This is a genomic window from Flavobacterium glucosi, from assembly GCF_048286535.1.
GTDB lineage: Bacteria > Bacteroidota > Bacteroidia > Flavobacteriales > Flavobacteriaceae > Flavobacterium.
On record NZ_JBLVPK010000004.1, the window covers coordinates 1 to 57,671 of the forward strand.

The 57,671-nt window shown below is 33.9% G+C and carries 61 protein-coding genes and 3 tRNA genes (1 of these 64 running past the window's edge); 34 read left to right on the plus strand and 30 right to left on the minus strand.

The annotated features are described in order from the left end of the window. Positions 1-889: 889 nt before the first annotated feature. The 4 genes from thrS (at position 890) to rplT (ending at position 4,240) form a co-directional block, all read left to right on the plus strand. Positions 890-2,836 carry a threonine--tRNA ligase gene (gene thrS / locus ACNQGD_RS08075; protein ID WP_417998944.1) on the plus strand — a complete coding sequence of 649 codons (1,947 nt, stop codon included), beginning with the start codon at positions 890-892 and terminating at the stop codon, positions 2,834-2,836. A gap of 16 nt (positions 2,837-2,852) precedes the next feature. Continuing rightward, positions 2,853-3,410, plus strand: a complete 558-nt coding sequence (gene infC, locus ACNQGD_RS08080) for a translation initiation factor IF-3 (RefSeq protein ID WP_416843209.1) — start codon at positions 2,853-2,855, stop codon at positions 3,408-3,410. Between the two features lie 115 nt (positions 3,411-3,525). After that, positions 3,526-3,723 carry a 50S ribosomal protein L35 gene (gene rpmI / locus ACNQGD_RS08085; protein ID WP_022827375.1) on the plus strand — a complete coding sequence of 66 codons (198 nt, stop codon included), beginning with the start codon at positions 3,526-3,528 and terminating at the stop codon, positions 3,721-3,723. Positions 3,724-3,895: 172 nt separating this feature from the next. Further along, on the plus strand, positions 3,896-4,240 hold the full coding sequence (rplT, locus tag ACNQGD_RS08090) for a 50S ribosomal protein L20 (protein ID WP_091205336.1): 345 nt from the start codon (positions 3,896-3,898) through the stop codon (positions 4,238-4,240). Positions 4,241-4,306: 66 nt separating this feature from the next. Here rplT and ACNQGD_RS08095 read toward each other — a convergent pair whose 3' ends face one another. After that, the gene (locus tag ACNQGD_RS08095; protein WP_417998945.1) at positions 4,307-4,744 is read right to left on the minus strand and encodes a hypothetical protein; all 438 of its coding nucleotides are present in this window, start codon (positions 4,742-4,744) and stop codon (positions 4,307-4,309) included. 340 nt (positions 4,745-5,084) lie between these two features. Here ACNQGD_RS08095 and ACNQGD_RS08100 point away from each other — a divergent pair, with 340 nt between their 5' ends. From ACNQGD_RS08100 to ACNQGD_RS08135, 8 genes are all read left to right on the plus strand, one after another. Beyond that, a complete protein-coding gene (locus tag ACNQGD_RS08100; protein WP_417998946.1) occupies positions 5,085-5,261 on the plus strand; it encodes a hypothetical protein in 177 nt (58 codons plus the stop codon). Between the two features lie 81 nt (positions 5,262-5,342). Next, complete coding sequence (locus tag ACNQGD_RS08105; RefSeq protein WP_417998947.1) at positions 5,343-7,067, plus strand: tetratricopeptide repeat-containing sensor histidine kinase; 1,725 nt, start codon at positions 5,343-5,345, stop codon at positions 7,065-7,067. Positions 7,068-7,243: 176 nt separating this feature from the next. Continuing rightward, entirely contained in the window at positions 7,244-8,962 is a 1,719-nt protein-coding gene (locus ACNQGD_RS08110) for a tetratricopeptide repeat-containing sensor histidine kinase (RefSeq protein WP_417998948.1), read from the plus strand. Between the two features lie 11 nt (positions 8,963-8,973). Beyond that, entirely contained in the window at positions 8,974-9,642 is a 669-nt protein-coding gene (locus ACNQGD_RS08115; RefSeq protein WP_417998949.1) for a DNA-binding transcriptional response regulator, read from the plus strand. Between the two features lie 194 nt (positions 9,643-9,836). Continuing rightward, positions 9,837-10,124 carry a hypothetical protein gene (locus tag ACNQGD_RS08120; protein WP_417993960.1) on the plus strand — a complete coding sequence of 96 codons (288 nt, stop codon included), beginning with the start codon at positions 9,837-9,839 and terminating at the stop codon, positions 10,122-10,124. Between the two features lie 176 nt (positions 10,125-10,300). Next, positions 10,301-10,594, plus strand: a complete 294-nt coding sequence (locus ACNQGD_RS08125) for a hypothetical protein (RefSeq protein WP_417998950.1) — start codon at positions 10,301-10,303, stop codon at positions 10,592-10,594. A 37-nt stretch (positions 10,595-10,631) separates the two neighbouring features. Next, positions 10,632-10,895, plus strand: a complete 264-nt coding sequence (locus tag ACNQGD_RS08130; protein ID WP_417998951.1) for a hypothetical protein — start codon at positions 10,632-10,634, stop codon at positions 10,893-10,895. Positions 10,896-11,353: 458 nt separating this feature from the next. Then, the gene (locus ACNQGD_RS08135; protein WP_417998952.1) at positions 11,354-12,154 is read left to right on the plus strand and encodes an endonuclease/exonuclease/phosphatase family protein; all 801 of its coding nucleotides are present in this window, start codon (positions 11,354-11,356) and stop codon (positions 12,152-12,154) included. A gap of 228 nt (positions 12,155-12,382) precedes the next feature. On the opposite strand, the gene ACNQGD_RS08140 is transcribed toward ACNQGD_RS08135, so the two are convergent. Both ACNQGD_RS08140 and ACNQGD_RS08145 read right to left on the minus strand, forming a co-directional pair. Further along, complete coding sequence (locus tag ACNQGD_RS08140; protein ID WP_417998953.1) at positions 12,383-13,225, minus strand: isoaspartyl peptidase/L-asparaginase; 843 nt, start codon at positions 13,223-13,225, stop codon at positions 12,383-12,385. A gap of 69 nt (positions 13,226-13,294) precedes the next feature. Next, positions 13,295-14,167: a cyanophycinase gene (locus ACNQGD_RS08145; RefSeq protein ID WP_417996663.1), complete on the minus strand. Its 873-nt coding sequence runs from the start codon at positions 14,165-14,167 to the stop codon at positions 13,295-13,297. A 263-nt stretch (positions 14,168-14,430) separates the two neighbouring features. Here ACNQGD_RS08145 and cphA point away from each other — a divergent pair, with 263 nt between their 5' ends. After that, a complete protein-coding gene (cphA, locus tag ACNQGD_RS08150) occupies positions 14,431-17,055 on the plus strand; it encodes a cyanophycin synthetase (RefSeq protein ID WP_417998954.1) in 2,625 nt (874 codons plus the stop codon). Positions 17,056-17,182: 127 nt separating this feature from the next. Here the strand turns inward: cphA and ACNQGD_RS08155 are convergent, their stop codons facing one another. Further along, complete coding sequence (locus tag ACNQGD_RS08155; protein ID WP_417998955.1) at positions 17,183-18,442, minus strand: asparagine synthetase B; 1,260 nt, start codon at positions 18,440-18,442, stop codon at positions 17,183-17,185. 345 nt (positions 18,443-18,787) lie between these two features. Here ACNQGD_RS08155 and ACNQGD_RS08160 point away from each other — a divergent pair, with 345 nt between their 5' ends. Then, on the plus strand, positions 18,788-19,468 hold the full coding sequence (locus tag ACNQGD_RS08160) for a DUF547 domain-containing protein (protein WP_417998956.1): 681 nt from the start codon (positions 18,788-18,790) through the stop codon (positions 19,466-19,468). A gap of 43 nt (positions 19,469-19,511) precedes the next feature. On the opposite strand, the gene ACNQGD_RS08165 is transcribed toward ACNQGD_RS08160, so the two are convergent. The 9 genes from ACNQGD_RS08165 to tgt all read right to left on the minus strand — a co-directional run bounded on the left by ACNQGD_RS08165 (position 19,512) and on the right by tgt (position 28,100). Next, on the minus strand, positions 19,512-20,180 hold the full coding sequence (locus ACNQGD_RS08165) for a response regulator (protein WP_417998957.1): 669 nt from the start codon (positions 20,178-20,180) through the stop codon (positions 19,512-19,514). A 3-nt stretch (positions 20,181-20,183) separates the two neighbouring features. Beyond that, on the minus strand, positions 20,184-20,969 hold the full coding sequence (locus ACNQGD_RS08170; protein ID WP_417993970.1) for a sensor histidine kinase: 786 nt from the start codon (positions 20,967-20,969) through the stop codon (positions 20,184-20,186). After that, a complete protein-coding gene (locus ACNQGD_RS08175; protein WP_417998958.1) occupies positions 20,966-21,604 on the minus strand; it encodes a hypothetical protein in 639 nt (212 codons plus the stop codon). Before ACNQGD_RS08175 ends, ACNQGD_RS08170 begins: the two co-directional genes overlap by 4 nt. A 9-nt stretch (positions 21,605-21,613) precedes the next feature. Beyond that, positions 21,614-22,006, minus strand: a complete 393-nt coding sequence (locus tag ACNQGD_RS08180; RefSeq protein WP_417998959.1) for a hypothetical protein — start codon at positions 22,004-22,006, stop codon at positions 21,614-21,616. A gap of 183 nt (positions 22,007-22,189) precedes the next feature. Continuing rightward, positions 22,190-23,734, minus strand: a complete 1,545-nt coding sequence (dnaB, locus tag ACNQGD_RS08185; protein WP_417993973.1) for a replicative DNA helicase — start codon at positions 23,732-23,734, stop codon at positions 22,190-22,192. 140 nt (positions 23,735-23,874) lie between these two features. Beyond that, positions 23,875-24,828 carry an acetyl-CoA carboxylase carboxyltransferase subunit alpha gene (locus ACNQGD_RS08190; RefSeq protein ID WP_417998960.1) on the minus strand — a complete coding sequence of 318 codons (954 nt, stop codon included), beginning with the start codon at positions 24,826-24,828 and terminating at the stop codon, positions 23,875-23,877. 121 nt (positions 24,829-24,949) lie between these two features. Next, the gene (locus tag ACNQGD_RS08195; RefSeq protein WP_417996656.1) at positions 24,950-25,831 is read right to left on the minus strand and encodes a DMT family transporter; all 882 of its coding nucleotides are present in this window, start codon (positions 25,829-25,831) and stop codon (positions 24,950-24,952) included. Continuing rightward, positions 25,818-26,906: an LptF/LptG family permease gene (locus ACNQGD_RS08200; RefSeq protein ID WP_417993976.1), complete on the minus strand. Its 1,089-nt coding sequence runs from the start codon at positions 26,904-26,906 to the stop codon at positions 25,818-25,820. Before ACNQGD_RS08200 ends, ACNQGD_RS08195 begins: the two co-directional genes overlap by 14 nt. A gap of 63 nt (positions 26,907-26,969) precedes the next feature. Continuing rightward, positions 26,970-28,100 carry a tRNA guanosine(34) transglycosylase Tgt gene (gene tgt, locus ACNQGD_RS08205; RefSeq protein ID WP_417993977.1) on the minus strand — a complete coding sequence of 377 codons (1,131 nt, stop codon included), beginning with the start codon at positions 28,098-28,100 and terminating at the stop codon, positions 26,970-26,972. Positions 28,101-28,582: 482 nt separating this feature from the next. On the opposite strand from tgt, the gene ACNQGD_RS08210 reads away from it, so the two are divergent. The 4 genes from ACNQGD_RS08210 (at position 28,583) to ACNQGD_RS08225 (ending at position 30,636) form a co-directional block, all read left to right on the plus strand. After that, on the plus strand, positions 28,583-28,906 hold the full coding sequence (locus ACNQGD_RS08210) for a hypothetical protein (protein ID WP_417998961.1): 324 nt from the start codon (positions 28,583-28,585) through the stop codon (positions 28,904-28,906). A gap of 233 nt (positions 28,907-29,139) precedes the next feature. Then, complete coding sequence (locus tag ACNQGD_RS08215) at positions 29,140-29,697, plus strand: YdeI/OmpD-associated family protein (protein ID WP_417998962.1); 558 nt, start codon at positions 29,140-29,142, stop codon at positions 29,695-29,697. A 32-nt stretch (positions 29,698-29,729) separates the two neighbouring features. Beyond that, positions 29,730-30,116, plus strand: coding sequence for a ribosomal maturation YjgA family protein (locus tag ACNQGD_RS08220; protein ID WP_417998963.1), 387 nt, complete (start codon positions 29,730-29,732; stop codon positions 30,114-30,116). Positions 30,117-30,213: 97 nt separating this feature from the next. After that, entirely contained in the window at positions 30,214-30,636 is a 423-nt protein-coding gene (locus ACNQGD_RS08225) for a DoxX family protein (protein ID WP_417993981.1), read from the plus strand. 88 nt (positions 30,637-30,724) lie between these two features. Here ACNQGD_RS08225 and ACNQGD_RS08230 read toward each other — a convergent pair whose 3' ends face one another. Further along, positions 30,725-30,880, minus strand: coding sequence for a hypothetical protein (locus ACNQGD_RS08230; protein WP_417998964.1), 156 nt, complete (start codon positions 30,878-30,880; stop codon positions 30,725-30,727). A gap of 136 nt (positions 30,881-31,016) precedes the next feature. Between ACNQGD_RS08230 and ACNQGD_RS08235 the strand changes: the two genes are divergently transcribed. The 5 genes from ACNQGD_RS08235 (at position 31,017) to ACNQGD_RS08255 (ending at position 34,688) form a co-directional block, all read left to right on the plus strand. After that, entirely contained in the window at positions 31,017-31,523 is a 507-nt protein-coding gene (locus ACNQGD_RS08235) for a MepB family protein (protein ID WP_417998965.1), read from the plus strand. Positions 31,524-31,543: 20 nt separating this feature from the next. After that, complete coding sequence (locus ACNQGD_RS08240; protein ID WP_417998966.1) at positions 31,544-31,822, plus strand: rhodanese-like domain-containing protein; 279 nt, start codon at positions 31,544-31,546, stop codon at positions 31,820-31,822. Between the two features lie 218 nt (positions 31,823-32,040). Then, the gene (locus ACNQGD_RS08245) at positions 32,041-32,604 is read left to right on the plus strand and encodes a YciE/YciF ferroxidase family protein (protein ID WP_417996649.1); all 564 of its coding nucleotides are present in this window, start codon (positions 32,041-32,043) and stop codon (positions 32,602-32,604) included. 216 nt (positions 32,605-32,820) lie between these two features. Continuing rightward, positions 32,821-33,672 carry a transketolase gene (locus ACNQGD_RS08250; RefSeq protein ID WP_417998967.1) on the plus strand — a complete coding sequence of 284 codons (852 nt, stop codon included), beginning with the start codon at positions 32,821-32,823 and terminating at the stop codon, positions 33,670-33,672. A 62-nt stretch (positions 33,673-33,734) separates the two neighbouring features. Then, entirely contained in the window at positions 33,735-34,688 is a 954-nt protein-coding gene (locus ACNQGD_RS08255; protein WP_417993987.1) for a transketolase family protein, read from the plus strand. A gap of 66 nt (positions 34,689-34,754) precedes the next feature. Here the strand turns inward: ACNQGD_RS08255 and ACNQGD_RS08260 are convergent, their stop codons facing one another. After that, entirely contained in the window at positions 34,755-35,738 is a 984-nt protein-coding gene (locus ACNQGD_RS08260; RefSeq protein WP_417998968.1) for an FKBP-type peptidyl-prolyl cis-trans isomerase, read from the minus strand. A gap of 79 nt (positions 35,739-35,817) precedes the next feature. On the opposite strand from ACNQGD_RS08260, the gene ACNQGD_RS08265 reads away from it, so the two are divergent. Together ACNQGD_RS08265 and ACNQGD_RS08270 are read left to right on the plus strand one after the other, a co-directional pair. After that, positions 35,818-36,207 carry an RNA-binding S4 domain-containing protein gene (locus ACNQGD_RS08265; protein WP_417996646.1) on the plus strand — a complete coding sequence of 130 codons (390 nt, stop codon included), beginning with the start codon at positions 35,818-35,820 and terminating at the stop codon, positions 36,205-36,207. Between the two features lie 67 nt (positions 36,208-36,274). Further along, entirely contained in the window at positions 36,275-36,775 is a 501-nt protein-coding gene (locus ACNQGD_RS08270; RefSeq protein WP_417993990.1) for a phosphoribosyltransferase family protein, read from the plus strand. On the opposite strand, the gene ACNQGD_RS08275 is transcribed toward ACNQGD_RS08270, so the two are convergent. Then, on the minus strand, positions 36,767-37,285 hold the full coding sequence (locus tag ACNQGD_RS08275; protein ID WP_417998969.1) for a shikimate kinase: 519 nt from the start codon (positions 37,283-37,285) through the stop codon (positions 36,767-36,769). The genes ACNQGD_RS08270 and ACNQGD_RS08275 overlap by 9 nt on opposite strands. A gap of 127 nt (positions 37,286-37,412) precedes the next feature. On the opposite strand from ACNQGD_RS08275, the gene ACNQGD_RS08280 reads away from it, so the two are divergent. From ACNQGD_RS08280 to ACNQGD_RS08290, 3 genes are all read left to right on the plus strand, one after another. Next, a tRNA-Lys gene (locus tag ACNQGD_RS08280) sits at positions 37,413-37,485 on the plus strand. A gap of 37 nt (positions 37,486-37,522) precedes the next feature. Beyond that, positions 37,523-37,595: transfer RNA gene (locus ACNQGD_RS08285), tRNA-Lys, on the plus strand. A gap of 43 nt (positions 37,596-37,638) precedes the next feature. Then, positions 37,639-37,721, plus strand: a tRNA-Leu gene (locus ACNQGD_RS08290). 193 nt (positions 37,722-37,914) lie between these two features. Here the strand turns inward: ACNQGD_RS08290 and ACNQGD_RS08295 are convergent. From ACNQGD_RS08295 to ACNQGD_RS08335, 9 genes are all read right to left on the minus strand, one after another. Next, complete coding sequence (locus ACNQGD_RS08295) at positions 37,915-38,664, minus strand: SH3 domain-containing protein (RefSeq protein ID WP_417998970.1); 750 nt, start codon at positions 38,662-38,664, stop codon at positions 37,915-37,917. Between the two features lie 2 nt (positions 38,665-38,666). After that, the gene (locus ACNQGD_RS08300; RefSeq protein ID WP_417998971.1) at positions 38,667-39,125 is read right to left on the minus strand and encodes a J domain-containing protein; all 459 of its coding nucleotides are present in this window, start codon (positions 39,123-39,125) and stop codon (positions 38,667-38,669) included. 266 nt (positions 39,126-39,391) lie between these two features. Continuing rightward, positions 39,392-40,441, minus strand: coding sequence for an AAA family ATPase (locus ACNQGD_RS08305; RefSeq protein ID WP_417998972.1), 1,050 nt, complete (start codon positions 40,439-40,441; stop codon positions 39,392-39,394). Next, complete coding sequence (locus ACNQGD_RS08310) at positions 40,428-40,778, minus strand: hypothetical protein (RefSeq protein ID WP_417998973.1); 351 nt, start codon at positions 40,776-40,778, stop codon at positions 40,428-40,430. Before ACNQGD_RS08310 ends, ACNQGD_RS08305 begins: the two co-directional genes overlap by 14 nt. Before the next feature lie 180 nt (positions 40,779-40,958). Further along, a complete protein-coding gene (locus ACNQGD_RS08315; protein WP_417981271.1) occupies positions 40,959-41,246 on the minus strand; it encodes a helix-turn-helix domain-containing protein in 288 nt (95 codons plus the stop codon). 102 nt (positions 41,247-41,348) lie between these two features. Continuing rightward, complete coding sequence (locus ACNQGD_RS08320; RefSeq protein WP_417998974.1) at positions 41,349-42,152, minus strand: hypothetical protein; 804 nt, start codon at positions 42,150-42,152, stop codon at positions 41,349-41,351. Between the two features lie 92 nt (positions 42,153-42,244). Continuing rightward, positions 42,245-42,478 (minus strand): hypothetical protein, encoded by a 234-nt coding sequence (locus ACNQGD_RS08325; RefSeq protein ID WP_417981267.1) that lies wholly within the window; start codon positions 42,476-42,478, stop codon positions 42,245-42,247. Between the two features lie 18 nt (positions 42,479-42,496). After that, complete coding sequence (locus ACNQGD_RS08330) at positions 42,497-42,697, minus strand: hypothetical protein (protein WP_417998975.1); 201 nt, start codon at positions 42,695-42,697, stop codon at positions 42,497-42,499. A gap of 405 nt (positions 42,698-43,102) precedes the next feature. Next, positions 43,103-44,377 carry a phage integrase SAM-like domain-containing protein gene (locus tag ACNQGD_RS08335; RefSeq protein WP_417998976.1) on the minus strand — a complete coding sequence of 425 codons (1,275 nt, stop codon included), beginning with the start codon at positions 44,375-44,377 and terminating at the stop codon, positions 43,103-43,105. Between the two features lie 748 nt (positions 44,378-45,125). Between ACNQGD_RS08335 and ACNQGD_RS08340 the strand changes: the two genes are divergently transcribed. The 5 genes from ACNQGD_RS08340 to ACNQGD_RS08360 all read left to right on the plus strand — a co-directional run bounded on the left by ACNQGD_RS08340 (position 45,126) and on the right by ACNQGD_RS08360 (position 53,305). Continuing rightward, positions 45,126-45,710 carry an RNA polymerase sigma factor gene (locus ACNQGD_RS08340; protein WP_417998977.1) on the plus strand — a complete coding sequence of 195 codons (585 nt, stop codon included), beginning with the start codon at positions 45,126-45,128 and terminating at the stop codon, positions 45,708-45,710. 92 nt (positions 45,711-45,802) lie between these two features. Then, positions 45,803-46,756, plus strand: a complete 954-nt coding sequence (locus ACNQGD_RS08345) for a FecR family protein (RefSeq protein ID WP_417998978.1) — start codon at positions 45,803-45,805, stop codon at positions 46,754-46,756. Between the two features lie 61 nt (positions 46,757-46,817). Continuing rightward, complete coding sequence (locus ACNQGD_RS08350) at positions 46,818-50,264, plus strand: SusC/RagA family TonB-linked outer membrane protein (protein WP_417998979.1); 3,447 nt, start codon at positions 46,818-46,820, stop codon at positions 50,262-50,264. Positions 50,265-50,278: 14 nt separating this feature from the next. Further along, a complete protein-coding gene (locus ACNQGD_RS08355; RefSeq protein WP_417998980.1) occupies positions 50,279-51,709 on the plus strand; it encodes a SusD/RagB family nutrient-binding outer membrane lipoprotein in 1,431 nt (476 codons plus the stop codon). 24 nt (positions 51,710-51,733) lie between these two features. After that, positions 51,734-53,305: a calcineurin-like phosphoesterase C-terminal domain-containing protein gene (locus tag ACNQGD_RS08360; protein ID WP_417998981.1), complete on the plus strand. Its 1,572-nt coding sequence runs from the start codon at positions 51,734-51,736 to the stop codon at positions 53,303-53,305. Between the two features lie 94 nt (positions 53,306-53,399). On the opposite strand, the gene ACNQGD_RS08365 is transcribed toward ACNQGD_RS08360, so the two are convergent. The 4 genes from ACNQGD_RS08365 to ACNQGD_RS08380 all read right to left on the minus strand — a co-directional run bounded on the left by ACNQGD_RS08365 (position 53,400) and on the right by ACNQGD_RS08380 (position 55,543). Beyond that, positions 53,400-53,933: a DUF4252 domain-containing protein gene (locus ACNQGD_RS08365; protein ID WP_417993997.1), complete on the minus strand. Its 534-nt coding sequence runs from the start codon at positions 53,931-53,933 to the stop codon at positions 53,400-53,402. A gap of 1 nt (position 53,934) precedes the next feature. Beyond that, on the minus strand, positions 53,935-54,510 hold the full coding sequence (locus ACNQGD_RS08370; RefSeq protein ID WP_417998982.1) for a DUF4252 domain-containing protein: 576 nt from the start codon (positions 54,508-54,510) through the stop codon (positions 53,935-53,937). A gap of 63 nt (positions 54,511-54,573) precedes the next feature. Next, positions 54,574-55,047 carry a hypothetical protein gene (locus tag ACNQGD_RS08375; RefSeq protein ID WP_417998983.1) on the minus strand — a complete coding sequence of 158 codons (474 nt, stop codon included), beginning with the start codon at positions 55,045-55,047 and terminating at the stop codon, positions 54,574-54,576. Next, entirely contained in the window at positions 55,034-55,543 is a 510-nt protein-coding gene (locus ACNQGD_RS08380) for an RNA polymerase sigma factor (RefSeq protein ID WP_417999186.1), read from the minus strand. The genes ACNQGD_RS08375 and ACNQGD_RS08380 overlap by 14 nt, the downstream gene beginning before the upstream one ends. A 120-nt stretch (positions 55,544-55,663) precedes the next feature. Here ACNQGD_RS08380 and ACNQGD_RS08385 point away from each other — a divergent pair, with 120 nt between their 5' ends. After that, the gene (locus tag ACNQGD_RS08385) at positions 55,664-57,115 is read left to right on the plus strand and encodes a S41 family peptidase (RefSeq protein WP_417998984.1); all 1,452 of its coding nucleotides are present in this window, start codon (positions 55,664-55,666) and stop codon (positions 57,113-57,115) included. A gap of 162 nt (positions 57,116-57,277) precedes the next feature. Here the strand turns inward: ACNQGD_RS08385 and ACNQGD_RS08390 are convergent, their stop codons facing one another. After that, a protein-coding gene (locus tag ACNQGD_RS08390) for a TonB-dependent receptor plug domain-containing protein (protein WP_417998985.1) crosses the window boundary here: on the minus strand, positions 57,278-57,671 show its end. The gene runs 1,517 nt beyond the window's last position; only the last 394 of its 1,911 coding nucleotides appear in the window; the start codon falls outside the window, past its right edge — the gene reads right to left on this strand; its stop codon occupies positions 57,278-57,280.

Sequence of the window (57,671 nt, forward strand, 5' to 3'; positions counted from 1 at the left end):
CTCTTATTCTTTTGTCTTAAGATCTCTCTTAAAACGGCTGTCAATTCAATATGTCTAGGAACGTGTTCTTACTTGTTTCTCGTCTCAATTAACACTACTTAAAGTGTTTCTCGAAGCGGGTGCAAAAGTACAACCTCTTTTTTCAACTGGCAAGAAAATTTTGAAGTTTTTTTAGAAATATTTCTACCTCATTTTCTTCTCGTTTTATAACCAATCTGTCAAAGAACTTTGCTTGTTTTGCGGGGTGCAAATGTAACATCCGTTTTCTAATCTCACAAGCTTTTTTAAATCTTTTTTAGAAAATAAATTTTCCCTCTCGATCTAATTAACTTGCCAGTATTTTAAAGAACTTCTGCGCCATTGCGGGTGCAAAACTAGCACCTTTATTCAGTTATTCAAGCTTTTTAAAGCTTTTTTTTGACGTTTTCTTAACCTAATCTTTAACTCGCTGGAAACATGGTTTTTGAAACGGAACTATTTTTCCTCTCCCCGGCCCTCTCCGAAGGAGAGGGTGACGAAATGGATAAAAATATGGTTGTCATTATATATTCAGGTAATGAATACTACATGTATGTGAAAGCTACAGTCCTATATATAAGGTAGCATAATGGATACTAATGAGTGAGATTTCTACTTTGACTAAATCATAAAGTAGATAAAACAGACACCGTAGCCCCGATAGCAGTGAAAATCCTTTTCTCTCGTTTCTTTTACGAGAGAAAAGATTGAAAGGAATAGCGGGAAATAGCTCCTAAATAGAAACATTCGTTCTATACCTATATATAAGGAGTGTTGATTTAGTTTTTACACCTATATAGTAACAAACCTTACATATATATTGTATGTATTTTTGTAATGGTCTATATTTGCATTCTTAAAATAATATACAATGATTAAGATTACTTTGCCCGACGGGTCAGTTAAAGAGTTTGCTCCAGGGGTTACTCCTATGGATGTTGCTAAAAGCATTAGTGAAGGATTTGCCAGAAATGTGATTTCGGCCTCTTTTGATGGTACAACTGTGGAAACCACAACTCCTTTGACAACGGACGGCAGTCTTATATTATATACTTGGAATGACGCTGATGGAAAGAAAGCTTTTTGGCATTCGACTTCACACGTGATGGCACAGGTGCTTGAGGAATTGTACCCAGGAATAAAATTAACTCTTGGGCCAGCTATATCTAATGGGTTTTATTATGATGTAGATTTCGAAGACCAGAAAATCACTGATGCTGACTTTAAAAAAATCGAGGATCGTGTTCTTGAAATATCTAGAGGAAAGCATGAATTCAAATTACGTCCCGTTTCTAAAGCTGAAGCGCTAGAATTATATAAGGACAATGTTTATAAAACTGAATTGATCACCAATCTTGAAGACGGAACAATTACGTTTTGCGATCATGATACGTTTACTGATTTATGTCGTGGTGGCCATATTCCGAATACTGGAATAATCAAAGCGATGAAAATCATGAGTGTTGCCGGTGCCTACTGGCGTGGTGACGAGAAAAACAAACAGTTGACCCGTGTTTACGGAACTTCGTTTCCTAAACAAAAAGACTTAACCGAATACCTAGAATTACTGGAAGAAGCGAAACGACGTGACCATAGAAAGCTAGGAAAGGAATTGGAGTTATTTGCTTTTTCGCAAAAAGTAGGTGCAGGATTGCCATTGTGGTTGCCCAAAGGCGCTGCTTTGAGAGATCGTTTAGAACAGTTTTTGAAAAAAGCACAGAAAAAAGGTGGCTACGAGCAAGTGATTACGCCACACATTGGTCAGAAAGAATTATATGTTACTTCAGGGCATTATGCAAAATATGGCGCTGATAGTTTTCAGCCTATTAGTACTCCAGCCGAAGGAGAAGAGTTTTTATTGAAACCAATGAACTGTCCTCATCACTGTGAAATTTACAATGTACGTCCGTGGTCATACAAAGATTTACCGAAGCGTTATGCTGAATTTGGTACCGTTTATAGATACGAACAAAGTGGCGAATTACACGGTTTAACTCGTGTAAGAGGATTTACTCAAGATGACGCGCATATTTTTTGTACTCCGGAACAACTAGACGAAGAGTTTAAGAAAGTAATTGACTTGGTACTGTATGTATTTGGTTCATTAGGATTTGAAAACTTTACTGCCCAGATTTCTTTGAGAGATAAAGAGAATAGAGATAAGTATATAGGTAGCGATGAAAATTGGGAAAAAGCGGAAAATGCGATTATCAATGCTGCTGCTGACAAAGGTTTAAATACTGTTGTAGAATATGGAGAAGCGGCTTTCTATGGTCCAAAACTGGATTTCATGGTAAAAGATGCTTTGGGAAGACAATGGCAATTAGGGACAATTCAGGTGGACTACAATCTACCGGAACGTTTTGATTTGACTTACAAAGGATCTGACAACGAATTACACAGACCCGTGATGATTCACAGAGCTCCTTTTGGATCAATGGAACGGTTTATCGCTATTTTACTAGAACATACTGCAGGAAATTTCCCGCTTTGGCTGATGCCCGAACAAGCTATAATCTTGTCTTTGAGTGAGAAATATGAAATATATGCGAAAAAAGTTTTAGATTTGCTAGAAAATCACGAAATTCGCGCCCTTGTAGACAATAGAAACGAGACAATTGGCAAGAAAATTAGGGATGCCGAAATGCAGAAAACCCCGTTTATGTTGATTGTAGGCGAGGAAGAAGAGAAGAATGGTACTATTTCAATCCGTCGTCATGGACAGGAAGGAAAAGGAAATATCAGCGTTACAATAGAAGAATTTGTTGCTATTGTAAACGAAGAGATCAATAAAACATTAAAAGTATTTACAGTTTAACTTAAATTATAAAGTCATAGCAATAAGAAGCAACAGAGGTTACCAACCTCGCGTAGAAAAAAAAGATGCCCACAGAATAAATAGTCTTATTCGTGGTGTACAAGAAGTAAGACTTGTAGGAGAGAACATTGAGCCCGGAGTTTTTAAACTTTCGGAGGCTCTAAGATTAGCGGACCAATTTGAATTGGATCTTGTTGAGATTTCTCCTAATGCAGAACCACCGGTGTGCAAAATCATGGATTACAAGAAATTTGTTTACGAACAAAAGAAACGTGATAAAGTCTTAAAAGCGAAATCTACACAAGTTGTTGTGAAAGAAATCCGTTTTGGCCCACAGACCGATGAGCATGATTATGAGTTTAAGAGAAAGAACGCGGAAAAATTCTTGAAAGAAGGAGCGAAATTGAAAGCGTTTGTTTTCTTTAAAGGACGTTCGATTATCTATAAAGATCAAGGTCAAATCCTATTGTTGAGATTAGCGACAGATCTTGAAGAGTTTGGTAAAGTGGAAGCGATGCCAGTTCTGGAAGGAAAGAGAATGATTATGTTCATTGCTCCGAAGAAGAAAAAATAAGTCTTAAAGTCGAAAGTCATAAAGTCGAAAGTCATAAGCTGACTTTTAAACTTTTGCCTTTTAAACATTAAACTAAAAATAAGTAAGTAAGAATAAATTAAAACACTAGGAAAAAATGCCTAAAATGAAAACCAAATCTAGCGCCAAGAAACGTTTTAAAGTTACTGGTTCTGGAAAGATTAAAAGAAAGCATGCTTTTAAAAGTCACATCTTGACTAAAAAATCTAAAAAACGTAAATTAGCATTGACACACTCTGCGCTAGTTCACAAAACAGATATGAAAAGCATCAAACAACAATTAAGAATTATATAGTCAAGTCTTAAAGTTGTAAAGTCAAAGGTCTTAAAGACTTTCGACATTCAACATTAAAAACTTTTGACTAAATAATCTTTAGGTTAAAACAATTTAAAATAACCTTGGAGTATGGCTTTTAAGTTCTCTTGATTTAATTCGGGGCGCCTGCTACAAAAAAAACAATAAAATTATGCCAAGAGCGGTAAATTCAGTTGCTAAAAGAGCAAGAAGAAAAAAAATAATGAAGCAAGCCAAAGGTTTCTTTGGTAGACGTAAAAACGTTTGGACAGTTGCTAAGAACGCGGTGGAGAAAGCAATGTGCTACGCTTACCGTGACAGAAAAGTGAACAAAAGAAATTTCCGTGCATTATGGATTCAACGTATCAACGCTGGAGCTAGATTGGAAGGAATGTCTTATTCACAATTCATGGGTAAAGTAAAAGCTAACGGAATCGAATTGAACCGTAAAGTTCTTGCAGATTTAGCGATGAATCACCCTGAAGCTTTCAAAGCAGTACTTAATAAAGTAAAATAAACGTTTTATCAACTCAATTTAGATTACTTACTTATATAGAACCTCAATCGAAAGATTGGGGTTCTTTTATTTTAAAACCATTCGTTTTTCCATATTGTCCTTTTTTATAATGTACTTAGTTATGGATTTTAAGGGCTTTCCAGTTTCTGGGTGAAATCCGGGAATATTAAAAAGCTCTATCGCTCCATCACGTTTACAATACCAAACTAATGACTTATGATTCTTAAAGAAGCTTAACTTCCTATTTGAATCCAATTTATTCAACTTCATGATGTTTTGATCAATAGGAACAATCCACTCTAATTGACCGATTCCTAATTTATCATTGGCACAATCTACAACTATATAATGATTTCCCTCCCACTGCATGCATTCCTTTTTTGGAAATAAAAATCCTTTTACAGTATATCCCATAAAAAACAAGGATAGTACTACTGCACAAAATACCGCAGTCTCTTTACCAATCTTCACATCATTTCCTGTTAAAACGACTTTTTTAATCAATTTCCTTAAAGGAAAATTCTCATCAGCCACTTCCTCTTTCTCTAAACGGAATTACAGGAATTCCGGTATTATTATTCCACAAAAACAGCATTACTTTGCTCCAGAATTAGTTCCTGTTTTGAATTGCAGTAAAAACAAATGTAAAATCTAGTTCTAATAAAAGGGTTGTTAAACAGTATGGTACGTTTATTTGGGAAGTATAAATCATACCATTCTGTTTCAACACACTTCACTTCCCAAAAGGCAAAAGAACAAAGTTTTTAATGGCTCGCCTTCGCAGGCAAAGATTAGATTTCAATATCGGACAGTCCAATCTATGTTTAATTTTTAATTCCAAAAAATGAAAAGAATAATTATTATTACAACTAGTGCAGTTTGGGGTTTATTATTTGTGTCGTGTACGAATGATAATGAAGAAGTGGGAGAACGTTTCGGGAAACAAAAGAATTCTATACCATTAACAACGATTGACAGTTTGTCAACAGAGCTTGCCCTAGATATGAAACCGCTCCAATAAAACCACCTCCTAAAAAATAATCAGAGTATCAAAACATAATTTATTAACGATAAATCACTAAATTCGGGAAAAGTAATCTTTATGTTGCGTTCCCCGATTTTAATATTTCTATTCTCAATTTTTGTCTATTCTTGTCAAAATGATTTAAAAAATGAATCTGTCTCCAATAAAGAAAATAGCATTAATAAAAATGCCGTTCAGGCAGGCAAATTATTAGATACCGGCGATCAGTTCTTTGCCACTCAAAAATTTGATAGTGCTTTTCATTACCATAACCGTTCAAAAATACTCTATGAATTAGAAAAAGATAGTGCATCAGTAAGCTATAATTTAATTCAAATGGCACATAGCCAACAAACTTCTGGTGATTATCTTGGAAGTGAAAAAAATTTAATTGAAGCCTTATCCTTTACACAGCTAAACGCAACTTATAAATCAGCAGCATACAACCTTCTTGGTATTTCTTCAAAAGAACTTTTCAATTATGAAGATGCTTTGTATTATTACAGTAAAGCCATAACATTTACGAATGATTCGATAGGAAGAATTTCTTTAGAAAATAATATTGCCACAGTTTATATCAAAATGAAAAAATATGATTCTTCAATTAGAATACTGGAATCCATTTTGAAATCATCTGTTTTAAATACAATGAGTACAAGAAAAGCAAGAGTTCTAGACAATCTAGGCTACTGTTATTTTAAAACAAAACGCAATTCAGAAGGATTTAAATTAATGACAAAATCACTCTCCCTTAGAGAAAATTATAAAGATTTTTATGGAAGTATTGAAAGCCATTTACATCTAGCAGAATATTACCAAGGAATAAATTCTCATCATGCTAAGAAACACGCCAAAGAGGCTTACATAACAGCCACAAAACTCAACAGTATTGATGAGAGATTGAGGTCATTGTCCTTTTTAATATCAAATACTCTCGAAAAAAGCTCCAATAACTATGCTTCGGACTATATCCACCTTAATGATAGTATCACAAAAGTACGTAATAACGCTAGAGACCGGTTTATAAAAATCAAATACGATAGTGATCAAAATAGAGAAGAGAATCAAAATCTAAAAACACAAAAGGCAGAAAATGCACTTCTGTTAGAACAACAAAAAAACAGAAATCTATTATTATCCTTAGCAGTTGGAATTATAATTATGTCAAGTGTTTTTGTATATAGTTTTCAACTAGCCCAGAACAAAAGAGAAAAAATAAAAACATCTTACAATACCGAAATTAGAATTGCTAAGAAACTTCATGATGAATTGGCAAATGATGTATATCATACAATGGCTTTTGCAGAAACTCAAGATTTATCTACCAGCCAGAATAAAGAAATATTACTTACTAATCTGGATACTATTTATTCCCGAACACGAAACATATCCCGAGAAAACAGCACTATAGAAACAGGGCCATTATTTGTGTCGCATTTGAAAGAAATGATGTCTGGATTCATTATTGATACGGTAAACGTCTTGACTAATGGAATGGATTCTATTGATTGGTTAACAATAGAAAGTAACAAAAAAATTATCGTTTATCGTGTCCTTCAAGAATTACTGGTCAACATGAAAAAGCACAGTCAATGCAGTTTAGTTGTACTGACATTCAAAAAGAACGGCAACAAATTACAGATAGATTATACCGATAACGGGATTGGTGCAACATTAAAACAATTAAATTCAAAAAATGGACTTCAAAATATAGAAAACCGCATTCAAGCTATAAAAGGAACGATTACTTTTGACACTAAATTAGATAAAGGGTTTAGGGTGCATTTTATTTTTCCAATGTAATTCTAATTCACATGTTTCAGCAAGCTTTAAGTCCTACAGTAAAAACAATACAAGTAGTTAAAACACTAACAATAATTTAACTGATGCATAGGAACGAAAGCTTTTCTTATGCAACCATACTCTAAATTGCTTAGGCGATAGTTTCAATATTTTAATTAATTTATTATTTTCGGAAAATGATTCTAAAAAAGTTGCACACCATAGTTTATTCTTTGTCATTGTTATTCTTTTTAATACTCCACTCCTGTGAAAAAAAGACGCTAAACAATCCCCAGAAAAAAGACAATACAGCTGAAATTGATCGATTAATTGATCTAGGAGACAAATATTTTGAAAAATCAGAATATGATAGTTCCTATTATTATTTCAACAAAGCTAAATCAGCCTGTGATGAAAAAAAAGATGTTTCTAAAATAATCTATTCGATATCTAATTTAGCTACTATCCAACAAAACCAAGGAGACTATTCTGGCAGTGAAACTACAGCGATGGAGGCGATTCCTTTTTTAGAAAAAACTACGAATCCCAAATATAAATGGAATATTTATACAATATTAGGTAATAATTATTTATTTGCATACAATTATGAAAATGCTCTTTACTATTACAATAAAGCATTAAATTTAAAAACCGATGAACTCCGAAAATCAGATATAAAAAACAATATCGCCTTAACATATATGGAAATGGGAAATCATAGGCGTGCTATACAAATTCTATATCCATTAACTTTCAAAAAAGAAGTTTTAAACAATTCCGAATCATTTTCCAGAATAATTGATAATCTAGGTTATTCCTATTTTAAACTAGGAAATCCAATAGCAGTTGATTTTTTGAATCAATCTTTAAAAATAAAAACACAAGAAAAGGATGACTGGGGACTAATTTCAAGTTATTACAATCTTTCTGAGTATCATAAAAAAAACGATCTCAATTTGGGAAATAATTATGCCTTACTTGCCTATGAAAAAGCTACACAACTTAACAGCGTTGACTCAAGGTTGAATTGTCTAAAGTTACTAATACAAAACAGTCCAGGAAATAAGTCCAAAGAATATTCTTTGAAATACCTCCATATTAATGACAGTATTACTAAAGTGAGACAAAAGGCTAAGAATCAATTTGCTAAAATTAAATACGACTCCAAGAAAGAAAAAGAGGAAAATCTGAAACTAAAAGCCCAAAAAATACTTGAATCAGAACATCAAAAAAAGAGAAATTTGATATTATATTTAGTTGTGGGAATAATTACTGCAATAAGTATTTCTATAACCAACATATTATTAGCCAGAAATAGAAGAGAAAAGATTAAAGCTGCTTACAATACCGAAATTCGGATTTCTAAAAAACTTCACGATGAATTAGCTAACGATGTCTATCACACTATGGCTTTTGCAGAAACTCAAGATTTATCCACAAAACAGAATAAAGAAATATTGATTTCCAATCTAGACACCATTTATTCAAGGACACGAAACATATCCCGAGAGAATAATGCTATGGAAACTGGTCCTCTATTTATATCTGATTTGAAAGAAATGATGTCCGGTTTTACTACCCCAGAAGTAAATGTGATAACCAACGGAATGGATTCAATCAATTGGATAGCACTAGATAGTAACAAAAAAATTATCATTTATCGTGTTATACAAGAATTGCTGGTCAACATGAAAAAACACAGCAAATGCAGTTTAGTTGTTCTAACTTTTAAAAAAACAGGAAACAAATTACAAATTGAATACACTGATAATGGTGTCGGAGCAACATTAGAACAATTAAATTTAAAAAATGGCCTTCAAAATGTGGAAAACCGTATTCAGGCCATAAAAGGAATAATTACTTTTGACACTAAATCAGATAAAGGATTTAAAGTGCAATTTATTATTCCAATATAATACTCGATTCTATGTTCCAAAAAGTTTTAGTAGCCGAAGATTTAGACAGTATCAGTATAGCCGTTATTCAAGCACTAGAGGAAATTTCTATCTTGGAAATTCACCATGCCAAATACTGTGATGATGCTTTTTTAAAAATAAAAAAAGCACTACATGACAATCATCCCTATGACTTATTAATTAGTGATTTATCATTTAAACCAGACCATAGAGAGAATAGGCTGAACTCAGGGGAAGAACTAATTGAAGCAGTAAAAAAAGTACAACCTGATATCAAGGCAATAGTATTCTCTATAGAAGATAAATCTTTTAGAATAAAATCACTTTTCAATAACTTGGGAATTAATGCTTATGTATCTAAAGGAAGAGATAGCATTCCTGAGCTAAAGAAAGCAATTCAACGCATTTATAATAATGAAGAAATCAAGCCATCAGCTGAAATATCTCATGCTTTAAGAGACAAATCACTTTTTGAAATTGAATCCTATGACATTTCACTTTTAAAATCATTATCTAAAGGTTTAACACTTGAGGAGATTTCCTCGGAATTTAAAAATTCGGGAATAATTCCCAATGGCAACAGCAGTCTCGAAAAACGTATCAACAGATTAAAAGTATACTTCAAAGCCACCAATAATGTACATCTTATTGCCATTACCAAAGATTTAGGCTTAGTATAAGCTGAAAATTTTTCTCTCCAATAAAAAAACGATGCAATAATAGATAGTATCCGTTATATAAAATCAACAATTTAAAGTCTTAGTAATTGATTATTATTTTTATTTATAAAATAATAACCTCTTTTACGGTTTCCCGTAAAGAAATGGTTTCTAAAGACATTAGGTTTGGCTAATAAAACTTTAAATCATACAAAATGGCAGATTTCACGAGAGAAGACTTAGCATTTACTGGATATTCGCAAACAATCAATGCCAAAGATCATACTAAAACTATCGATGTCCTTGATAGGATTTATATTGATAAAACAGAAGAGTTTGAAGTAATTCATTTCTGCAATCAGTTTCTAAAGAAATATAAAGTTCCTCAAACCAAAGCAAGTTTTCAAAAAGCTGAAGGATTTTTACAGCATCCCTCTTTGGAAAATGAAATATATCGAACTCAATTATTCGACTGGATTGCAAGCAATTGGATAAAACTGTAATCATTATTTATTTCAATATACTAATTTGAGAATGTTTTACAAGCTACGAAAGCCCACATCCCATTTGGTATTTATTTATTTTAATGGTTTACGGTTTCCCGTAAAGGAATCTCTTTTATCAAACTTACTGTTGAGGAGGTAAAAATCTAAGTCCTTTTTAAAAAATAATTGAGGTCATGAAGAAAAACGAAACTATATCTGCTCTGAAGGTCCCAGAAAAAAAAGAGGAACTAATGCCCGACAAATGGGACGAAAAACTCAATGACTATGCTAATTACGTCAAAGAGTATCTCCTACATTATAAAAAATCTCTTAAAGGCAATACCGTTTCATTATCAAAATACCCCTATTTAAAAGTAAAATCTGACAGCATAAGCAAAAAACTGAATAAAGGAATAAAGAAAGCACTATTAACAAAAAAACAACGTGCAAAGGTTTTTAAAATTAGAGAAAAAATAGTGAAAAAATAGTGAAAGCATGTTGTAACTAATATATTATTTAAAATAAATGAAAAAAATTATAGTTGTAGGACTCTTGTTAATGATAGCATTATTCTCTTATACTTCAAAAAGACAACCAAAAAAACAAAGGGATATACCAAATAAATATGAGGTAAATGAAAAACAACTAATGATCAATAGAAACAATCATGATGAATCAATAGAAATCACAAAAGATATTTCGGAGAAACAGCGTCCAGTGAACCATTTTTTGGGACAACGAAAAGGAAAAGTTATCTACCCAAAAAACCATACTACTGTTCTTGAATAAAACAGTTTTTATTTTTCATACAAAATGAGGGGAACAGTAAAACACTATTTTTTAAGCACATAGTTTTACACAAATAAAGACTAAACCAATGAAATCAGTACTTATTTTAAAATCTAATTTATTATTTACAGCTCATATTACCATAATTATTTTCGGTTCTATGTGCATCATTTATTTAGTGTATAAAATTTGGAAAAGAAGATAATAATAAAGGGAAAATTTTTATCCTGTTTAGGTTAAAAAAGGAAGAATTCTTAACTGCCAAATTCAAAAGCAGAAAACTCCACAGTATAAATTTAAGAGTTATTTCACCAGTCTACAGTCAAATCAAATTTAGATAAAAACGAATAAAGAGAAAATAGACTAAATTCATAATTAAGTAGAAGTCCCTACAATTCTTCACCGATAATTTCCGTTATTGTGTAACTAAATAACTTTAAAACTCAATCTCCCACAAATTGAAACTCCAATTTTCCCTGATTCTGCTTATTTCTTGCCTTGGCTTTTCGCAAACCAGACTCCTTTCTTGGAACATCGAAAATCTGGGTAAATCGAAATCCGATGCAACTATAAACTATATCGCAAATACACTTCGTGATTATGACATCATTGCCATTCAAGAGGTTGTAGCTGGTTATGGCGGTGCTCAAGCAGTAGCCCGATTAGCAAGTGAACTCAATCGCAAAGGAGCTAAATGGGATTATGTAATTAGCGACCCAACCAGCAGCAGTGCATACAAAACAGAACGCTATGCCTTTATTTGGAAAACCAACAAATTAAAAAAGATTGGAAGGGCTTGGCTCGAAAAAAAATACCACCTAGAGATTGACAGAGAGCCCTATTTTTGCACGTTTCAATATGAAAACAAACAATTTACTGTCGTTAATTTTCATGCAATTACTAAAAAGAAACAACCTGAAACCGAAATAAAATACTTTAAGTTTTTACCCGAGGAATACCCTAGCTTGAATTTAATATTTACTGGTGATTTCAATTGTCCGCAATCACATACTGTATTCATTCCTTTGAAAAAAATGGGGTATCAATCTATTTTAGTCAATCAGAAAACTTCTTTGAAACAAGCCTGTAAAAATGGAAAATGTCTAGCGTCAGAATTTGACAATATGTATTACAAAACTTCAAAAATCAGTTCTATAAATTCGGGAATAATTTCTTTTCATAAAAACTTTAATTCATTAAAAGAAGCCCGAAAAATATCCGATCATATTCCTATTTGGTTTGAATTTTATTTAAATTAAATAAAACAAATAGCACACAGATTAAACGGATTCATACGAATTAAAAAAAAAATATTTGTCGTTTAATAGCTCAAAATAATAACTGTAGTACTTTCATATAGTATAATTAAAAAACCTGGTGAAAATTCATGGAATCTGTATCTAAATAACCCATATTAACACAAAAAGATTAATGGGGTCATAAATCAGCATAAATCTGTTCAATCCGTTTCATCCGTGTCCAATAAATTAATCGAAAACTTCAAAATTATCTCCATCAAAACTGGCAAAAACCATACTGGGATGCGAATCCTGATGAAACATATTTCCTTGATTATCGATAGCAATTGCACCCGCAAAACCATCATAAGGTTTTAATTCCTTAAACGTTTTAGTAAAGGCGTCTTGTAATGTGAACCCATCTGTAACACGAGTTACGATTTTGGCTGCTGTCGCATTACTCACAATGTCCTCACCTACCCCTGTCAAACTCACACCACAAAATGCATTGGCATAATTCCCTGCTACAGTGGCCGAATCAGATATGCGTCCCGGAATTTCAAAACCTTTTCCCCCTGTTGAAGTTGCTACAGCAATTTTTCCGTTTGTATCTAAAGCCACACAACCCACAGTGCCAGTTCCTAAGGATTTTAGCTTAGCTTCATATTCCGCTCGGCGTTGTGGAATCTCAGTAGAAAAAAATTCAAAACCGTTTTCTCTTGCAAAATTAGTTGCTTCACTTCCTCCAAGGACTCTGTCGTCATATTGCATTAATATTTGAGCAACCTGAACTGGGTTTTTAACATCTTCAATATTGATAACGCCACTCATCTTCTGGGTTTCTCCATCCATAATTGCGACGCTCATTCTAATTTTTCCGTCACTTTGTATTTGGGAACCAATCCCTGCATTAAACAATTCATCATCTTCCAAGAGTGAAACTGCATAAACAACGGTTTCTAATGCTGAATGTGTTTTTAAAAATGAATAGGAATCTTTTACAATTCGTTCCAGCGCATTTTGCTTGGCAACTTTTGTTTCGTGATTGGTCGATGATTCCGAGAAAAAACCACCGTGTATAATTAATTTCATATTATGGGTGTTTGGTATTGGGTAATGCATATTTGGACTAAAGCCTAAAACCAATACCCAAAACTTGAATTATAAGTAATGTGAAGATTCTATGTGCATCAAATGCGTTTCTAGATTATAGGTGTCAAATTTACTCATGACATGTGTCACTAAATGTGAAATTGATATCGGCTGTCCTAATTCAACTTTCGTCAAATTGGTGTCTTTTATTTCCCGACCATCAACCAAAATAACCAATCCGGATCCAATGGCTTCCATTTGGACATTATTGGTAATCAACAACCCCGTATCTTCACCAAGTCCTATTCCCAGCACTCTAGGATTACCAACAACCGCTTGAAAAAGCCGTCCAATTCTACCACGTTGTACAAAATGAGTATCGATTATAACACCGTCTATTAAACCTAATCCACTAGAAATTTTCACTTCCCCTTTTAATAAAGCTTCAGAGCTACTCCCTTGATAAATCATATTATTAGAAGCTGCGGCAGCTCCTGCAGAAGTTCCGGCATAAATAAATTCTTCATTATGGTATTTATCCAATAATATGTCATGAAACGGTGTTCCACCAAGAATGGACGTCAATCGCAATTGATCCCCTCCAGTAAACATAACGATATCGGCAGCTTTTAATCGAGCTAAAACGGTTTCATCGGCAGCTTGTTCGCGCCTTTCTATAATAAGTATATCTACATTTTTGGCATTCAAATACTCAAATGCTTTAACATATTCTGGACCAATTTCTTTTGGAATTACGGAGGCAGTTGTAATAACTTCTATTCGGGAATTTTCTTTGTGTTTTGATTCGTCTAATATCCTTTTTAAAATCCCAGTTTCAAAAAAATTTAAATTGCTAGTTGCATTTTTATCTAAATCGGTTTCAGTAAAACTTCCTTTATCGACCGCACCTCCTATTATTATTAGTTTTCCTAGTATATTCATTTTGTAAAAATAACCAAAAAGATAAAAAAAGCCATTGAACTATCTCTTTTTTTTAAATTATAACAACCTCAATAAGTATTGTTTATTTTTAAGGCAATAAATTTTGATTCCTATTTTTAAAAAACTACTTTAGTTAAATTATATACTTTTTTTAAAAAACTATCTAAAATACCTGTCTTTTTTTCAAAGTTAGAATCTATCAAATTTAAAATCAATTCATTACATATCCATTTTTCAGTTCAAAAAATAACATTCCCGTTTTTATGAAAATAATTAAAGTTCAAGCCCTTCGTGGACCTAATATTTGGAGTATCCAAAGAAAAAAATTAATCCAAATGCGATTGGATTTGGAGGAAATGGAACAATTTCCAACTAATAAAATTGAAGGATTTAAAGAACGCATTGAAGCCATGTTTCCTACTATGATTGAGCATCGTTGTTCAGAAGGCTGTCGTGGTGGTTTTTTTTCCAGAGTGGAACGCGGTACTTGGATGGGACATGTAATTGAACATATTGCACTAGAAATTCAATCTTTGGCGGGAATGGAAACCGGCTTTGGAAGAACTAGAGAAACCAAAACTCCTGGAACTTATAATGTAGTCTTTAGTTATACCGAAGAAAATGTGGGGCTTTTTGCAGCAGAATCGTCTGTTGCCATTGCAGAAGCGTTAATTGCAGGAACAGACTATGACTTGAATGCCGACTTACAGAAAATGCGTGAAATACGAGAGCGTGTTCGTCTAGGACCTAGTACTGGAAGTATTGTAGAAGAAGCCGTTTCCAGAAATATTCCTTGGATACGATTAGGAACAAATTCTTTGGTTCAACTAGGATACGGAATCAATCAAATGCGTTTTCAGGCAACAATCACCTGCAAAACAAGCAGCATTGCAGTGGACATTGCCTGTAATAAAGAACTTACTAAAAAAATGTTGGATATGGCATCCATTCCTGTTGCCAGTGGAAGCATTTGTGTAGACGAAGACGACTTGGCTGAGACCATAAAAAAAATTGGCTATCCAATCGTATTAAAACCATTGGATGGAAATCATGGAAAAGGAGCTTCAATCAATGTAACTAATTGGGAAGATGCAGTTTCAGGCTTGGCTTTCGCCAAAGAATACAGCAAACGAATCATTGTAGAGAAATTTATTACCGGATTCGACTTTAGAATATTGGTGATTGATAATAAATTAGTTGCTGCTGCCAAACGAGTTCCTGCTCACGTAATAGGAAATGGAACTGACACTCTTCAGCAATTAATTGAAACCACAAATCTGGATCCAAGAAGAGGTTATGGTCATGAAAATGTACTGACACAAATAGATGTTGATAGAGATACCGAAGATTTATTGGAAAAACTAGGCTACACATTAGAAACCATTCCGAGAATTGGTGAAATTGTATTCCTAAAATCTACCGCAAACTTAAGTACTGGCGGAACTTCTGTAGATGTTACCGATATGTTGCACCCTGAAAATATATTTCTTGCCGAAAGAATTTCAAGAGTAATAGGACTTGATGTGTGTGGTGTTGATATTATGGCCGAGAATTTAACGCAACCCTTGAAGGAAAATGGCGGCGTAATTCTGGAAGTCAATGCGGCTCCTGGATTTAGAATGCACCTTGCTCCTTCAGAAGGATTGCCAAGAAACGTTGCCTCGCCAGTAATTGATATGTTATACCCACCGGGAAAATCCTGTCGCATTCCTATAATTGCTGTTACAGGAACCAATGGAAAAACGACCACTACCCGACTTTTGGCACACATTGTAAAAAATAATGGATTCAAAGTGGGATTCACCACATCAGATGGGATTTATATTCAAAACCATATGATGGAAAAAGGCGATACTACAGGACCTATCAGTGCTGAATACGTTTTGAGAGATCCAACGGTGGAATTTGCCGTTTTAGAAACTGCCAGAGGCGGAATCCTGCGCTCCGGTTTGGGCTTTAGTCTTTGTGATATTGGAATTATTACTAATATACAGGAAGATCATTTGGGTTTAAGTGACATTCACACGTTAGATGATTTGGCTAGAGTAAAAGCGACCGTTGTCAAAAGTATCAAGAAAAATGGCTGGGCGGTTTTAAACGGAGACGATGAACATTGTGTAAAAATAGGCCAAGATTTGAATTGTAATGTCGCTTATTTTAGTTTAAGCGAAGACAGTGCCTTCATCAAAAAACTTTGTGCCGAAGGCAAAACGGTAGCCGTATATGAAAACGGATACATTACCATTAAAAAAGGAGAATGGAAAATACGGATTGAACGCGCCACTCACGTTCCGTTAACATTAGGCGGTAAAGCAAAATTCATGATTGCCAATGTACTGGCGGCAACATTAGCCAGCTATTTATGGGGATTTAAAACCGAAGATATCAGCTTGTCGTTACAAACTTTTATTCCTAGTGCCGCACAAACTCCGGGTCGTATGAATATTTTTGAGTTCAAAAAATTCAAAGTACTGATTGATTTTGCCCACAATGCTTCCGGATATAAAGGAGTTGAAGAGTATTTACAAAGTGTTGAGGCTACAAAAAAAATAGGAATTATTGCCGGTGTGGGTGACAGACGTGATGAGGACATTCGAGAATGTGCAAATATAGCCGCCCGAATGTTTGACCATATTATCATTCGCCAAGAAAAATACCTAAGAGGAAGAACCGAAGATGAAATCATTAATTTAATCCTTGACGGTATAAAAACATCCGGTAAAACAGTAACCTATGAAATTATCCCTAAGGAAACTGAAGCCATAAAACACGCCATAAATTGTGCCGAAGAAGGAAGTTTCATCACCGCATTAAGTGATGTAGTGACTAATGCCATTGATATTGTACAAGAATATTTAGACAAAGAAAACGAACACGGAATCGTGTAATTTTTTCAGGAGCTAATCCTGCTGTCCGTTATATCTTTCTCTGCCTCAAAAGGCAAAGAAAGGATGTCACTGCCATCAGGGCTAAAAACACAAAAGCCAATCGATTGCGATTGGCTTTTATTTTATACTACGTTTTTAGTTTTTTCTTTTTTGCTGCCGGAAACAATACATTATTCAGAATCAAACGATACCCCGGCGAATTAGGATGCAAATCCAGAACCGTTGGCGGATCACCCACTTGATGCTGAAAATCTTCTGGATCATGCCCTCCATAAAACGTAAACATTCCCTTTCCTTTTTGACCATGAATGTATCGCGCTTCACCATTAACCTCACAAGTACCCATCACCAGAATATTCGATTTAATTAAAGGAATATCAAATGCTGTGGTTTGTCCCATAAATCCTTTTACTAATTGCGTATGATTTTGACACAACATACTAGGAATTGGATCCCATTTTGCCGAAAATTCCATTAAAGTAAAATAATCTTTCTCCATAGGAACTCTTCGTTTTGAAGTCATATCAATATCTGAAAATTCATATTGCTCCGGTCTTCTTTCTAAAATAAAATCTTTGAAAGCAAATGAATTGCTGTAATTCATTTTAGATTGATAATTTCCTTCACTGGGATCTCCATCAAACATGGCTTCACAAATATCTACACCATCGGCTGCCAACGCAATATCAAAACTATCCGTTGCTGAACACATGGCAAACATAAATCCACCTCCTATGACAAAATCCCTAATTTTTTTAGCGACAGCGCCTTTTTCTTGAGAGACTTTAGGGAATCCCAATTTACTTGCCAGTGCTTCTGCCTCTTTCTTTTGCTCAATATACCAAGGTGTATTTTTATAAGCACCATAAAATTTACCGTACTGTCCCGAAAAATCCTCATGATGCAGGTGCAACCAGTCATAGAGTAACAATTGATCACTCAAAACCTCTTCATCATAAATGGGTGTAAAAGGAATTTCTGCATAAGTCAAAACCATAGTCACCGCATCGTCCCAAGGTTGTTTCCCTTTTGGAGTATAAACAGCAATTTTAGGTGCTTTTTCCAATACAACAGATTCCATATTTTGGGAAGGACTGGATATTTCATTCAAGATTGTCACTGCATCACCATCGGAAATAACTTCAAAACTCACTCCTCTAATTTGACATTCCTTGCGAATTTCCTCCACATCAGGCAATAAAAAAGAACCTCCACGATAGTTGAGCAACCAACTGGCTTTATAATTTTTATCTAAACACCAATATGTAATGCCGTATGCTTTAAGATGATTTTGCTGACTCGTTTCATCCATTGGCAACAAAATAAAAGAAGCTTTTGCTGTTATTGTCAGCAAAAAAATAAGAATATATAGCAATGGTTTCGACATCGATTTTTAATTTTTATACACCAAAGATAGAAAGTAAGCGATTCAAATACATAAAATTTAACTATTAAATCAACTCCTAAAATAATTTTAGAAATAAAACACGTAAAAATACGTATAGCCAAACAATTTCCTATTCCTAAATTTGCAGGTATCCCCTAATCGACTAAGATGAAAAATTTAATAATGAATTCACCAGAAAAAAACAGCCCCGACAATATTAATAATCTTATTAAAAATGTTGTAATCGTCCTATTAATAATACTCATCATTACTTTCTATGTCTTGTGTTATCAACTTCTTTTCAATTAATATCCTTTTAAGTCATAAATACAATACCCCATTAATGTGAAAAATTATTACACCACTTTATCAGAAGATATTCTTTCTGTTGCAAAATCAGGGAAAGATACACTCCCCTTGCGGAGACAACTTTTTTACATAAGACAAGCAAAACTTGAAAAAAGTTTAAATACGGATGATTTTAAAAAAACTTTTTGGCTAAATATTTACAATGCTTTTTACCTTATCTCCTTAAAAGAAACAAAACAAGGAAAAGAAATTTTCAATCTGAAAAGGATCAAAATTGCACGCGCAGTATTTTCATTAAATGATATTGAACACGGTATTTTAAGAAAATACAAATTTAGAATTGGTTTTGGATATATTACGAATCCATTCTACTCTAATTTTATAAAAACCTTAGCCGTAAGCAAAGTCGATTACAGAATCCATTTTGCATTGAGAAGTATTAATTTGGAGAAAAAAACTATTGATTATTTCGATTGTGAAAAAATTGAGAAACAACTTACTACAGTTACCAAAGATTTTATTTGTCTAGAAACTGAATTTGACAGTGAGTCTAAAACAATTAGAGCTCCCGATTTTTTATTCTTCTATTTGAGAGATTTTGGTGGAAAAAAATCCGTAAAAAAATTAATCGAAACAATTTTTGAAAAAGATTTAAAGGAATACAAACTCCAATTTAAACTCCATAAAAGATCAGAAAAATTACTTAGGGTTTCTTGATGCAAACATTCAAAAAAATTAACTTCACAATTCCTTTATAGCATTAATCATTCAGTAACATCAATTCGTTCTGAACGGCATAAACTACTAAACCGGCAATATTTCTGGATTCGGTTTTCAGCAATAAATTATTCCTATGTCCTTCTACAGTTCTTGGACTTATATAAAGTTGCGCTGCAATTTCCACCGTACTTTTTTGAATACAAATAAGTTTAAGCACTTCAATCTCCCGTGGACTAAGAAAGTTGCTATCAAAATTACTCTTGGTCTTTTTTTTTGTCAATACATCAGACTGAATGATTTTCAGGACATAATCCGTGTAATAAAATCCTTTTGAAGCGACTTCTTTTATTGTTGTCAGTAATTCTTGAGGAGTTGTATTCTTTATCAGATACGAAACAGCACCTACATCGATCATATTAGCCACGAAAGATTTAGAATCATAACTGGTCAGCGCAATGATTTTTAGTTCTGGAAATTCCTTTCGGATTATCTTTGTTGCTTCAACCCCATTTATCACGGGCATTTTTAAATCCATGATGATAATATCAGGATGATTGTTTTTATTTTTTTGGAGGAAAGAAATTAGTTCATCCCCATTAGAAGCTTCAAAAATAATTTCAATATTTGTTTCGCGGCCCAATAAAAAACAAATTCCTTTTCTAAAAAGAATTTCATCATCTACTACTATTATTTTTATAGTTTTATTCATTAATTAAAAATTAAAAACTACTGAGATTCCTTTGTTGATTGATGATTCCAAGGTCATTTTACCGTTTAAAAAAGCGATTCTGCTTTCTATATTTTTCATTCCAAGACCTTTTTGATTTTCATTATTTTTCATTTCAAAACCAATTCCGTCATCCGTATAAAAACACCAATTCTTTTCTTTCTTATTTTCAAAAACAATCGAAATAAGGGATGCTTTTCCATGACGCAATGAATTATTCATCAACTCTTGTAAAATCCTAAATACATGTAAATGTTTATCATTGTCTATGATATCAAACATAGTTTTATTTTCATAATTTACTTTTACCGCTTTGGAACTGCTAAATTCCAAACACAATTCCTCAACACCGGCATGCAATCCAAATTTATCTAAAACAGGCGGTAACAAACCGTGAGCAATTTTTCTTGAATTATCTAGTGCTTTGGTGCTAAGATTAATAATATTGGTCGTGATTTCAACTACCTCATTTTCGGTTAAATTAGGCGTGGTAAGCAAATGACTGTTCAAAGAAACTATATTGAGTTTAGAACTAATATCATCATGCAAATCCTGGGCAATACGCTTGCGTTCTTCTTCTTGAGTAATAATGACAGCGCTTAAAAGTTCTTTTTGATACTGAATTTCTAAATCTTTTTTTTCTAATTCTTTCTGAATAATTTTCTTTCTTGAAAAATAGAAAAACAATACCAAAACCAATCCCATTAAAAGAAAAGCGACACAACTATAAATTACAATTTCAATTATTTCACTTTCTTGTATTACTTTCATAAAGTAGTAATTATTGTTTTTTTAGAAAAACTTTTTTTCCATTCAAATAAAATGAAAAACTGATAAATGATGTACAAAAAAGCATTTAAAATCCATGGTACTAAATTTAATTTTGGACTCAGTGAAGACATTAAATTACCAACGAGAAATAATATCGTACTGCCAAATAAATACATTAATATCCCGATATTAATATAATAATACTCTTTTTTTTCATTTAACAAATTATAAAAATGAAAGGTTGTGAATATGATAATCAAAAACGAAGTAATAAAAATCTCAAACAAATTAAATTTAAAAAATAAGTTTGGGCTAATTGAATATTGAATTCCTAATGCCAGTAAACATAAAACAACGCTCATTATAATTATTTTTTTTTGATACTCTTTCTTTAAAAGAGTCCAGTAAAAAAAACTTAAAAGAATAAATTGTCCGATAAAGTAGAAATGAGACAAATATAAATTTTGAAAATGAAAACTGATCAAAATTTTAGAAGCCATCTGGATAATAAATATTACACCTAAATAACACGCAAAAATCTTAAAAGCTTTTTGTTGTTTTCTAAATCCAATACTAAAAAGAATTAAATTAAATATTAGAAGTATATTCCCAATATTTGCAAGTAGGATTAACATGTAGGTTGGTTATTTAAACATTGGACTCTCAGGATCACATGCCGTAGGACAAGGCTGTGTAAAATCATAAATATCATCTGGCTGGGCTGTCGTATTTTCAACACCAACGCTAATCATATCTACATAAATTTTAGTTACAGGATCGTATTTTGTACCTACAATCATTAATTTCTCCACACCTTCATCATTTATCCCAATGTAAGCTCTTACAGCATCTACATCTTCTCTTAATACTTCCAACAAATCTATTTTTGGAATTAAAAAAGCATGTAATTCATGGTGTTTGTTGTAATTCCCTTCTTGTTTAGACCAACGTTTTGCCCATTTTTGTGCTGTTTTTAAAGGAATTGCATTTACAATTTTTGTCTGTTTATGGTTTTCTGGAGTAGTTTCTTGTGACATAGGATTTGGGTTTTGGTCAACTGTATTTTTAAAATTAAAAGTCGTTAGCTAAACTACTACTTTTTATTGTTTTAACAAAACACATCCTATGTATTGCCAAATTAAAAGAGCCTAAATCATCTATATTTGATTCAGGCTTTTTAATTTTATATTCTAAAAACGATAGCTAACTTGTTTCTTTTTCTAAAACGGAACATCACTGTCATCATCCGGATCATTCAAATTGCTTCCAAAAGCGTCATTCGCAGATGGTAAATTTTTAGTGATAAAAGGATTGTCCTCTTGATTCATGCTCGATGGTAAATCATCATATCCACCGCTGAAATCTTCCAGATTATCAAATTTCCCCAGATGTCCAATAAACTTTAACCGAACGTTTTCTATACTACCATTACGGTGTTTGGCAATCATTATTTCTGCCTGTCCGGCAGTTGGCGAGGCTTCATCATCATCCCACTCGTCAATTTTGTAATATTCAGGACGGTATAAAAACGATACAATATCAGCATCTTGCTCAATCGCCCCCGATTCCCGAAGGTCAGAAAGCAAAGGTCTTTTACTGGAACCACGGGTTTCTACCGCACGCGATAATTGAGAAAGAGCAATAACCGGAACATTTAATTCCTTTGCTAATGCTTTTAAGTTTCTGGAAATCGTAGAAATCTCCTGCTCTCTATTTCCTCCTCCTTTTCCGTTTCCGCCTGCAGTCATCAATTGCAAATAATCGACAATGATAATTCGGATACCATGTTGCGAAACCAAACGCCTTGCTTTAGCCCTTAAATCGAAAATAGACAATGAAGGGGTATCATCAATAAACAAAGGTGCTTTCTCTAAATTTTTAACTTTGGTACTTAATTGTTCCCATTCGTGTTTTTCCAGTTTTCCGGTACGCAATTTCTCTGATGACAAGCCTGTCTCCGATGAAATAAGACGCGTAATCAACTGAACTGATGCCATCTCCAAGGAAAACAAGGCAACCGGCATTCCGTAATCGATTGCCATATTTCGTGCCATCGACAATACAAATGCGGTCTTACCCATTGCTGGCCTTGCCGCTATAATAATTAAATCACTTGGTTGCCAGCCCGAAGTAATCTTGTCTAATTTATCAAAACCTGTCGCAACACCACTCAGTCCTTCTTGGCCCGCAATTTCCTCGATTCTTTTCTTGGCTTGCAAAACTAAACTTTGAGCCGTTTCGGAACTACGTTTAATGTTCCCTTGTGTTACTTCGTATAATTTGGATTCGGCTCTGTCCAATAAATCAAAAACATCTGTTGTTTCATCATAGGATTCTTCGATAATTTCTGAAGATATTCGAATTAAACTACGCTGAATAAATTTTTGCAAAATGATTCTGGAGTGGAATTCAATATGTGCCGAAGAGGAAATCTTTTGCGTCAGCTGAATTAAATAAAAATCACCGCCTGCCAAATCTAATTTTGCATTTTTTTTAAGTTGGGCAGAAACGGTTAATAAGTCAATAGGCTGTGTTTCTGTAAACAGCTGGACAATAGCTTCAAAAATATGTTTGTGTGCATCTTTATAAAAAGCATCAGGCTGTAAAATGTCAATCACATCATCTACTCCTTTTTTATCAATCATCATGGCACCCAGCACTGCCTCTTCTAAATCGAGAACCTGAGGAGGCAATTTCCCTTTTTCTAAGCTTATAATTGTTGTTTTATCCACCTTTACAGGGTTTATATTTCTGAAGTTTTCCATAGAGCGAAAGTAGCAAAAATTAAAAAAATATTGCCATTGAGTTGTTACAAATAATTGTTCATAAGTAACTATTTTTTGTTTATAACCAAAAAAAAATCCGAAACGGCGAGGCTTCGGATTAAAGATTAATTTGTAAGATTTTACTCTTTATATTCGCCCATTTTACTGTATTTATCCATTCTTTGGGCTATTAATTCTTCTGTTGATAAGTCTTTCAACTCATTAAAACCTTTCATTATATATTGCTCCACCGTTTTGAAAGCTGTCGCTCTATCATAGTGTGCTCCACCTAAAGGTTCCGGGATGATATCATCAACTAATTTTTGTTTTTTCATGTCAGCAGAAGTCAATTTTAATGCTTCGGCCGCTTGTTCTTTGTATTCCCAGCTTTTCCATAAAATAGAAGAACACGATTCTGGTGAAATAACAGAATACCACGTATTTTCCATCATGTACACTTTGTCACCCACACCTATTCCTAATGCTCCTCCAGAAGCTCCTTCACCAACAATTACTGTGATAATAGGCACTTTCAAACGAATCATTTCAAATATGTTTCTGGCAATCGCCTCCCCTTGTCCGCGTTCCTCTGCTTCCAATCCCGGATAAGCTCCCGGAGTGTCGATCAAAGTCAAAACAGGAATGCCGAATTTCTCTGCCATTTTCATTAATCGCAACGCTTTTCTATATCCTTCAGGATTTGCCATTCCGAAATTACGGAACTGACGTGTCTTGGTGTTAAATCCTTTTTGTTGCCCCACAATCATAAACGACTGTCCATCAATTTTACCTAAACCACCAATCATGGCTTTGTCGTCTTTAAAACCTCTGTCGCCAAAAAGTTCCAGAAAAGTTTCACCGCATAAAGCACGCACGTGATCCATTGTGTAAGGACGGCTTGGATGTCTTGATAGTTGTACCCGTTGCCAAGCTGTCAAGTTTTTATAAATATACCTTTTAGTTTCTTCTAACTTTTTGTTGATTTGCTTGCAAGTATTCGTTACATCAACATCCGATTCTTGACCAATAATAAGACATTTGTCTAACTGTTCTTCTAGTTCTTTTATTGGAAGCTCAAAATCTAAATATTCCATAGGATTTTTGCGTTTTTGTTTTTATTTGGAACCGCAAATATAAAATTTTAAATCGTTCAAAAAGGTAAATTTTATATTTATGTGTAAAAGTTTGCTTCTCAAAACATTGAGAAAGTTATTCTTATTTGTCCTTTTGATAGTGTTTTATAACTCCGTTCAGGATTACGGTGATTACAATTATTAGTGCTCCGATGTAAAACTCAAAGCTCATTTTCTCTTTTCCGCCAAGGATGAAATAGGCCAAAACAATCCCGTAGACCGGCTCTAAATTTGTAGTCAGCATTACGGTATAAGGGGTTAGTTTCCGCATAACTTTTACAGACGCGGTAAACGCATAAGCCGTACAAATAGAAGCCAAAATCAGTATTAAAATCCAATTATTAGCTGTCAGTATAAAAAAGTCCTCGGTGAATTTTTGTTGGAACAAAAAGTAAATCGTAATAAAGAAAACACCTGCCAGAAATTCGTAAAAAGCAATTACTGATGGTTCGTGTTTTTCTATCAATTTTCCATTCATCAGCGTAAACAAAACACCTAGTATAATCGATGCCAAAGCGTATAGCATTCCGTCCAAATAGTTAATTTCGACCTTCATAATCAATGCCAGACCAGCGATAATGATGAGGCCAAAAAATACTTCGTACCACAATACTTTTCGACCATAAAAAACAGGTTCCAAAATGGAAGCAAAAAACGCTCCCAGCGAAAAGACGGATAGTGTTATGGAAACATTGGAAACATGAATCGCTTTGAAGAAAAAGATCCAATGCAAGGCTATCAATAATCCCACAAAAATCAATTTGAAAAACGATTTTAAAGGAATTTTAAAGGATATCTTTTTGAATGCAATAAACAAAGCTAAAAACAGCCCTGCAAAAAACATGCGGTACCACACTAAAGCATCCGCCGTTATCGTGATTAAAGCGCCTAAAATAGCGGTAAAACCCCAAATGAAAACGATCAAATGAAGGTTTAAATAACTTTTTAATTTATCGTTTTGCATTTCGTAACAAATAAATGGCTAAAATTCCAAAAGCAATATTAGGCAACCAAACGGCTAACATGGGTGGAATACTCGATTTTTCGGCCAATACGCCGAAGATTTTATCAAAAAATACAAAGGCAAAAGCCAATGCAATTCCTATGGCTAAATTAGTTCCCATTCCGCCTCTTCGTTTCATGGCCGAAACGGCAACGGCAATAATGGTAAGAATAAATGCCGATACCGGAACGCTATATTTTTTATACAAAACCACCAAATACACATTAATATTAGAAGACCCTCGCTCCCGTTCTTTTTTAATAAAGGCATTCAATTTCCCTAAACTTAAGGTTTCTGCAATGTAAACCACCGGCGTTAAATCTTCCAAATCAAAAGTAAAAACAGCCTTTTTTTCAGGTGACTTTTCAATCTTATCATTGAGTTCCCCTACCGTTCTTTTGGTATAATCATACATGGTGTAGGTGCTGTCCTTCGGGTTCCATTTTATTCTGGTAGCGGTAATTTTATGAACTAACTTCTGGTTTTTAAACTTTTCAAGCGAGAAATTAAAAGCTGTTTTAGACTCTGTATTAAAACTATTGACATAGATAAATTCATCATCACTAATTTGTCTGTAAACGTCCGTATTATCTCCCCGCATGGCTTCTTTACCGCCACCTTTCAAGTACGTATACCTAAAATTATTGAACCCTTCACTGGCTGCCGGAACCACGAAGAACCCCATTAGCAATACAAAAACGGAAACAATGGAAGCTCCAATTATGTAAGGTCTTAAAAAGCGCGTAAATGAAATTCCGGAACTTAAAATAGCAATAATCTCCGTATCATTTGCCAGTTTTGAGGTAAACCAAATCACCGATAAAAACAAAAATATCGGGAACAGGGAATTCGCAAAATAAACCGTAAAGTTGTAGTAGTACAGTGCAATCTCAATAAACGGAACTTTATTTTCCAGCATTTTATTGATTTTCTCTGATACGTCAACAACGATTCCTATGGGGATAAACAACAACAGCATCACCGCAAATGTGGCTAAATATCTTTTTAGGATGTATCTGTCTATTATTGTTAACATAAAGTGTATTCGGTTAATCGTTGATTTGGTTATTCGATTAAACAAATAACCGAATTAACAAATTTACAAACGTTGGTTCATATTCTTCACCATCATTTCTTTCCACGGTCTGAAATCGCCCGCTAAGATATGTTTTCTGGCTTCACGAACCAACCACATATAAAACCCAAGATTGTGTATCGTAGCAATTTGTTTCCCTAGGTATTCGTTGGCAGCAAAAAGGTGACGCAAATACGCTTTTGTATATTCAGTATCCACGTAAGTAATTCCCATTTCGTCAATTGGCGAAAAATCATCTTCCCACTTTTTGTTTTTGATGTTTATTGTACCATTTGCTGTAAATAACATTCCGTTTCTGGCGTTACGCGTAGGCATCACACAGTCAAACATGTCAATTCCAAGGGCAATATTCTCCAAAATATTGATCGGAGTTCCCACGCCCATCAGGTAACGCGGTTTGTCTTCCGGTAGGATTTCACAAACAATTTCGGTCATCGCATACATTTCTTCGGCAGGTTCCCCTACTGAAAGTCCGCCAATTGCATTTCCTTGTTGATTGGAATTCGCAATATATTCGGCCGATTGTTGGCGTAAATCTTTGTAACAACTTCCTTGAACAATGGGAAAAAATGTTTGTTCGTATCCGTATTTAAAAGGCTGCGTGTCTAAATGATTGATGCAACGGTCTAACCAGCGGTGCGTCATTTTCATGGAACGTTTTGCGTAGTTATAATCACAAGGATACGGCGTACACTCATCAAAAGCCATGATAATATCGGCACCAATGGTACGCTGAATTTCCATCACATTCTCCGGCGTAAAAAAGTGGTATGAACCGTCAATGTGCGATTTGAACTTCACTCCTTCTTCCTTGATTTTTCTATTTGCCGAAAGTGAATACACCTGGTATCCACCGGAATCCGTCAAAATATTACGATCCCAGTTCATGAATTTATGCAAACCGCCTGCTTTTTCCAAGATTTCGGTTTGTGGTCTCAAGTATAAATGGTAGGTATTTCCCAAGATAATATCTGGGTTTATATCTTCTTTCAATTCGCGTTGATGCACCCCTTTCACCGAACCTACGGTTCCTACAGGCATAAAAATTGGAGTTTCAATCACACCGTGATCAGTGGTAACAGTTCCCGCTCTGGCTTTGGACTGCGGATCTTTTTTTAATAAATCAAACTTCATAGTAACGTATTTCACCCGATTGTTCGGCTGGCAAAGATAGGTTAATTTGAAATCTACATCAAAAAAATGTTTTTCATCTCTTAAAGGAAAAAAGCAGCTTCCTGACAACCAAAATTGAAATACTTTTTAGGAAGAAAATTAGATAATTTAAAAATTTAATTACCATTTGGGAAATCATTTTGGGCGTGCCCTAAAAAGGTCGGGCTATTCGTTGCAATCTTTTATTTCGCTACGCTTCATAAAAGGATTTCCACTGCTATCCCTCACGCAAATGAATGGTAACGACAACTAAAATAGTCCTATTTAAATTCAGCAATAATCCTGCAAACTAAAAGCCAATTTTACGGTTTGTAAGAAAATTTTAATAAATTTGAAGAAGTATAAAGAGAAAAAAACTTCACAAAACTGCCATTGTTTGGGTGTATGTATTAATTTTTTTTAGTATGTACTAGCTGTCAGAAAGTTTGTTAAAATTATATAAAATGGAAAAAAACAATATCGATTTTAGCTGGTTTAAAAAATTAAATACTGCGAATATTTACCCAAGCATTAATCCAAATCTACAATCTTTATTTAAAGACCCAGAACTAACACAAAAGGAAATTCTTAACTTCTTGAAAGAAAGCAACCAAAAACAATTTGAGGTAGCAGAATTACAATCTAAAACAGCTGAAAAACAGTTTGTTAACAACAAAAGATTAACAATAATCGCGTTGATTTTTGCTTTTATTTCTATTATCCCAATAATTCTAGAAAATATTCCAATATTTCAAACAAAAAATACGTTGAGAATAGATATGAATTAGAAAACAAAATATTATTTCAATCAAACGCTATCCCTGAAAATCAAGTAAAAATTTTAAAATTACAAAACGACATAATTTTAGAAAAGCTAAAAAATAAAAATTAGAAATAATTAGAAATATTAAAAATTTCACCCTTAATGTCCGACTGCGCTAACAATTAGGGTAAATACGGGCAATCTAGATTCCTCTTTTTTTTGTATTTTTCTACGGTATTTAACAAACTTCATTTTGAAATGGCAGCAACCTTTTTTACAACACAAGCAGCATTTAGAGAATGGTTAGAAGAAAATCACAAAATAGAAACCGAACTACTCGTTGGTTTCTATAAAGTGAGTAGCGCCATACCTTCCATGACTTGGTCGCAATCCGTAGATCAAGCACTTTGCTTTGGCTGGATAGACGGTGTTCGAAAATCAATTGATACTGAAAGTTACAGCATCCGTTTTACGCCTCGAAGAAGCAGCAGTATTTGGAGTGCCATCAACATCAAGAAAGTGGAGGAACTCACTAAAGCCAAGCTAATGACCCCTGAAGGACAAAAAGCATTTGATTTACGAACAGAGAGCAAATCCAGAATTTATTCTCACGAAAAAGAACTGGTTGCTCTTGCCCCAAATTACGAAAGCCAATTTAAAACGAACCCATTAGCTTGGGACTTTTTTAATGCACAAGCTTCTTCCTACAAAAAGGTAATGATACATTGGATAATGACAGCAAAACAAGAAAAGACCAGACTGTCAAGGCTTGAGAAAACAATGCAAATCAGTGAACAACAAAAACGAATGCAATAAAAAGTAAAGTACCAAACCGCTAACCAACCAATATGTTACAATTCAACCGCACCTATTTTGCTATTACAGTTTTACTTTTTCTCTTAGAAATAGCCATCGCCTTGTTTGTTCATGACAACTTTATAAGACCTTATTTAGGAGATTTTTTAGTGGTTATGCTACTCTATTGTTTTCTAAAATCATTTTTAAAGGTGTCGGTTTGGGTTGCCGCAGGTTTTGTGTTGTTCTTTTCATTTGCTATCGAAATCGCACAATATTTTAATGCAGTTGAAAAACTAGGCTTACAGCACTACAAAATCGCTAAAATAGTTCTTGGAAATTCTTTTGCCTGGATGGATTTACTTGCCTACATTCTTGGTGTTTTAGCCGTAATTAGCATTGAAAAATTCACTATAAAACGAGAGAATAAAATACAATAACAACTTTGGGCTATTGTTAAAATAAGCTATTCTATACAGCAAATTCTTGCAAAAATATCTTACGTTTGTAAGAGCACTATACTAAAAACTTTAAATTATGATTCAAAAACTGTTCTCCCCAACTTCTTGGACCGTCAATGCAACTGATTGGGCTTCGCTTATTTTACGATTAACACTAGGTTTGTTGATGTTAAGTCATGGCATCCCAAAATTGATGAAGTTATTGAATGGCACAATGGAATTTGGTGATCCAATAGGCATTGGTGCTCCGGCGTCATTGACTTTGACTGTTTTTGCCGAGGTTGTATGCTCTTTATTTATTGTAATCGGATTATGGACCAGACTGGCGTTGATTCCGCTAATTATTACAATGGCGGTGGCCGTGTTTATTGTTCATATTAATGATGATCTGGGAACAATGGAAGCTGGATTAATGTATTTACTTTGCTATTGTGCCCTATTTTTATTGGGAAGCGGTACCTATTCAATGGATGCAGTTTTGAAAAGAAAAGCACTTTAAAAAATCATTGCATCTAAAAACGTACTAAAACAAGTTGTGTTTTACGCCAACTTATTTTAGGACGTTATCCATTTCAAAACGGATATAATTATTCTAATAATTTTTCACTGTAATAAGCAATTTCATTCATTTTTAGATATTCCATGAAAGCGGAGACAATTGAAGAGCTGACTACAACTACAATTGCCAGTATTGTTGCTTCAATAATTGGGATTCCTCTGGCCATAATTACTGTAAAAGTCATTAAAGATTATTCTGAAATTGAACCTTTACTTTATCAATTGAGGGATGAGGAAAAAGAAGTAAAAATGATACCAGATACTGACTTACAACCATTAAAAAATTAGTTTCTCGTATAAAAAGCCTAAATAACAGCACGAATGATTCCCGAAAACCTAATTGAGACTAAAGAGTTTGTTTTTAATACATGTGGTTTTGAACTCCGAAATCTTGAAATAGAAAAAGAAAGCGCTGAATATAGTGCCTGTAAATTTGACCTTGACTCGATTAAAATACTCTTTCGTGTTGCCAAAATTACGCCTACAAAGATTGGGCAATTTGTCACTTTTTGGAAGAGAAGTGAAAATGGACCAATCGAGCCTTATGCGGTTTCAGACGAGATTGATTTTTTTGTTATAAATACTAAAAGCAACGATAAATTTGGTCAATTTATATTTCCAAAAACGGTGCTTTGCCAACAAGCAATCATCAGTACCAACTTAAAAGAAGGAAAACGAGGAATCCGGGTGTATCCGCCTTGGGACTTAACAGTAAGCAAACAAGCGCAAAAAACCCAAAAATGGCAACTGGAATATTTTTTAGAAATTCCTTTGAATAAATGCGTAAATTTAGATAGAGCGAAACAGCTATATGCTATCATAAATTAATAATCTTTAAAAATAATATAATGGAAGTAGCAAAAATAATTAAGGAAAAACTGGGTACAATAGTCGATGTGCGTTCCTATGATGAGTTTATGGGCGGGCATGTTGCTGGTTCCATAAATATTCCTTTGAATGAGATACCACATAGAATGCAGGAAATACAAGAACTTAAACCGCCACTAATTCTTTGTTGCGCATCGGGAAATAGAAGTGGCCAGGCACAAGTGTTTCTAACGGCACATGGAATCGAATCTTACAATGGCGGTTCTTGGCTGGATGTGAATTATCATCAGTCGCAATAGCTTTAAAAAAGACAATCTAACAGCATTACAAAACTATAATTAGAAAGTTAATTTCTTAAAAAATCATACATTTCGTGTTTACAATTAGTTAATTAACAATTGATTACATTTTAATATGTTTAATTTTATCCTACTTAAAAAAATTAAGTAATGAGTTTGTTTGAGAGAATAGCACATCTAATATTCCTCATAAAAAATTAATCTAAAAAACTACTGTTATGAGAACTGAAATGAGTAAAAACGAAAATAATAAAGGAGCTGTACAAGCAAATGCAGCACATGGATTGAGAGATTTATTTGAAGTTGGATTGAAAGATATTTATTGGGCCGAGAAAGTATTGACTAAAACTTTGCCTAAAATGGTAAAAAATGCCTCATCGCCAGAATTAGTAAACACTTTAAAAAAACAGTTAAGCGAGACACAAGAACATGTTTCTCGTCTGGAAAAAATATTTGAAGTAACAAGTATTGCGCCAACAGCAAAAAAATGTGATGCCATGCAAGGGATATTGAAAGAAACTAATGGTCTTATCCGTGAAACCGACATTGGTATGGTGCGTGATGCCGGAATTATTGCGGCTGATCAAAAGGTAAAGCATTACGAAATTACAACCTATGGCACTTTACATGCTTTTGCTAAAACTTTAGGCGAAGACAAAGCCGCAAATTTATTAGCTATGAGTCTTGATGATGAGAAAAAAATGGATTCCGCATTAACTGGAATTGCTTTATCATCTATCAATAATCAAGCACACAGAGCGGATGCAATTACGAACACTTAACTATAATTATAATTGGATAATTTACAAATATTATTTGTTTCTCCATTCACAAAAAAGCCCGCCAAATGCGGGCTTTTTTGTGAATGATACAAACTTATCCCGGTAAGTTTATTCAACTTAAATTCTAACGAAAACTTCTATCAAATATTCCTAAAAACTTTTGCGGTAACCCTAAATAAAAATTACATTTGCAATAGTTTAACTTTTACACATAAAATGAAGCCTAACACACAACAATTAAACGATTTAACAATCCAAGTCAGAAGAGATATTCTTCGAATGGTACACGCTGTCAACTCAGGTCACCCAGGTGGTTCTCTAGGTTGTACTGAATTTCTAGTAACCTTATACCAAAATATAATGGAACGCAAAGAAGGTTTTGATATGGACGGTATTGGAGAAGATCTTTTCTTCCTTTCTAACGGACATATTTCTCCTGTTTTTTACAGCGTTTTAGCAAGAAGCGGTTATTTCCCGGTATCGGAATTAGCAACTTTCCGTTTGATCAATTCAAGATTACAAGGTCACCCAACTACTCATGATGGTTTACCTGGAGTGAGAATTGCGTCAGGTTCTCTTGGACAAGGATTATCCGTAGCGATTGGTGCTGCTCAAGCTAAAAAATTAAATGGTGACAATCATATAATTTATACGCTTCACGGAGATGGTGAATTACAAGAAGGTCAAAACTGGGAAGCAATTATGTATGCTTCCGCAAAAAAAGTAGACAATCTTATCGCTACAATCGATTTAAACGGAAAACAAATTGACGGAACTACTGATGAAGTTTTAGCAATGGGAAGTATCCGCGCTAAATTTGAAGCTTTTGATTGGGATGTTTTAGAAATTGAAAAAGGAAATAATATCGAAGCTATTATTGCTGGAATGAACGATGCAAAATCAAGAACTGGAAAAGGAAAACCAGTTTGTGTGTTGTTGCATACTGAAATGGGTAATGGTGTAGATTTTATGATGTATAGCCATGCTTGGCACGGTAAAGCGCCAAATGATACGCAACTTGAAATTGCTTTAGGTCAAAATTATACTGAGGGCGAAAGCGATTACTAGAAAGTGTTCAGATCTCAGTAATTAGTGTTCAGTAGAATACTGCTAAAAATCTAAATTGAAAAATGAAAAAATATACAAATACAGGAAGTAAAGATACGCGTTCAGGTTTTGGAGCGGGAATGACTGAATTAGGTCAAAAGAATGAAAATGTGGTAGCACTTTGTGCGGATTTAATAGGTTCGTTAAAATTTGACGATTTCAAGAAAAATCACCCGGAACGTTTTTTCCAAATTGGGATTGCTGAAGCCAACATGATTGGAATTGCAGCGGGTTTAACCATTGGAGGAAAAATTCCTTTCACAGGAACTTTCGCTAATTTTTCTACAGGAAGAGTGTACGATCAAATTCGTCAATCTGTTGCTTATTCTGAAAAAAATGTGAAAATTTGTGCTTCACACGCAGGATTAACTTTAGGGGAAGATGGGGCAACACACCAAATTCTTGAAGATATTGGATTAATGAAAATGTTACCGGGAATGACTGTAATCAATACGTGTGATTACAATCAAACTAAAGCGGCGACATTAGCGATTGCAGATTACCATGGCCCAGTTTACTTGCGTTTTGGTCGTCCGGTTGTTCCTAACTTCATGCCCTCTGATGAGCCTTTCGTAGTTGGAAAAGCGATTGTTTTAAGCGAAGGTTCGGATGTAACAATTGTTGCTACAGGACATTTAGTTTGGGAAGCGCTAATTGCTGCTGAAGCTTTGGAAGCAAAAGGTATTTCTGCCGAAGTAATCAATATTCACACCATTAAACCATTGGATGAAGAAGCGATTTTGAAATCATTGGCAAAAACAAAATGTATCGTTACTGCTGAAGAGCATAATATTCTTGGTGGTCTTGGCGAAAGCATTTCCAGAGTATTAGCATTGAACAGTCCGGCTCCACAAGAGTTTGTAGCTGTAAATGACAGTTTTGGAGAATCTGGAACACCAGAACAATTAATGGAAAAATACAAATTGAACAATCAAGCGATTGTTGAAGCTGTAGAAAGAGTAATGAAAAGAAAATAAACATTTTATGTTACACCAAAAAAAATCCAGTTCAATAGAACTGGATTTTTTTTGACTTGTATTTTTTTAATTGCACTTCACTAAATGTCTTTTTATCCTCGCTGGATCAGTGGTATTTCCATCACAACCAGGAATAACTGCAAATGGAATCAAAACACCATTAGCACCAGTAATTTCTGTTCTGGTACTCACACCGTCACCATCATCGTCAGTATCTAAAAAATTAGGAATGCCATCTCCATCAGAATCATCAGGATTCACAACACCCTTTGCTAAAACGCGCATGTAACCATCACCGTTTAGATCTTCTTGAAAATTCATAATTCCATCACCATCAGAATCAATTCTATTCACTTCAAATAATTTAAAACTAAAAACTAAAGGAGCATAAGCTGGAATACTAGCATTTCCTGCATTGTAATATCCAAGTCCTGATGGAAGAAACATAATTCCTGCTCCAAAATCATTATAGGAAATCGTACCATCAGGATTTGAAGTATAAGTTCCTGCTTTAAACTCCGGAAACGTTTCACCCCATCCTGTTATTGTACTTAATAAACTTAAGAATTGTTGTGGATTCCTAACTTGTTCAAATTGAGTTGCAGTTAAGGTTTCTACTTCAACTACTTTTTGACGAGATAAATAATCTCCTTTGTAGGCAGACAATACCCCGTCAATATTAGACGGTCGCGCTCCTGCTCCTTCTCTTAACACTAAATAATACAACTTATACGTTATATCATGCAGTTTAACCTCTTTGCTTAAAAGTTTAGGAAAAGTGGTGCTATTCAAATAAGAATAAATAGACTGTTGTGTTCCGCCAGATGGAATTTTAGTGTAAGTAACATCTTGATCATCTGAAAAACCAGGGTGACTGAGAACTGTTATAGAAAAGGTTTTTAAATATTCTTCAATGTCCGTTAAATCAGTAGCATATTGTACTGCATAGTCCCTTGGTGGTGTAATTTCTGCACCATTATCATCCTTTGAACATGAAAATAAAGAGACGGTTGTAATTAATAGAAAAAAATAATACTTAAATTTGTTCATTATAGCTGAATTTTTAAGTGCGCAAGATACAATATTGATTGATTTTTGTAAACTATTTAACTCCGATTTTAGAAAATTTATGAGAATAGATAAATATTTATGGTGCATGCGGTACTACAAAACCCGAAATATGGTTACTGAAGCCTGTAAAAAGAATCATGTAACTGTAAACGGCCTTGTTGCCAAGCCTTCGAAGGAAGTTTTTGCTACTGATAAAATCACGTTTCGGAAAGACCAAATTACTCAAATCATAACCGTTCTGGATATCCCAGAGAACCGTGTTGGAGCTAAATTGGTGGATATTTATAGACGAAACGACACTCCAGCAGAGGCTTATCAACATTTAGAGCTTTTAAAATTATCCAAAGAACATTATCGAAAAAATGGTACCGGAAGACCTACCAAAAAAGATAGAAGAGACATTGATGAATTTGGAAATGAAATAATTACTGATGGCGATACCGAATAAAAAACAGGAATTACTGTTTTAATCTAAGATACTAATTGGCTGCAGCTTTAAACAATAATCTAAAATAATGAGCAAAAATATCATTTTAACGAAACAAGAGATAGAGCATAAAATAAAAAGAATTGCTTACCAAATCTATGAAACCTTCGTAGATGAAGAAGAAATTGTAATTGCCGGAATTGCCACTAACGGTTTTATATTTGCAAAAAAAATAGCATTGGCGCTGGAAACAATATCAGCTATTAAGGTTTCCCTTTGCGAAGTGCAAATAAACAAACAAAATCCACAATTACCAATTCACACCTCCTTACCAAAAGAACAATACGCTAATAAAGGCTTAGTTCTGGTTGACGACGTATTGAACTCAGGAACTACATTAATTTACGCAGTAAGACATTTTATAGACGTCCCGCTAAAGAAATTCAAAACAGCTGTTCTAGTAGACAGAAATCACAAAAAGTATCCAGTAAAAGCCGATTTTAAAGGAATTTCTCTTTCAACCTCATTATTGGAGCACGTACAAGTTGTTTTTGATGAAAACAATGATAGTTATGCGTATTTAAGCTAAAATAGCAACAATATCCAAAACAGTCTGATCAATGGTTTTATCATCAACTACCACTTTATAGTGAGCCTGGTTGTAATAAAAACTTCGGTCAAAAAGATGTTTTGCTATAAACTCTTTCATCTCAGCGTCACTTTTATTTGCAATAAGAGGACGCTTACTTTTATTAAGGCTTAATCTATTGAACAAAGTATCTATTGAAGCTTTGAGATAAACTGACACCACATTATCCCCTTTTAATAACTCATGATTATTTGCATAACACGGCGTTCCTCCACCTAAACCTATAATTAATTGTTCCGGCATATTCAATAATTCGATAAAAACTTCGTGTTCTAGTTTTCTAAAATAAATTTCTCCGTGCTTTTCAAAAATGGCATTTATGGATAAATTTACTTTCTCTTCAATCTTTTTATCCAAATCCACGAAAGGAAATTCGATAATTTTCGACAACTTATTTGCAATTGTGGACTTACCACAACCCATATAACCTAATAATATAATTTTTTTCATCTGAATAAAACCTTACAAATTAAGGTGTTGAGTAATTTTGTTTAAAAAAGACAAATTTATAATAAAATTGCTTGGAAAACTCCAAAAAAAGTCCTTATATTTGCACCCGCATTCAAGGAAAGAATTTGACTCGATAGCTCAGTTGGTAGAGCACATCACTTTTAATGATGGGGTCCTGGGTTCGAGCCCCAGTCGGGTCACAAATTTGTGATCAACACATAATTTCCTTGATGCATTGACTCGATAGCTCAGTTGGTAGAGCACATCACTTTTAATGATGGGGTCCTGGGTTCGAGCCCCAGTCGGGTCACAAAAGGTCGAGTAATTTTATTACTTGGCCTTTTCTTTTTTAAGGCCACGTGGAGAAACGGTAGACTTGCCAGCTTGAGGGGCTGGTGCTCGCAAGGGCGTGTGGGTTCAAATCCCACCGTGGTCACTTTTAGAACAAAAATAAAATCCTAACTACTTATTTATTAAGCTATTAGGATTTTTTAATTTTAAATCTGTATTATTTCTGTATTTTAATGTTTTGCAAGCTTGTTTTTTTGTTATTTTTCTTCTATCAACTAAATTCAAATTATAATCTATTTTACTTAATTCAAATATAGTGGTTTGCAGAAAAGATTGTATTAATTATTAAACTGTGCTTCGTTAATGTTTTTTGAAGAGAATGTTGATTTTCGATTTTTATCATATTTGGCAACGACTATGTCTAATGAAAGCTCGAAATAAGGAAGAAATTTTTTGCCGTCAGAGCTTTTTTCAATGTTAAAATCAAGCTGATTACTACCGATTTCATATTGGGCATTTCTCATAAATTTGCCATAACATTGATTGTCTACTATTTTTTGCCTCCAATCTTTACCATAAGCAATTTTTAAATAATAAATCCCTTCCGGTATATTTCTCAAATGATATGTTTCATTATTTCGAATGTATATTATTCTTACGCAAATATCATCATTACTATTACTTCCTTTCTTCATTAGTTTAAGAACTACATCGGTATTTGAACCTACTTTAACTTGTAGATAGTTATCCATTTTATAGTCAAATTTCGGGTCTATGTTTTCACATTCAGGAGTTTGCCCACTTTTGTATTCTTTTTTATTCCAACCGTTATCAGGATTAATTATTAGCATTTGTGAAAAAACATAACCTTCGTTTTCATCAAACTCGATTTTCCACCATCCATTTTCATTTTTTTCAATTACACTGACTTTTTCATTTTGATATAAAGTATTTATAATATCATATTCTTTTCCTGCACCACTTCTTACATTTAGTTTGTTTGATGAAACTAAATATTGGTCATTTTCCTGTCCTGAAACTATTGTAAAAGCAAATAGGAATAAAATTAATGTAATTGTTTTTTTCATTTTTAGTTATTATTTTTAAATTTAAGTTCTCCAGAATTGGGTCTAACAACATTTTTTTGCTCATTTAATTGATGGTCTGCATTTACATTTCCGGTTGTTGTTATTTCATTTCGATTTATTAACCAAATTATTATTACTATGACAATAAAAATCATAAGGTTGTAATTGAAAAAAGGTTTTTCAGTAATTGGGGCTTTATACTCTTGCCGATTTGTTGCTTGTTCATTTTGAGTTTTTTTTGAACGAAATTCTTCTTTGTATTTTACATCATATTCAATTTTTTTTTCTTTGTTTGAAAGTGTTTCGTAGGCATTTAAAATAATTTTGAAATTTTGTTCTGAATCGGCTGAACCATTATTCTTGTCAGGATGGTAAATTTTTGCCAGTTTCCGAAAAGCTTTTTTTATTTCAGCTTCATTTGCTTTGTTTTCAATTTTTAATATTTTATGATAATTTATCAACTTGTTTAAATTTTATTAATTATTAAAAATGAATTGGCACACTAAATAATCAGTTGATACCAATAGTTTATCATTAGTTTTAAATCTTTAGTAAACAAAGCTAATTTGTGAAAAACTCAATTCCTTACGGTTTTCCACATTGCGTGTTTATTTATATTAATTCTTAATAACTTATTGATTTTTAATTACATAATGGAGTTATTTTAATGTTCACGGCGTTCATGTTGTTCAAGGTATGAACAGTATGAACATCGTGAACACTAACTTTACAGTTTTAAATATTTGTTTACTGCACCCAATGAAATTCCCATCTCGGAAGATATAGCCCTTTGGCTTTTGCCCTCCTGACTTAACTCTTTTACTCGTGAAATAATATTGCTTTTGTCTTTCTCTGTATATTGCTTTAGGTGTTCACGTTCATTTCCCAGACTAACAAACTCAAATTGTAAAAAATTATACTCTTTACTTATTTGACAAACGCAAACATTGTCAGCGTCAAAAACCTGTTCACAATTTCGCTGTTTTATTTGCTTTATGTAGCGGATTTGCTTGTCCTGGTTGCTCTCTCCAATAGTAAACGAACTATCGCAAAAATTCATTAACATCTTACTTCCTTGTAAATCGTTCTTGGTTATAGGTTTCGATAAATCCCTCTTTGGCGTGTGTGCCAATATTAAAATTGAAAGGAAATATTTAGTTTTCAATTCCTTCAGCTTTTTCATTAACGGCAAAGCTTCCCTTGCTTTCTCGTTGTCGCTTTTCAAGTAAGTAATGTTATCAATTATCAATACTCTTGAGTTGGAACTTAATATACCTTTCTCAATCGATAGTATAAGATAGTCATCAAATGTTACATCTTTTGGCAACTCTAAATCGGGGTTTATTTCAACCCTTAAGAAATTGTCATCGAAGTCGTAATTATCTGTATAATCTTTAGAATATCTATTTTGGAACTGCTTGTCTGATAGTTCAAAATCAAAGTATAAAACGGGCTGTTTTTCGGTTTCGATAGCGAAGCTTTTTATTTGTTCTCCTTTGCTTATACTATTTCCAATTTGAACCGCTAAAATGGATTTCCCCAAATTTGTGTCTGCAAATAAAATACATAATTCTCCCTCATACCATAACTGACTAAAAAGCATTTTCGGAATAGGTCTGCTCTTTGCTTCTTCAATCCATTGGTTGGCTGTTTTTATAGTAAACAAACCGTGTTTCGCTTCCGTTAGATTAACCGTTCTTTCTATTGTCACACTATTTACAGCTTTATCAATTGCCTTGCTTAAATCGATTTTTTTTGGTGTTTTAGTTTCTATCATCAAATAGATTTAATTGATTTATATCTGACTTTTTAAGTCGCTCAAATTCTGCGGGGTTGGTGCTTAAAAACTGTACGTATTCGCCGGTATAGTCACATTGAAACTTATCCGACGAAGCCACTAAATTATAATTGTTTTCGAGTTCAACTTTATACCGAGTTCCTGCTTCAACAGGAATGATTAAAGCCTTACAAATCGCATTGTTAGAAGTCGTCACATATTTCAGCCCTAAGTAATAGCGTTTCAATTCGGGCAATTTTAAGATAGTTTCAAAAGCAAGGTTCGAACTTTCTATAATTTCTTTACGAATTAACAATACTGCATCCTTATTTTTCATCGTAACAGATTATTAGCGTTAATACGTACTATCAAACTAATAAGCAAATCATCATGAATCGGTTCGCATGGTTTCAGCCCTTTTAAAAGGAATTTTAATTGCCTTTGACAGTTATTTAGCTTATCTTCGCTTTGGTCTTTTAAAGCGGTGTCGGAGGTGTTTAGTATCTCTTTCATCGCTTTATTTTTTTAAAGGTGTGATAGTTGCCAGTAATTCGCTCCTTTTATAATAGCATTTATTTGCGAATTTGTAAACGATTATTTTTCCTTTGTTCTGCCACCTCCATAGACTCGATGCATCAATTTGAAGGAAGTCTAAAACTTGCTCCCTACTCATTAAATCATCGTTGGCGGTTTGCGTGTTCTGGTTTTTTTGAAAGTCTTTGAGTTTCATGTCAAATACGTTTCCGATTAAGTCCGTCAATTGCTCGGTGCTTAAATTTTGAAGTAAGATTGAATTTGTGTTCATTTTTGCTAATTTTTTTTGAATTATGTTTAGCAAAAATATTGATATTTAAAATCTAATGCATTGATTTGCAATTGTTTATAGTTGTCTCAATTGTCTGAACAACTACAAACAATTATTATTCTGGAAAATTCCACTTAATTCAGATTTTACAGTTTTGTAATCATTATCATTTAAAAAATATGGGTCTTGTATCTTCACTCCACTTGGTTCAAAATGTCTATCGATTCCCGATGTTCTTATATTTTTAATTCCTTTTAATAATAAAACAAAATGCTTACGGCTTTTTGTTCTACTGCTCATGCTATAACTGATAATTTTATATTCTTGATGCAGTAAGTATATCAGAAAAGCCATTTCTTTATCATTATACTCTTTGCATTTTTCTTGAATACTATTTATTATTTTAATATTTATTTTATCAATAAAAAAATCTTTAAATACTGTTTGGGCTTTTATTTTATCCGATTTGTTAATTACAATTTGCGAAGGAGTTTCGAGTTCTGATTTTTTGGTTTCTAAAAACGAAATTATTTTAGGAAAAATCAATCTTGTTTGTTTTATTTTTTTTTCAATCACTATTTTTGATTCGGATGTACGGGACGTTTCCACAATATCTTTGTAAATTTTATAATAATAGTCATCATTTTCATCTGCAAAAATGAAATCATACACTTCTTGAGATATGGTAAACGACTTTAAATTTATTCCAAATTCAACCCTCCAGAATCTATTAAATATTTTATCTATTGGAAAATTCACTAATTTCAAACAGATGTTATAGTTTTCAATTTCGTTAATAATAAAGTCAATTTCTTCAATTTCGTCGTATTCTAAAAAATATTTTTCCCATAATGAAGTGTATTTTTCGTGATATTCTTTAAAGGAATAAATTATTTCTTTGTCCATTTGCCTGTATTTTATATTTTGAACTTATTTAAACCCGTTAGGCATAATCAAATGATTTGATTTTAATTATTCCTAACGGGTTTATCTAGTTGTTAATTAATTGACTCGTTGAGATTAGATAGTGAATTTTCCTCTCTAAATATTTTGATTAATTTCTTTCTAGCACTAACTGTATGAACCGTATTATCAAGGCAATAAATTTGATCATCTGTTAAACCGGCAATCTCACTATTTATTTTTTTTAATTCCTTTTTGAGTTTTTCATATTGCTCAACGTTCGTAACTGTTTTTAAAATCTCTTTTTGAATTTGATTTAGATTGCTCAAGGTTTTGTGTTTTTTAGGTTATTTATTATTATTGTTATTTCTTTTTTTGGCTGCTTTATTCGCTCTGCGTTCCCGCATATTTTCTAGGGATTGTTCTATTTTAGAAAGTTTCTTCGGTTTTACTGTCGGAGCAATAATAAACTGTATCGGTTCTATTTGAGCCAAAATCGATTTTAGAAATTCTACTTGTTGCTCATTAAGTTTAACTGTATATTCCATATTGTTTTTTCTTTATAAATTATTAAAGATTAATATTAAGGTAGGAGGTTATCTATCATTTTACGTCCATCTTTTAACAAATGGAAACGTAAATTAAAGAGAGGGGTGGGTCTAGATTTCGATTTCGATTCCGAAATCTTTTTAAACTTTGCCCTGTTGCTCTTGCTTTACCTCATTAGGCACATTAAATACACTATTCATATCTAATCAATTTGTACCGTTTGACAATCAAAGTAAAAACACATAGATTATCTAAATTTAATTATAGGTCATGAGCACTTTGTTTTACCGTTACGCAATACTTTTATTGTTTTTGTCGATTCGTTGTTGTCTAGGGTTCTATTATTAATTTTGCTTTACCTTTTTTTTATCATTGATTTTACGGAAACTCGTATTTTTAAGACCCTAAAAATAGTTAGTGATTTCCATTGCTAAATCTTTATTACTTTTCCCTATGTAATTCAGAAACATTACCTCGGTGCTGTGGCCGGTTACATAGATTAAATAAGTAGTTGGAATAGTTCCGTAAAAGTTGGAGGCGAAAGATCTTCTTCCGATATGAGAGGATACCAAGTCACATTTTCTGTACTCTTTGGTTACTTTTCTATAAATTTTAGGTTCGTTTTCGTCGTCGTTTTCAACTTCAATTTTTTTACTTCCAATTACGGTTTGAGTAATTTCAGCAAGTTCACAAACTACTTTGATGTAGTCATTATACTTTTGGTCTGAAATAGCATAAGGAAAGTTGCCGTTTCTTTTGGCGAGTATCTCTATAACTTTCGGGTGCAATGGCAAAGTCATAATCTTACCCGTTTTCTTTTGTGTAAATTCAATCAAACTTTTACCATTTTCAACACGTATCATTTCTTTGGTAAACCTCATAAAATCGGAAATTCTTTGAGCCGTGTAGCAGGAAATAATTAACCAGTCTTTTGCGTTTTCTAAACTCTCTGTTAATTTGGATTTCTCTATATTTTCTATTACTTTAATCTCTTCAAAGGTTAAGAAGATATTAGAGGCTTTCTCCCGTGGAAAACTCAATTTATCGAGTTCCAAACTTGTTTCAATTCCTTTGCTTTTTGCATCAATACAAATCGTTTTAACCTCAGCAAAATCTCTTTGTGTAGTTATTCTACTGTATTTCTCACTTTCGCAATAATCCGAAAATTCAAGCTTAAATCTTTTGTTTACGTCTTTTATTAAAATCGGTTTGTTTCTATAAGTTTGGAATCGCTCTAGCTTCTTTTTAAGTACATTAATTTTTCTAATTAAAACTATACTAGGATAATTTTCTTTGTACTTAATATAGTAGTCTACGTACTCAATCAGGTTATTAGGAACTATCTCTATCGGCTTTTCAATTTGTGGATTATAATAATGATTAATTTGAGTTTGTAACCAATCTTTTAATATCTCCTCCGGAGTTGTCATATTGAAACAGTCAATAATAAAATTATCAAGAGCATTAGATAAATTATTTACACGTGTTTGTTCATTGCTTATATCAACATTACCCTTGCTTTTTATTTTACGCTGCTTTGTCCAAAATTCTTTTGTAACTTCAATTTGAGTTTTTGCAGTCCAAATGTAGTTTGTTATTTTATCGGCTGCTTTATGTGTATGCTGAAGCCTAACTTCAAGTTTCGCTTTGCTTCTTACTGAACGATATAAAAAATGCACGGTTGCCATTTGTATTATATTAAGATTTCATAATACAATAATACATAAATCTGTATTATAAAATACAATTTAATGCAATTATTTACTTTTAATTGCAATTATTAAATTTATTAAAAACCTGTTAAGTATTGATTTTATTAATATATTTAAAAATACAAGAATGTAATTGATTTCAAACGATTGCACAAAAGTATTCCCACCGTGGTCACTTTTAAGATTAAAAACATTACCCAACCCCCGCAAAAAAAGGAGTTGGGTTTTTTTATGCTTTATTAAAACTAGACAATTCAATATGAAATTCTTTTTCTAATTTTTCTAAAAAAAAACTTCTAGAAACTGCTTTTTTATTAAAAATAGCTAAAAAAAGGAGTATATCTAAAATTTTCAAAGGGTACAATATAGAATTGTCTAATTGAAGTATAAATGTAATCCGGAATCCTAAAACCGGAAGATAAATCCAAATGGCACGAACATTCCCCAATATATTTTTTCGAATTCTCTTACTCCCTTAATTTAATTGCCAAGTCAACTCTCGGAGGTTCCTTAAAATTTTCTCTGTACTTCTTTGGTCCGCCGGCCTAAAAACATACAGTGTTGCAGACATGATAGAAATCGTACCTAACTAACAACTACACTTTTTTTAACCACTTAACCGGCACAAATCATCGACATTCGTTAACCATAGCTTAAACTCCTTTCGAATCCCAGCAACCCAAAATTGATTTCATTTGTAGCAACTACAAAAAGAATGAAAACAACACTATTGCTATTATCGGATACAGAACTACAAAAAAAACTGCAGCGCCACGATTCACTAGCCTTTGAAGTCTTGTTTGACCGATATTGGAAAAGATTGTATTGCTTTGCTTTTAAAATCTATAAAGAAGAAGTCATTTGCGAAGATATTGTTCAGGAAATATTTATCAGTCTCTGGGAAAAATCTACCAATACCACCATTAAAAATTTAGAAGGCTACTTACTCCGAGCTGTCAAATACAAAGTCGCCAATCACATTCGGGATTTAAAATTCGATTCCGGACATCTTGAAATACTCCAAAACATTCCACATCCTTCTAAAACGGACAAACATTTAGTATACCAAGAATTTGAAGCCGGAATTTTTCGAGAAATCAAAAAATTGCCTCCCAGAAGTCAGGAAGTATTAATTCTTAGCCGATTGGAACATTACACCAATATTGAAATAGCTCAAAAATTAGGCTTATCGGTCCGCACGGTAGAAAAGCATATCAGCGATGCTTTGAAATTGCTTAAAATGAAGATTGATCCCTATCAATTTTCGGTTTTTATTACGGGAATGTTGCTGCAATGTTAATCTGCTTCCACTTTTGTTAACAAATCTTTAAGACTAGATTTTTTACTACGCAAAAAGAATACAAGCGGGTACTTATAGTAAAAAGACCCATTTTGCAAAAAGAAGACTTCATCACATTAGCCCAAAAATATGCCCAAAATAAATGTTCCTTATCCGAAAAAGAAGCCGTAGAAACCTTCTTCTTAAAACAAACGGAAAAAGAGCAAAACACTATAATCCTTTCTTTAACCGAAGAAAAAAGGAATGCAATACTGCATAAAATAAATAGTGAAATTAATAAGCCTAAAGGAAAACTTCGATCTTTATATTTTAAAACAGCTACAATAGCAGCAATTGTGCTTGTTTTGCTTGGAATTTCTTTCTTGACAACCCAATCAACACGTAAAAATCTCATAACCCAATCCGCTACAAAAGGGGAAATAAAAACACTCTCTCTGCCTGATGGAAGTCAGCTAATACTAAATGCTAACAGTAGCGTCACCTACTCGACTGACTTCATTGACAACCGAAAACTAATCCTCAAAGGAGAAGCGTATTTTAAAGTCGTAAAAAATCCCAGCAGTCCCTTTATCGTCAAAACAGAACAATTTGAAACTAAAGTTTTAGGCACTTCTTTTACGATTAAGGCTTATAAAAATCATCCTAACCAAATAAGCGTTCTCACAGGTCAGGTTGAAGTGAATTCGACAAAAAAAACCCATTGGAAATTAATTCTTACCAAAAACCAACAACTTCACTTTTCAAAATCAATACTTCCTGTTCTTTCAGAAGATACGAAAGAAGATTTTTTGGCTTGGACCAAAAACAGAATGATTTTTAAAAATTCAACTCTTGGTGAAGTGGCAGAAACATTAGAAAACAAATTCGATGTCTCTATACTTTTTGATTCTAATGATTTACGTGAACTCCGAATATCCGGGAAGTTTAAAGAGGAAAACTTGTCCACTATCCTCCAAAGTATTGCAGTGGTAAAACAACTTAAAATAGATTTTATAACCCCAAACAAAATTCATATAAGAGTAAAAAATCAAGATTCAAAACTATGAAGATTCACAAATAAGAGGATTCCTCTTGAACTAAAACAAAAAATATTAAAAAACTATTCTGATGAATTTTAAAATCCAATTTCTAATCCCCTTGAAATTAAAAAAATGTATTTATTTATTAAGCTGCTTCTTTTTATTTTCTGAAGTTGATGCAGCTTCCTTCGTTTCCAATAAAGAGCCCGGAAATTTATCTCTGGATCTAAGAGAAGTGGGAATCATAGAAGTATTTGACATTTTGGAAAAAAAAACAAACTATACCTTCCTTTTTGATGAAAAAATCTCCGCCTCAAAACAACGTGTAACTTTGTTGGTAAACAAGCAAAGTATAAACACTATTTTAAGTAAAATTACAGCCAAAACAGGTTTCCTATTTAATCGAATTAGCAATACTATTTCTGTTACCAAATCCCCTTCTATCCAGCAGCTCATCCGCGGAAAAGTGAATGATTCTCATGGGTTACCTTTACCTGGAGCAACCGTTTTAGAAAAAGGAACTACAAACAGCACTACAACTGATTTTGATGGGAATTTTAGTCTAAACACATCCACTGCTAATGCGATCTTAGTCATTTCCTATATGGGTTTTGATGACAAAGAAGTACCTGCAAATAATTCTGCTTTACAAGTAATCCGCTTAATTGAGAACACCAATGCGCTCAACGAAGTAGTGGTAACTGCATTAGGAATTAAAAGACAGGAAAAACAATTGGGTTTTTCGCAACAAACCATTAGTGCCGATAACTTGGCACAAACCGCTCCGAACAACTGGTCTTCCGGTTTAAAAGGAAAAGTAGCCGGTTTGAATATCGTTTCCTCAGGGTCCGGTCCTTTAAATTCCCAACAAATTACCTTAAGAGGCAATAATTCACTGAATCCCAATGGTAATAATGCCTTAATTGTTGTAGATGGGGTTCCCATCAACAGTAAAATAACCAGTTCAGGATCGGATAGTGCGTATATGGGCAGTGATTCTCCTGTTGATTTTGGCAACGGTATTTCAGATCTTAATCTGGATGATATCGAAAATGTAACGGTCTTAAAAGGTCCTGGAGCAACTGCTCTTTATGGAAGTCGTGCTGCGAATGGCGCTTTAATTATTACCACCAAATCCGGTAAAAAAAATAAAGGTCTTGGAATTAGCTACAACACGGGAATCACTTTTGATGTCATTCAGCGTTGGCCTGATTACCAATATGAATACGGCCAGGGTACCGGAAAATCATTTAACAAAAGTGGTGATCCATATTATTCCTATTTAAGTTCTGCCGATGGAAACAATACAGGTTCTACCAGTAGCGCTTGGGGTCCAAAATTTGACGGACAGTCCTATTTTCAATACGATCCCGTAACACAAACACAGGGAACAGAAAGAACACCTTGGATTCCTTACAAAAATAACATTAAAGATTTTTGGCGTACCGGAACTACTATAAACAATAGCATTACGCTTCAGGGAGGAGATAAAAATGGATCCATGAGAATGTCTATTGGCCATTCAAAAAATGAATGGATTATGCCCAATACTGGATTTGAAAGAATGACAGCCTCTGTAAATGCTGATTATAAAATATCGGATAAAATCAAAATTGCTTCGGTTATCAATTACAACAACAGAGACAGTGAGAATTTACCGAGTACCGGTTATAATAATGGTTCAATCGCCTACTTTACAATTTTCCAAAATCCAAATGTAGATCTCGATTGGTACAAACCCATTTGGAAACAAGGTCAGAATCAAATTCAACAACTACAACCTTTCAGCAGTTACATTGACAACCCTTATTTAATTGCCAATGAAGCAACAAACTCTTTAGCGAGTAATCAAATCGTAGGTAATTTGAATGCCACAATCCAGTTAGCTCCTAATTTAGATCTTTTACTGAGAACTGCTTTAAACACATATCATCAAGATCGCGAACAAAAAAGACCTTATAGCATCAATCGCTATGCAAAAGGATTTTTTAAAACTCAGGATGTTTTTATGCAGGAAGTAAATTCTGATTTTTTATTCACCTATAAAAATAAGCTGTCAGAGCATTTTTCTTTTTCGGCTTCGGCTGGAGGAAATGCTATGAGCTATAAATACCAAAGAATGGATGCCGCTGTTGAAGGCTTGGTCGTTCCTGATGTGTACAAATTGGCAAACGGGGTCAGCACTCCCATCATCAGTGTCAACGACAGTTATAAAAAAGTCAACAGTTTATACGGACTGTTCTCCTTCTCTTTTAAAGATCAAATTTTCTTGGATTTAACCGGAAGAAACGACTGGTCCAGTACGTTACCGGTACAAAACAACTCCTTCTTTTACCCATCGGTAAATACCAGTTTTATTCTTTCTGAAATCTTCAATTTACCTAAATCCTTAGAATATTTCAAATACCGATTATCTATTGCTCAGGTGGGTAACGATACTGATCCGTACAGAACCAGTAAATACTACGATCAATCTGCCTTTGCCAGTTCCGCAGTAGCGCCATCTACGTTGTACAATGCCAATTTTAAACCGGAAATCACCACTAGTTTTGAAACTGGTTTTGAAGGACGATTATTCAAAAACAGAATCAATTTTGATGCAACGGTGTATCAGACAACGACTAAAAACCAAATCATTTCTGTTCCCTTAGACATCACAACGGGATTCAGTTCCGGGATCATGAATTCAGGTGAAGTTCGAAATCGAGGTATCGAACTCACCCTAACCGGAAAAATCGTCAATATGGATAAATTTAAGTGGTCTACAACCCTAACCTGGTCTAAAAACTGGAATCGCGTAATGGAACTTGCCGATGGCATTCAGGGTCAACAAACCATTGGGTCAGGAGGTACAGCAACTTTAATTGCTAAAGAAGGTGGTACAACAACCGCTATTTACGGGTATGGTTTTGTACGCTCTCCTGACGGACAAATTGTATATGACAATGCGGGCTTGCCAGCTTATCCGGATGAAATTCAATACATAGGCGACGCGACACCCGATTGGAGAGCAGGATTATACAACAGCTTTAAATTTGGAAATCTAGGTTTAAATATCATGCTGGATGGTCAACTTGGTGGTATAATTTATTCTCAAACGCATCATAAACTATCTGAAATGGGAAAACTAATGTCCACTATGAAAGGACGTGAAGAAGGAGTGATTGTAGGAGAAGGAGTTGTTTTAAATGCAGACGGCACCTATTCCCAAAACACCACTGAAGCACTGACTCCAGACTGGTACGCCCGTTATTACCGTAGAGCCAATATCGAATCCAATGCTTTTGAAGCTTCCTATGTGAAATTGCGAGAAGTAAGTCTGCAATACAGCATCTCATCTGCTTGGCTAAAAAACACAGGCATAACAAGCTTAGATCTATCTGTTTTCGGTAGAGACTTAGCGGTGCTTTCTGACTTTCCTATTTTCGATCCGGAAACGGCAGCCTTAAATGGAGATACTATTTTACCGGGTATCGAAATGGGTCAAATGCCGACTCCGGCTACCTATGGTTTTAACTTAAAAGTGAATTTCTAAACTATTATTTAAAGATGAAAAAGATAAAAATTTTTACTGCAACTTTAGTTCTAATACTGCTGAATTTTGCTTGCACTGGCGATTTTAGTGAACTCAATGAAGATCCAAATCGGATTGCCGAAATAAGTCCGGGAACTTTAATAAACCCCATCATTTATGGTCTGGCTACACACAACGCCAACCGAAGTGCAAGTGTCACTTTCGATTTAATGCAGGTATCGTTACCCTTCCCCAGCGTTTCCGGAGGGCTTCACCGCTATGATTTAAGTCAGGAAATAGGCTATTCCTCCTGGTCAAATTATTACAAATGGCTCAATAACATCAAGGAAATGAAGGCCGCAGCCATTCGGGCAGAAGATCGCAATTATGAAGCGATTGCACTGACGTTAAATGCTTGGGTGTATGCTAACCTTACGGATATTTTTGGACCGGTTCCCATGACCGAAGCCGTAAGTGGAGAGGAAGGCAATCTCTACCCGGCATTTGATTCTCAGGAATTGATTTACACCACGATTTTAGCTGATTTAGAGCGAGCCAATATCCTGTACAATACCGCTACTCCAATGATTTATGCCAGTGACATCCTCTTTCAAAACAATGTCACTAAATGGAGAAAATTCACTAATTCCCTTCGAATGCGTTTGTTGTTGAGAATCTCCAACCGTACAGAAACCAATTCTTTTCAAAAATTGGCAACGATGATTCAAAATCCAACACAATTTCCTGTTTTTGAAAACACATCCGAATCTGCCATCCTGAAAGTTACTGGAGTAACCCCTAATGTGTCTCCTTGGGGAAGACCGCAGGATTTTAGTTTAAACGTAAAAATAGCTTCCTTTTTTATAGACAATCTCAACACTATGACTGATCCCCGAAGAACAGTTATTGCAGGTCTTGCCCGAGACTTGAATAATGTTTCCATAGGCTACAAAGGAATTCCAAGTGCGTATGCTGGTGCTGAATCTCAGTTTGCTTACAATGCGTCTACTTTTAATGCCGCTCAGATAACCAATCCAATGAATATTTTCTTGATGACTTATGCCGAAGTAGCCTTTATAAAAGCCGAAATGGCACAAAGAGGATTCACTACGGATGCCGAATCGCATTATAAAAAAGGAGTTCAGGCAGCCATGGAGCAATTGGGAGCCCAAATACCCACTACTTATTTCGAAAATTCTGTAGCGGCTTATGATGGTACTTTAGAAAAAATCATGCTTCAAAAGTATTATGCACTTTATTTTATTGATTACCAACAATGGTTTGAATACCGTAGAACAGGATTTCCTATTCTTCCAAAAACGACTGCCATGCAAAATAATGGACTCATGCCTTCTCGTTTTTTCTATCCAACCAGCATTCAAATCAACAATCAGCAAAATTACCTCAAAGCAGTAGAAATGTTGGGTACAGATGATATCAACACTAAAGTTTGGTGGGACAAATAAAATCTTAATTAAAATTAATAAACGATGAGAAAATCAACATTATCTATTTGTGCTTTGCTATTTTCAATAGGAACTATGGCACAAACCAACGTTCAGGGCTTTGTTTTTGAAGACCACAATCAAAACGGCAAAAAAGAACGAAATGAAAAAGGAATTGCCAATGTTTCCGTAACCAATGGTCTGGAAGTGGTTCTCACCGATGAAAAAGGCAAATACATCCTGCCTATTAGTGACGATGCGATCATAGCCGTTATAAAACCCGCCAACTATAAAGTAGGCATAAATGAAAATAATCTGCCTCAGTTTTTTTACAATCACAAACCCAAAGGTTCTCCTCTGTCAAAATTTAAAGGAGTGAATCCAACGGGAAAACTACCTAAATCAGTTGATTTTGGTTTGGTTCCTCAACAGGAAAATCAAGAGTTTACAGCCCTTATTTTTGGAGATCCGCAACCTTACACTCAAGCGGAAGTCGACTTTTTTGCCAAAGGAATTGTCGCTGAAGTAGAAGGAATTAAAAATGTCCCTTTCGGATTGAGTTTAGGCGATTTAGTGGGAAATGATCTTTCTCTTTTCAATCCATATATTAAAGCGGTAAAAAAAGCGGGGATTCCGTGGTACAATTTACTAGGAAACCACGATCTTAATTTTGATGCCACCGCAGACGAAATGGCCGATGAAACTTATGAAGCGCATTTTGGCCCTGCCAATTACGCCTTCAATTATGGGAAAGTGCATTTTATAGTAATGGATAATGTGCTCTATCCCGATCCCCGAAATCAAAAAGGGTACTGGGGTGGTTTTACACCAAATCAGTTGCAGTTTATTGCCAATGATTTGAAATTGGTTCCAAAAGAGTATTTAATAGTGTTGGCTTTTCACATTCCGATAAGTGAAACCGAGGGTGATTCATTTAGAGATGCGGATCGAGAGAAACTATTTCATTTATTAAAAGATTTTCCAAATACTCTTTCTCTTTCTGCTCATACCCACATTCAACGCCAAGATTACTTTGGCAAAACCGAAGGCTGGTTGCAGGAAAAACCACACCATCATTACAATGTTGGAACGACTTCCGGAGATTGGTATTCCGGAAAACTGAATTCCGAGGGGGTTCCTGTTTCGACCATGCGCGATGGAACGCCAAAAGGATATGCTTTTATTAATTTCAAAGGAAATCAATACAGTTTGGATTATAAAGTAGCGGGTCAACCTAAAACCTACCAAATGGACGTTTTCGCGCCCAAAGTAGTTGAAAAAGGCCGGTCTACCCGATCCGGAATATATGTAAATTTCTTTATGGGAAGTAAAAATGACACTCTTCAATACCGCGTAGACCAAGGCGAATGGAAAACAATGGAGTATGTAGAGGAAATAGATCCTTCCTATGCGAATGAGGTTTATGAATGGGATTTAACTGAAGAATTATTTCCAGGAAGACGCTCGTCAAATCCTATCGAAAGCAAGCATCTTTGGAAAGGAAAAGTTCCGACAAATCTGGAAATAGGAATACATACTATCGAGATTAAAGCAACCGATCAATTCGGAAAAACCTACACCGAAACAACTTCCTACCGTTTAGAGAATCAGAAATAAGTTTTTTTTTTAAAGGCTCGCTAAAGATTTTAATCCAGGCGAGCCTTTTTTTATCCCTCTAGAAGTAGTTTAGCAAAGTTGAAATATGGTTCGTTTATTTCATTAATTGCTGCAAAGGCTTCAACTGCTCTAAATCAATATTAGATTGCTGCAAAACGCTCATCATAGTCATAATATTAGTCGGATTCATATCCTTGCCCAAAATTCGAACAACAGCAAAACCAGTTTCCTTTTTATTCGCAAAAAACACAAACTCTTCAATGTGATCATCAGTTCCTACGAAGCTAACCGAAGCGCCTTCTTTTCCAGAACCAAACTTCATAAGCTGTTGGTATTTTTTGTCTTTTAAAATCAAATTAACTTTGGCACGTTCTATTTCAAATTCCGCTTTATTCGTATCGTTTAATTTGAAAGCCAAAACATTCATCTTGTCAAAAGACTTCAAAGCATCACTCTGTGCAATTGATAATTTTGTTTTATCAACGTTCAGGATATTAGGTGAGACATCAAGAGCGATAAAATTTTTGTTTTCGGTATTTTCTACAAAATACTTTTGCAAGGTCGGTTCCGAGTTACAGCTCACGAGAAACAAACTCAATAGCAGTGCTAATCCATAAACTGTTTTCATCTTATTTTTTTCCTTTGGTTGCTTTCTTCAAATCTTCTCCGCCAGGAATTTTCATCTTATTGGTAAGAACTGAAATTTCATTCAAATCGAAATTACCTTTCAAAGACATTAAAACCGTATCGTCATTTTTAGCACCTTCAATAAACATAAACAATTCTCTTATTTGAGAATCACTCGATCCTGATTTTACTAGGATTTTAATGCTTCTGCCGTCTTCATTCACACGCATCAGTTCTTCTAATCCTGCCGTTTTTATGTATTTATCGGCCACAACTTTCATTTCACCTTCTATTCTGGTACTTTTAGTGGTAAATACCTTCAAATCATCCAGTTTCTTTATCAAACTCAAGTATTGCTGTGTTTCTTTATCTGAAGCATCCATTTTTACTTTACTCATCAAATCAAACATTTTTTTATTGACAATGATTGATGTTACGCCTTCTTGCCCGTCGAATTTATCAAAAATCGCTTGTGCAAAAAAGGTGCTTGAAACTAATGTAAATACTAATGTCAGTATAAACTTTTTACTCTTATTGAAATTATTGTTCATTTTGTTAGTGTTGATTGTTGATTTCATTTTTTTAAATTGTTATCGTTTAAAATTATTATTTTTTGTTTTTTTTCGGTTTACTCAAGGCAATTAAGAACCACCAGACTGTTTTTTAGTAGTGATGAATATTTTGTCTTTTGTGGTTTGATATTCTTGAATATACTGTACACTTTCTATGCCAACATTTACATTATCTGACAATAATGATAATGCTTTTTGGGTTGCTCTAAAAGCCTCTTCAGGATCGTTATACGTTCCTAAATCCTGGTTTTTATGTACAACATCTGCACTATAATAAGCATAGGTTCCTATTCCCAGCAAAACAACAACCGAAGCCGCAATTGATATCCACGCAACAGTACGTTTTTTAGTTGGTAGTGAAATTTCTGGCGTAAACTGATGCCCTTTTGCAAGAGAGAAATACCCAAATATAGGTTTGTATTGTTCTAAATGCTGCGCAACATTCGATGAAGAAAAATAATTACGTAATTCATTTTCTTCTGCAATACTGGTTTCTCCCTGAAAGTATTTTTCTAATAAATCTTCTGTTTTAACTAATTCCATAATTGTGTGTTTCTGTCATATAATCCCGTATCGTTTTCCTTGCTCTTGAAAGCGCCACCCGAATCGCACTCTCATTCATGTCAAGTATTTTTGCAATTTCTTCGAACTCGTATTGTTCAATATCCCGCATTTGAATAATTAATCTTTGCTGAACGGGTAATTTATCCATTATTTTATCGACCCAATCCAAACTGTCCTGGTCTTCCATTTTCTTATCGAGACCCGGTTCTCTATCTACATAATTTGTATGAACGATTTTGAGATTTTCTGTTCTTTTCGATTTTAGCTGATCCAAACAATAATTTTTGGTCATTGTCATTGCAAATGCTTCTACACTGCTGTACTCCGCTAAATTTCCATTTTTATTCCATAATTTTACCAAAACTTCCTGAGTAGCATCTTCAGCTTCCTCTGTGCTCACGAGCAATCGCTTAGCCAACCTAAAGACTTTGTCTTTAAAAGGAGTGACGAGTAGCACAAACTCATTTTGGTTCATAAAAAAATAGGTTTTTAAACTGGTTATATAATTTAGACGATTCATTTATATTTTTGTAACAAAAAACATAAAATAAAACTAAAGTTACTATTTTTACGTTAATTATATTAAAACCTACACATGAGAACAAGATTCAAATTTACGCTTTTATTATTTATAGCAGTTTTCACTTTCCAAAGCTGTCAAGATAATGATGATGTTGCTCCACCAGCTAGTTTAGACATCCAAGATTTTATTTGGAAAGGGATGAACCAATATTACTTATGGCAGGCAGATGTCCCAAATTTATCAGATGATAGATTTGCAGACCAAACTGAATTAAATGCATTTCTAAAAGGATATCCCGTTCCTGAAGACTTGTTTAACGCGCTTAGAGTTGACAAAACCATAGACCGTTTCAGTTGGATCGTAGATGATTATTTAGAACTGGAAGGAACGCTTCAAGGAACAACTAAAAACAATGGTGTCGATTTTGGTTTAAGCAGAAAACCTGGAAGCACTACTGAAATATTTGGTTATGTACGTTATATCATTGCAAATTCAGATGCGTCGAACAAAAACATCAAGCGTGGTGATATTTTTACTGCCGTAAATGGAACGCAGCTAACTTTGAGTAATTATGAATCTCTATTATTTGGTTCAAACGAAACGTACACATTAAATCTAGCGGATTATAACGGAACTACTATTGTTGCCAACGGAAAATCAGTAGAGTTAACAAAAACCGTTTTATCCGAAAATCCCATTTTGATCAACAAAGTAATTACTTCTGGTTCACATAAAATAGGGTATTTGATGTACAATGGTTTTTATGCTAATTATGACACTCAATTGAATGAAGCTTTTGCTTCTCTAAAATCACAAGGAGTTACGGACCTAGTTTTAGATTTACGCTACAACGGAGGTGGTTCTGTGCAAACGGCTACACGTTTAGCGAGTATGATTACCGGACAATTTACAGGACAAGTATTTGCTAAACAACAATGGAATGCTAAAATTAATGCATATTTTCAAGCTGAAAATCCAGCGGCATTAATAAATAGCTTTACTGACAAAATTGGAACTACCGCAATAAACAGTTTAAACTTGACTAAAGTTTACATCTTGACTACTCAAAGCACAGCATCGGCAAGTGAATTAGTGATCAACGGATTGGAGCCTCATATCAATGTAATACAAATTGGTGATGTAACTGTAGGGAAAAATGTTGGGTCAGTTACACTTTATGACTCTCCTACTTTTGGCTCCGAAAACAGAAATCCAAATCACAGATACGCCATGCAGCCGATTGTGTTAAAAATCGTAAATTCAACCGGTTTTGGAGATTATTTCAATGGACTACAACCTGATTATTTATTAAAAGAAACAATTAGCACTTATGGCGTTCTTGGAGACACTTCAGAACCTTTATTGAGAACTGCTATTGGAAAAATAACAGGAACATCTCGAATGTTGAAACAAAATACAGGAGTTGATTTTGAGTTTATAAACGATTCAAAATCAATCAAAGGAATCCAAAATCAAATGTATATTGAGAAAGCTCCAGAAGGACTTTTAAAAGCATTGGAATAATATTGATTTCAAAAATTGTAAATAAAAAGAGGCTTTCATCACTGAAAACCTCTTTTTTTTATAATTTCAAATTAAAGAATCCGATTTTTTCCCAACAAAAAACCCGTTCCAAATTAAGGCACGGGAATTAAGACTAAAACTAAAATAATTTTTCTTTGTTTTTTAGAAAACCAAATTCAACCCTACTTTAAAATTTCTTCCTCTGGTACTGTATCCGCGACTTTCAACAAAATCTTTGTCCAAAATATTATCAACTGCACCAAAAACATTCAATCTGTTTTTGATCAATTCATAACGTGCATTGGCATTTACTAATTGATAGTCTTTCAAAATTTCAGCGTTTAAAACAGGATCATAAGTAGGTTCCGGATACGTTGCGTATTCTAAATATCTGTCTGACACAAACTGATACGCCAGATTAAAGGCTAGACGTGTTGTTGCTTGCACATCCACAGACGCATTTGCTTTATGTTTTGGATTTAGAATACGAGATTGTCTTTCTAATTCCGTAAAAGTATAATTAGCATTGAATTTTACTTTGTCATTAAAAGCATAA

Bases quoted from the DNA above. Each gene is read 5' to 3' on its own strand.
- thrS (WP_417998944.1), top strand. From the start codon at position 890: ATGATTAAGATTACTTTGCCCGACGGGTCAGTTAAAGAGTTTGCTCCA.
- rpmI (WP_022827375.1), top strand. From the start codon at position 3,526: ATGCCTAAAATGAAAACCAAATCTAGCGCCAAGAAACGTTTTAAAGTT.
- rplT (WP_091205336.1), top strand. From the start codon at position 3,896: ATGCCAAGAGCGGTAAATTCAGTTGCTAAAAGAGCAAGAAGAAAAAAA.
- ACNQGD_RS08100 (WP_417998946.1), top strand. From the start codon at position 5,085: ATGAAAAGAATAATTATTATTACAACTAGTGCAGTTTGGGGTTTATTA.
- ACNQGD_RS08105 (WP_417998947.1), top strand. From the start codon at position 5,343: ATGTTGCGTTCCCCGATTTTAATATTTCTATTCTCAATTTTTGTCTAT.
- ACNQGD_RS08110 (WP_417998948.1), top strand. From the start codon at position 7,244: ATGATTCTAAAAAAGTTGCACACCATAGTTTATTCTTTGTCATTGTTA.
- ACNQGD_RS08115 (WP_417998949.1), top strand. From the start codon at position 8,974: ATGTTCCAAAAAGTTTTAGTAGCCGAAGATTTAGACAGTATCAGTATA.
- ACNQGD_RS08120 (WP_417993960.1), top strand. From the start codon at position 9,837: ATGGCAGATTTCACGAGAGAAGACTTAGCATTTACTGGATATTCGCAA.
- ACNQGD_RS08125 (WP_417998950.1), top strand. From the start codon at position 10,301: ATGAAGAAAAACGAAACTATATCTGCTCTGAAGGTCCCAGAAAAAAAA.
- ACNQGD_RS08130 (WP_417998951.1), top strand. From the start codon at position 10,632: ATGAAAAAAATTATAGTTGTAGGACTCTTGTTAATGATAGCATTATTC.
- ACNQGD_RS08140 (WP_417998953.1), bottom strand. From the start codon at position 13,225: ATGAAATTAATTATACACGGTGGTTTTTTCTCGGAATCATCGACCAAT.
- ACNQGD_RS08145 (WP_417996663.1), bottom strand. From the start codon at position 14,167: ATGAATATACTAGGAAAACTAATAATAATAGGAGGTGCGGTCGATAAA.
- cphA (WP_417998954.1), top strand. From the start codon at position 14,431: ATGAAAATAATTAAAGTTCAAGCCCTTCGTGGACCTAATATTTGGAGT.
- ACNQGD_RS08155 (WP_417998955.1), bottom strand. From the start codon at position 18,442: ATGTCGAAACCATTGCTATATATTCTTATTTTTTTGCTGACAATAACA.
- ACNQGD_RS08165 (WP_417998957.1), bottom strand. From the start codon at position 20,180: ATGAATAAAACTATAAAAATAATAGTAGTAGATGATGAAATTCTTTTT.
- ACNQGD_RS08170 (WP_417993970.1), bottom strand. From the start codon at position 20,969: ATGAAAGTAATACAAGAAAGTGAAATAATTGAAATTGTAATTTATAGT.
- ACNQGD_RS08175 (WP_417998958.1), bottom strand. From the start codon at position 21,604: ATGTTAATCCTACTTGCAAATATTGGGAATATACTTCTAATATTTAAT.
- ACNQGD_RS08180 (WP_417998959.1), bottom strand. From the start codon at position 22,006: ATGTCACAAGAAACTACTCCAGAAAACCATAAACAGACAAAAATTGTA.
- dnaB (WP_417993973.1), bottom strand. From the start codon at position 23,734: ATGGAAAACTTCAGAAATATAAACCCTGTAAAGGTGGATAAAACAACA.
- ACNQGD_RS08190 (WP_417998960.1), bottom strand. From the start codon at position 24,828: ATGGAATATTTAGATTTTGAGCTTCCAATAAAAGAACTAGAAGAACAG.
- ACNQGD_RS08195 (WP_417996656.1), bottom strand. From the start codon at position 25,831: ATGCAAAACGATAAATTAAAAAGTTATTTAAACCTTCATTTGATCGTT.
- ACNQGD_RS08200 (WP_417993976.1), bottom strand. From the start codon at position 26,906: ATGTTAACAATAATAGACAGATACATCCTAAAAAGATATTTAGCCACA.
- tgt (WP_417993977.1), bottom strand. From the start codon at position 28,100: ATGAAGTTTGATTTATTAAAAAAAGATCCGCAGTCCAAAGCCAGAGCG.
- ACNQGD_RS08210 (WP_417998961.1), top strand. From the start codon at position 28,583: ATGGAAAAAAACAATATCGATTTTAGCTGGTTTAAAAAATTAAATACT.
- ACNQGD_RS08215 (WP_417998962.1), top strand. From the start codon at position 29,140: ATGGCAGCAACCTTTTTTACAACACAAGCAGCATTTAGAGAATGGTTA.
- ACNQGD_RS08220 (WP_417998963.1), top strand. From the start codon at position 29,730: ATGTTACAATTCAACCGCACCTATTTTGCTATTACAGTTTTACTTTTT.
- ACNQGD_RS08225 (WP_417993981.1), top strand. From the start codon at position 30,214: ATGATTCAAAAACTGTTCTCCCCAACTTCTTGGACCGTCAATGCAACT.
- ACNQGD_RS08230 (WP_417998964.1), bottom strand. From the start codon at position 30,880: ATGACTTTTACAGTAATTATGGCCAGAGGAATCCCAATTATTGAAGCA.
- ACNQGD_RS08235 (WP_417998965.1), top strand. From the start codon at position 31,017: ATGATTCCCGAAAACCTAATTGAGACTAAAGAGTTTGTTTTTAATACA.
- ACNQGD_RS08240 (WP_417998966.1), top strand. From the start codon at position 31,544: ATGGAAGTAGCAAAAATAATTAAGGAAAAACTGGGTACAATAGTCGAT.
- ACNQGD_RS08245 (WP_417996649.1), top strand. From the start codon at position 32,041: ATGAGAACTGAAATGAGTAAAAACGAAAATAATAAAGGAGCTGTACAA.
- ACNQGD_RS08250 (WP_417998967.1), top strand. From the start codon at position 32,821: ATGAAGCCTAACACACAACAATTAAACGATTTAACAATCCAAGTCAGA.
- ACNQGD_RS08255 (WP_417993987.1), top strand. From the start codon at position 33,735: ATGAAAAAATATACAAATACAGGAAGTAAAGATACGCGTTCAGGTTTT.
- ACNQGD_RS08260 (WP_417998968.1), bottom strand. From the start codon at position 35,738: ATGAACAAATTTAAGTATTATTTTTTTCTATTAATTACAACCGTCTCT.
- ACNQGD_RS08265 (WP_417996646.1), top strand. From the start codon at position 35,818: ATGAGAATAGATAAATATTTATGGTGCATGCGGTACTACAAAACCCGA.
- ACNQGD_RS08270 (WP_417993990.1), top strand. From the start codon at position 36,275: ATGAGCAAAAATATCATTTTAACGAAACAAGAGATAGAGCATAAAATA.
- ACNQGD_RS08275 (WP_417998969.1), bottom strand. From the start codon at position 37,285: ATGAAAAAAATTATATTATTAGGTTATATGGGTTGTGGTAAGTCCACA.
- ACNQGD_RS08295 (WP_417998970.1), bottom strand. From the start codon at position 38,664: ATGAAAAAAACAATTACATTAATTTTATTCCTATTTGCTTTTACAATA.
- ACNQGD_RS08305 (WP_417998972.1), bottom strand. From the start codon at position 40,441: ATGATAGAAACTAAAACACCAAAAAAAATCGATTTAAGCAAGGCAATT.
- ACNQGD_RS08310 (WP_417998973.1), bottom strand. From the start codon at position 40,778: ATGAAAAATAAGGATGCAGTATTGTTAATTCGTAAAGAAATTATAGAA.
- ACNQGD_RS08315 (WP_417981271.1), bottom strand. From the start codon at position 41,246: ATGAACACAAATTCAATCTTACTTCAAAATTTAAGCACCGAGCAATTG.
- ACNQGD_RS08320 (WP_417998974.1), bottom strand. From the start codon at position 42,152: ATGGACAAAGAAATAATTTATTCCTTTAAAGAATATCACGAAAAATAC.
- ACNQGD_RS08330 (WP_417998975.1), bottom strand. From the start codon at position 42,697: ATGGAATATACAGTTAAACTTAATGAGCAACAAGTAGAATTTCTAAAA.
- ACNQGD_RS08340 (WP_417998977.1), top strand. From the start codon at position 45,126: ATGAAAACAACACTATTGCTATTATCGGATACAGAACTACAAAAAAAA.
- ACNQGD_RS08350 (WP_417998979.1), top strand. From the start codon at position 46,818: ATGAATTTTAAAATCCAATTTCTAATCCCCTTGAAATTAAAAAAATGT.
- ACNQGD_RS08355 (WP_417998980.1), top strand. From the start codon at position 50,279: ATGAAAAAGATAAAAATTTTTACTGCAACTTTAGTTCTAATACTGCTG.
- ACNQGD_RS08360 (WP_417998981.1), top strand. From the start codon at position 51,734: ATGAGAAAATCAACATTATCTATTTGTGCTTTGCTATTTTCAATAGGA.
- ACNQGD_RS08365 (WP_417993997.1), bottom strand. From the start codon at position 53,933: ATGAAAACAGTTTATGGATTAGCACTGCTATTGAGTTTGTTTCTCGTG.
- ACNQGD_RS08370 (WP_417998982.1), bottom strand. From the start codon at position 54,510: ATGAAATCAACAATCAACACTAACAAAATGAACAATAATTTCAATAAG.
- ACNQGD_RS08375 (WP_417998983.1), bottom strand. From the start codon at position 55,047: ATGGAATTAGTTAAAACAGAAGATTTATTAGAAAAATACTTTCAGGGA.
- ACNQGD_RS08380 (WP_417999186.1), bottom strand. From the start codon at position 55,543: ATGAACCAAAATGAGTTTGTGCTACTCGTCACTCCTTTTAAAGACAAA.
- ACNQGD_RS08385 (WP_417998984.1), top strand. From the start codon at position 55,664: ATGAGAACAAGATTCAAATTTACGCTTTTATTATTTATAGCAGTTTTC.